Here is a 57,671-nt window from a genome sequence, read left to right on the forward strand (position 1 = left end):
CCAATTGGGGTTGTTTCGTGAAGGGCTCGAGCCGTTGGACGTGCACCTGCTGATCAACTCGTTCAGCTTTTACCGGGTATCCAACCGGCATACCTTCAGTGAGATCTTCCAGATCGAACTGTCGGACGAGGCGATCAAGCAGCGGCATCGGGAGATGATTTGCGAGTCGGTGTTGCGTTACCTGCAGGCCTGAGTTCAGCGCAGGACCAATGTGGGAGGGGGCTTGCTCCCGATAGCGGTCTGTCAGCCAAGCATGTGCTGACTGATACACCGCAATCGGGAGCAAGCCCCCTCCCACATTTGAACTCTGTTTCGGCAGTCAGCCATTCATGCTCTGGAAGTGCGCCAGCATTCGATCGGCGTCTGGCACTTGACCACTGAACAACTCAAACGCCTTCACCGCCTGAAACACCGCCATATTGCCGCCATCCAGGGTACGGCAACCCAAGGCGCGGGCATCGCGTAGCAACTCGGTTTCCAGTGGGAAATATACGATTTCCGCGACCCACAGTTCTGTACGCAACAACGCAGCTGGCACCGGTGTCCCGGGCAGCTTGGTCATGCCCATCGGCGTGGTATTCACTAACCCATCAGCCTCGGCCATCGCATTTTCCAGATGTGTGCCGACCTGGGCGCGACCGGGGCCGAAACGCTGCGTAAGGTTATCCACAAGGTCGCGGGCGCGGGAGACGTCCACGTCGAAAATGCTCAGGTGCTCAACGCCTTCTGCCAGCAGCGCATGGCTCACCGCTGCCCCTGCGCCACCGGCACCCATCTGCACCACGTGCCGACGGGCGACGTCATGCAAGTTGCGGCGAAACCCTTCAGCGAACCCCAGGCAGTCGGTATTGTGGCCGATCCGTTTACCGTCCTTGAACACCACCGTGTTGACTGCACCAATGCCTCTGGCTTCGTCGGATAAGTCATCGAGCAACGGTAGGATCGCCTGCTTGCACGGGTAGGTAATGTTCAGCCCGTTGAAGTGCATCAATTCGGCGGCCCGCAGCAGGTCGGGCAGGGCATTGAGGTCCAGTCGCAGCGGCTCAAGGTCGATCAGTCGATACAGGTAGCGCAAGCCCTGGGCGTCGCCTTCCTCTTCATGCAAGGCCGGGGTGCGGGAGGCCTGGATACCGGCACCGATCAGGCCGGCGAGAATGCGTGTTTTCATCAAGCGCGTCCCTTCAGCGTATGGCTGAAATGCTCCAGGGCCAGGTGGTAGCCGTGGCTGCCAAACCCGGCCAGCACCGCCTGGGCGATAGGGGATACAAACGAGTGATGACGAAAAGCCTCGCGGGCATGCACGTTGGATAAATGCACTTCGATCACTGGTACTTCACTGGCCACCAGTGCATCGCGGATCGCGACCGAGGTGTGGGTCCAGGCTGCCGGGTTGATCACGATACCAGCGCAGCGGGCGCGGGCGCCGTGGATCCAGTCGAGCAGTTCGCCCTCATGGTTGGTCTGACGAAACTCGATTTTCAGCCCGAGCTTGTCCGCGCTGCGACCACACAGGGCGGCGATGTCGGCCAGGGTTTCGTGGCCATAAGTAGCGGGCTCGCGGGTGCCAAGCAGATTGAGGTTGGGGCCGTTGAGCACCAGCACGATGGGCGGCATAGAGGGTTCTCCACAGTTTCTTATTGGTTGTGGAGACAAAATGTACTGGATGGTTAATTTGGTCAATTGTCGGCAGCGGTTCCGTTCGATTATCGAACCGTTAATCAATGATACGGCACATGGCAATCAGATTAGATATCAATTGAAAATCATTCTCGACAATGCTTAAGATGCCCGCCTGTTTCCTTAACATTCCAGGGAGTCGGTTTGTCGGACGTGGATCTCAAGGGCTTGTTTCTCAAGCATGCCGATACGCTGCGCGGGTATCTGGCCCGCAAGGTACGGGACCCGCAATTAGCCGCTGACCTGGTGCAGGAGAGCTTCCTGCGCCTGGCGCAAAAGCCTGCCAGCGAGCGCATCGACAACTCCCAAGGCTATCTCTATCGAACGGCGAGCAATCTGCTGATCGACCATATTCGCCAGGAAGCACGGCGCAAGACTGACACCGTGCCCCACGAGGCGCTGGCCGAGATTGAAGATGACGTGGCCGGGTTGGAGGCTCAGGCAATGGCGCAGCAACAGCGACAGGCATTGAAGCAGGCACTGGCGGAGTTGCCGGAGCGCACCCAGCAAATTTTCCGCTTGAACCGTATCGAAGGCATGACCCACGCCCAGGTCGCCCAGCACCTGGACATCAGCGACAGTTCCGTGCAAAAGCACCTGGCCAAGGCCCTGGCGTATGTGATGCAGCGCCTGCAGGAAGGCGAGGTGAAGCCATCCGACGAATGAATTACCGAAAAATGCCAGGCCAGGCGTCACAGCGTCTATATAACGAAAATTCGAGATTCACACGTGAATAGCCAAGGTCCGCAACAGCACAGCATTACCGAGGAGGCGGCCGAGTGGGCGGTGCGCCTGCACGCCGGTGCCTTGAGCGAACAGGAACAGGCCGAGTTGCGCCAATGGATCGCCCGCGACAGTCGTCACGAAGCGGCCTTGCGCTTTGCCGAGCAGACTTGGGCGGCGCTGGGCGAGGTGCACAAGGACGAATCTGTATACCGTCAGCGGCCGCCGACAGCGGTTTCACCGGTACGCCGCTCCACGCGCCGAAGGCCGTGGCAGCGTGTGGCCGCCGCGGCGCTGGTCGCAGTGGTAGTGGGTGTCGGGTGGGTGCGCGGGCCGGATGTGTTGCTGCGCATGCAGGCTGACTATGTCACGGGCAAAGGTGAAGTGCGCACGGTGCACCTGGCTGACGGCAGTACGGTGGAGCTGGATTCCGCCAGTGCTATTCGCCTGGATTTCGATGGGGTACAGCGGGGCATCAGCCTGCTCCAGGGCTCAGCGGTATTTGACGTGGCGCCAATGGCGGGCGAAGAGACCCGGCCCTTCGTGGTGCACAGCGCCGCGGGCCAGACCCGGGCATTGGGCACGCGGTTTGTGGTCGAGCGCGAGGGCGACAGCCAAGCCTGGGTCGGCGTGTTGCAGCACAGCGTCGAGGTGTCTGTGCAGGCTTCGCCAGAAAATGGCACGGCCAAGCGTATCCTCGAGCAAGGCCAGGCTGCGCGTTACAGCCCCAAGGATGGTGTGCTCAGCCTTGATCAGCTTGATGTTGATCGCGCCACCAGTTGGCGGCGCGGTATGTTGATCTTCGATCGGCAGCCGTTGGCCAAGGTTATCGAGCAACTCAACCGTTACCGCCCCGGGCGTGTGGTATTGACCAACCCGGCGCTGGGCGAGCGTGAAGTCAGCGGGGTATTCCGCCTCGACATGCTCGACACCGCCCTTGGCACCTTGACCCGGGAGCTCCAAGTGCAACGCCTGGATCTGGCCGGCCTCAGCCTGATCTATTGACCCTCTCCCGTTAGAAACCTGCTGCCCTTGTAGGAGCGAGCTTGCTCGCGAAAAAGCCGAGGGCACCGCGTTTTCGTTGCCGTTCTTCGCGAGCAAGCTCGCTTCTGCAAAAAAATATTACTGACTTCCCGCGCCTCGCACGTCTTGCTAGGTGAGAAGCATTCGCATAAACAAAAAACGCTCAGCGCAGGGATCACACACATGTCAGCACTCACCAAGGGGCGTATCACCGGCAGTCGGTTGGCCCTGGCCATTCACCTGGGGGTGTTGGCCGTCGCCGCGCCGGTCCATGCCGTGGAACCTGCGGCCGGTACCGCCCAATCCGCGGTGCTGCGGTTCGATATCCCTGCGCAATCGCTCGGCAGTGCGGTGTTGGCTTTCGCCGACCAGGCCGGGCTGCAAGTGCTGTTCGACAGTCAACGCCTGCAAGGCCTGAGCAGCACCGCGCTCAAGGGTAGCTTTGGCGTGCAGGAAGGGCTTGGCCGCCTGCTGGGTGCCGCGCCGGTTGAATACCGCTTTACCGGGGAGCGCCAGGTCACCTTGAACCGGGTTGAGCAACAGGCCGGTGCCCTGGCTTTGGCGACCACTACAGTCACCGGCCTGCATAAGCAGGACTGGGTGTATTCAACCCCGCGCTCGGTCAGCGTGGTCGGGCGCGAACAGCTGGACCGCAACCCGCCCCGGCATGCCGCCGAGATGCTTGAGGAGGCGCCTGGGGTCTACTCCGCCGTCAGCCAGCAAGACCCAGGGCTGTCCGTGAATATCCGCGGTATCCAGGACTATGGCCGGGTCAATATGTCTGTCGATGGCATGCGCCAGAATTACCAGCAGAGCGGTCACCAGCAACGCAACGGCACGTTGTATGTGGACCCTGAGTTGTTGTCCGAAGTCGTGATCGAAAAGGGCGCGACCTCCACCCAGGGCGGTGCGGGCGTGATTGGCGGGGTGGCCAACTTTCGTACGGTGGAGGCCGCTGACCTGCTCAAGGGCGGCAAGGAAATCGGCGGGCGCATTCGCCTCACCTCAGGGTTGGGTGGGCGCAGCAACGGTACCCATTTCATCGGCAGCTCGGCGTTTGCCGTGGGCACCGATGTGTGGGATATGTTGGTGGCTGCCAGTGAACGGCACCTGGGTGATTACAACCCTGGCACCAAGGGCAGCATTGGCGAGTTGCGTACCGGCGCGGCGTTCATGCCGGCCAGTGAAGAGCGCATCAAGAACACGACCGTGGCCTATTCGGGTTCGGTGATGCGTTCGCGCCTGCTCAAGCTGGGGCTGAACCTGCCGGCTGACCAGCGTTTGCAACTGAGTTACCTGGCCACCGACGTCGACTACGACGACGTCAACATGATGACCGCCGAAAAGGCGCAGTTATGGGAAAAGCTCGGTAGCAGCGACGTCAGAGCACAGAACGTTGCGCTGGATTACAGCTATGCGCCGGACAACCCGCTGATCGACTTCAAGGCCAAGCTCTACTACGTAGACACCCGCAATGAGCAATCCACCCTGGCCCGGGGTATCAACAAGGCTTACGACGTCACCTATCAAACCAATACCTACGGCTTGCAGGCGCAGAACATTTCGACCTTTGCCCTGACGGAACTGGCCGCACTCAAGGCCAACTATGGGCTGGAGTTTTTCTACGACAAGGTACGGCCGGATTCCAATCAGGCCGTGGAAGCTGGCTCTGCGGTGAAGGCCTCGGCAGCCGAAAGCATCACGCCCAAAGGTGATCGTGCGATGGGCAGTGTGTTCGGGCGCCTGGATTTCGACTACGACGGTTGGCTGAACCTCAACGCCGGCTTGCGTTATGACCGCTATCGGCTGCGCGGCGAAACCGGCTTGAACACCCGCACGTTCATCATCGGCACCACCCGCCAGATCGGCGTGCCGGTGAACTACGACGTGGATCGCGAGGAAGGTCGCTTCTCGCCGACCTTCGGCCTGTCGATCAAGCCAGGCGTGGATTGGCTGCAACTGTTCGCCACCTACGGCAAGGGCTGGCGCCCGCCAGCGGTGACCGAAACCATGGTCAGCGGCCGGCCCCATGGCGGTGGTTCGGAGTCGATTCTGCCCAACCCCTACCTCAAGCCGGAGCGATCCACCGCATGGGAAGTGGGCTTCAATGTGCTCAGGGAAGACCTGCTGTTCGCCGAGGATCGCGTGGGCATGAAGGTGTCCTACTTCAACACCCGGGTCGATGATTTTTCCTATATGGCCCTGGGCGTACAGCCGCCCGGTTATGGCAACGTCAATATCGGCAGTGCAGCGTATGTGAACAACCTGGAGACCACACGTTTTCGTGGTCTCGAATACCAGCTCGATTACGACGCCGGGTTTGCCTACGGCCAGTTCAACTACACGCGCATGCTCGGCAGCAACAAATTCTGTAGCAAGACCGCCTGGCTCGGCGGCGTGACCAAGACCCAGAAACGCCCGGGCAACCGTGCGCCGGTGGACGCGATGGTGCCGGACGACGCGGCCAATGCCGGCGTGGGCTGCAGCGCGATCCTGGGCTCCTCCGAACACATGCCCATGGACCGCGGCACCGCGACCCTGGGCGCACGGTTCTTCGAACGCAAGCTGGATGTGGGCGTGCGCGCCCGCTATAGCGCCGGTTATTACGTCAAAGGCGGCGCCGGGGTGACCACTTCGCAAACCGGCGTCTACCCCGCCGACTGGAAGCCGTACACCGTCTACGACCTGTACGGCAGCTATCGCGCCACCGACCAGTTGACCCTGCGCCTGGCCATGGAAAACGTCACCGACCGCGCCTACCTGGTGCCGCTGGGTGATGTGCTGGCCTTCACCCTGGGGCGTGGGCGCACCTTGCAGGGCACCGTTGAATATCAGTTCTGACCGCTTTTGCCCAGTGACGGGCAAAACCACAGCAGGCATTGGCTTGCTGCGGAGTGACCACCCCATGACTTGGAGTTTTGCATGAGCATTTCTATTTCATACAGCACGACCTACGCCGCTAACACCGTCGCCCAGTACCTGAGCGATTGGTCGGCCTACTTCGGTGATCTCAACCACCGTGAAGGTTCGGTCAAAGAGGGTGTGAACACCGGTGGTTTCAATCCTGGGCCGTTCGACGGCACTCAATACGGCGTTTCGAGCAGTGTCAGTGATGCCGCCGTGGTCGCCGAAGGCAGCCTGCATTACACCCTGTTCAATCCGCCGACTCACACGCTGTGGGGTTCGCTCGACGCTCTGACCCTGGGCGACACCCTGGCCGGTGGCGCAAGCAGTGGAGGCTACAGCATCGCCAACCAGGAAGTCAGCTTCACCAACCTGGGCCTGTCGAGCCTGCAGTCCGAAGGCCGTGACGGCCAGGTGCACAAAATCGTGTACGGCCTGATGAGCGGTGACAGTTCGGCATTGGCCTCGGCCATCGATACCTTGCTCAAGGGCATCGACCCAAGCCTGTCGGTCAATTCCACCTTCGATCAACTGGCCGCGGCCGGTGTGGCGCATCAGGACTCGGCTGCGCTCGGCGCAGCCGATGTGGGCCTGGTCGGCATTCAGGACGCGCCTCAAGACTTCGCCATGGCCGCCTGATGCAAAAGAGCCGATGGAGGGTCACGCCTTCATCGGCCTTGCGAATCCTGTGGGCACGCCGCAGGTGCCGTCAACGCACCGGGCGGGCCCTTGCTCGACTCTTCAATGGAACAACCACCATGACTCGGCCCGGTGCCAAGCGCACGAATGAGATGCTGGCTGCACTGACGGCCTATAAAAGTGCCTTCTTCAACATCGGCCTGTTCTCGGCGGTGATCAACCTGCTGATGCTCGCCCCGGCGCTGTATATGTTGCAGGTGTATGACAGGGTACTGGCCTCGGGCAACCAGATGACGCTGTTGATGCTGACGCTGATGATCCTCGGCCTGTTCGGCTTGATGGGGGCGCTGGAGTGGGTGCGCAGCCAGGTGGTGATTCGCCTCGGCACGCAGATGGACATGCGCTTGAACCAGCGTGTATTCGACGCCGCCTATGAAGCGCAGCTCAAGGGCGGCACCCAGGCCGCGGGCCAGGCCCTGCACGACCTGACCACCTTGCGCCAGTTCGCCACCGGCCAGGCGTTGTTCGCTTTTTTCGATGCGCCATGGTTTCCGGTGTACCTGTTGGTGATCTTTCTGTTCCACCCCTGGCTGGGCCTGCTGGCGCTGGGTGGTGCGCTGCTGCTGATCGCGCTGGCGTGGGCCAACCACCATGTCAGCCAGGCGCCGATGGCCCTGGCCAGCCAATTGTCGATCAGTGCCAGTCAGCAGGCCACGGCCAACCTGCGCAATGCCGACACCATCGAGGCCATGGGTATGCTCGCCACACTGCGCGGGCGCTGGTTCAGCCAACACCAGGCATTTCTGGTACAGCAGAACCTGGCCAGTGAAAAGACTGCCGTGGTTACCGCCTGGTCCAAGGGCGTACGCCTGGCCCTGCAATCCCTGGTACTGGGTTTGGGCGCCTGGTTGGCGGTCAACGGCGACATCACCCCGGGGATGATGATTGCCGGGTCGATCCTGATGGGCCGGGTGCTCAGCCCCATCGACCAGTTGATCGGCGTGTGGAAGCAATGGGGGGCGGCGCGCCTGGCCTATGAGCGTTTGTCGTTGATGCTGCAAGATAACCCGGCGCGACCGGCGCGCATGAGCCTGCCCGTCCCCAAGGGCCAGGTAAGCCTGGAGCAGATCAGCGCCTGCGCCCCCGGCAGCCGTCGGCCCGCGCTGGCCAACCTGGGCTTCAGCCTGCCGGCGGGTGACGTGCTCGGTGTGATCGGCCCCTCGGGCTGCGGCAAGTCCACCTTGGCGCGGGTGCTGGTGGGGGCCTGGGTACCGCTGGCCGGCAAGGTGCGCCTGGATGGCGCCGACCTGGCCGTGTGGGACAAACAGCAACTGGGCCCGCATATCGGTTACTTGCCCCAGGATATCCAGCTGTTCGCGGGCAGCATTGCGCAAAACATCGCGCGTTTTGAAACGGTGGAGGCCGACAAAGTCCTCGCTGCGGCGCAAATGGCCGGCGTGCACGAGCTGATACTGCAACTGCCGCAAGGCTACGACACGCAACTGGGCGAGGGCGGCGCAGGCTTGTCCGGCGGGCAAAAACAACGGGTGGCCCTGGCGCGTGCGCTGTACGGCCTGCCGGCGCTGATTGTGCTGGATGAGCCCAATGCCAACCTCGACGAAGTGGGCGAGCAGGCGCTGCTGCAAGCCATCGCCCAGCTCAAGCAACAGCGCCGCACCCTGATTCTGATCACCCACAAACCCAACGTGCTGAGCCTGACCGACCAGTTGCTGATCCTCAAGGACGGCCAGATGCAGGCGTTCGGCCCGACGGCGCGGGTGTTGGAGGCGCGGCAAAAACCTGTGGTCAGCAAGCCGGTGTCGAGCATGAGCATGAGCTACCGCTTCGGTGAGGGAAAACCCGCATGAGCCAGAGTAAACCCACATTAGTCAGTGACCAACCGCACAACGTGCTGGCGCTGGATGACCAGAAATACTCGCGCCTGGGCTGGTGGCTGGTGCTCGGGGGCTTTGCCGGGTTCCTCGGCTGGGCAGCATTGGCACCGTTGGACAAGGGCGTGGCCGTGCCGGGCAAGGTCATGGTCTCGGGCCATCGCAAGACGGTGCAGCACCCGGCGGGCGGGATCGTCGAGCGTATCGAGGTGCGTGACGGTGACCGGGTCAGTGCCGGCCAGGTGTTGTTGCGCTTGAAGGAAACTCCGTTGCGCGGGCAGATGCAGTCGCTGCGCAGCCAATACCTTGCGTCCCTGGCCAGCGAAGCGCGCTTGAGTGCAGAAAGCGAAGGTTTGCCGGCCATCGAGTTTGCACCTGAGCTGCTGGCCGATCCTGAAGCAGCCTCCACCCTTAGTCTGCAACGCCGGCTGTTCGAAAGCCGTGCCCAGGCTCTGGCCACCGAACAGGCGGGCCTGCGCGAAACCATCGCCGGCTTTGAGGCGCAAATGCGCGGTACGCGGGATTCCCAGGCAAGCAAAGTGCAACAGCGGGCGGCGTTGAATGAACAACTGCAGGGCCTGCGTGAGTTGGCGCGCGACGGCTACATCCCACGCAATCGCCTGCTTGACAGCGAGCGGCTGTACGCGCAAATCGATGGTGCCATCGCCGAGGATGCTGGACGCATCGGCCAGTTGCAGCGCCAGGTGCTGGAATTGCGTTTGCGCATCCGCCAGCTCGGTGAAGACTTCCAGAAAGACTTGCGCGGCCAGTTGGCCGAGACCCGCACTCGCAGCGACGACCTGCGCAATCGCCTGGCCTCGGCTGAGTTTGAACTGGCCAACAGCCTGGTACGCGCACCGGCATCCGGCGTGGTGGTGGGGCTGGAGGTGTACACCGAGGGCGGCGTGATCAAGCCCGGCCAGGCCCTGATGGACATCGTGCCCCAGGGCGAGCCGCTGCTGGTGGAAGCACGGGTGCCGGTGCAGATGATCGACAAGGTGCACCCAGGGTTGCCGGTGGAATTGATGTTTTCGGCGTTCAACCAGTCCACCACGCCACGGGTGACGGGTGAAGTCACGCTGGTGTCCGCCGACCGTCAGGTCGATGAGCGCACCGACGAGCCGTACTACACGTTGCGTGCCCAAGTCAGTGCGGCAGGCATGCAGCAACTGGACGGCGTGCAGATCCGTCCGGGCATGCCGGTGGAAGCCTTCGTCAAGACGGGCGAGCGCTCGATGCTCAACTATCTGTTCAAGCCCTTGCTGGACCGCACCCATATGGCCCTGGTGGAAGAATGAAGGCGTTGCTGTTCACCCTCTGTTTCAGCTGTACATCGGCCGCGCAGGCCTTGGGTTTGTTGGACGTTTATGACTTGGCCCTGCGCAATGATCCAACTTTTCAGGCCGCGATCCAGGAGCGTGAAGCCGGTGAAGAAAACCGCGTGATCGGGCGGGCGGCCCTGCTGCCGAACCTGTCTTGGAGTTACAACAATTCGCGCAATGAATCGGAAGTGACCCAGAGCACCGCGCTCGGCAATGTCACCAGCGACCGTAACTATCGCAGCTACGCCTCGACCCTGACCTTGCAACAACCACTGTTGGATTACGAAGCCTATGCGCGCTTTCGCCAAGGCACGGCCCAGGCGCTGATGGCTGATGAGCGCTTTCGCGGCAAGAGCCAGGAACTGGCGGTGCGGGTGCTGGGCGCCTACAGCCAGGCGTTGCTGGCCCAGGAGCGCATCGAGTTGAGCCGTGCGCAGAAGCGTGCCTATGCCGAACGTCTGCAACTCAATGATCGCCTGCTCAAAGGCGGTGAAGGCACGCGCACCGATGTGCTCGAAACCCAGGCGCGCCTGAGCCTGGCCCAGGCCGAGGAAATCGAGTCCCTGGATGCCCAGGACAGCGCTTTGCGCGAGCTGGAGGCCATTGTCGGCCAGCCGCTGCAGATCGAAGCGCTGGCGCCCCTGGCCCGCCAATTCGATATTGCACCGCTGGAACCGAATCGCTTCGAAACCTGGCGTGAACTGGCCATGGCCAACAACCCTGAACTCAAGTCCCAGCACCACGCACTGGATGTGGCCTCTTATGAAGTGGAACGCAAGCGCGCCGGGCACTTGCCTAAGGTCAGCCTGTACGCCAGCAGCCGCCAGACCAGCTCCGACTCAGAAAGCAGCTACAACCAGAAGTACGACACCAACAGCGTCGGCATCCAAGTCAGCCTACCGCTGTTTGCCGGTGGCTCGGTGTCGGCCTCCACGCGCCAGGCGGCCAACCAACTGTCCCAGGCCCAATACGAGTTGGACGCGCAAACCGCCGCCACGCTGGTGGAGTTGCGCAAGCAATTCAACCTCAACACCAGCGGCGCGGCGAAGGTGCGCGCCTATGAAATGGCGGTGAGTTCTGCGACAGCGCTGGTGACCGCCACGAAGAAAAGCGTCAGTGGCGGCGAACGGGTCAACCTCGACGTGCTCGACGCCGAGCAGCAACTCTTCACCGCCCGCCGCGACCTGGCGAATGCGCGGCATGCCTACCTGCTGGCGCGCATTCAACTGAAGTATTACGCGGGGTTGCTGAGCGAGCAGGACTTGCGGGCACTGGCCGGGTATTTCCAGCCGTCGGCATGAGTGGTTACAACCCGGCGTTCGCCGGGTTTTTTGTGGTTACTAATCTGTGAAACAGCTTCGGGAATAAGGAGCCGGTTGTCGGGTGACAGAGGGAAATTGTTACTTGGCGGAAAATAACCTAACGGATGGGTTACGATGAGAGTAGGTGCTTACAAAGGCTACGTGATTTCGGTGTTTGTCAGGGATGAGCATTGCCCGCCCCATGTGCATGTCAGGGGCAAGGGATGGGATGTACGTTTTCGTTTCAGTTTTTTGGATGGGGATGTCGAGTTGTGGGACGTGGAGCCTGAACGGAGGCGGCCACCCATGGCGGTTTTGAATGAGATACGCGGGGCGATCATGCAGCGGCACTACCTGGCGCGGGCACGCAGGATTTGGTGGGAAAAACTGCAGACGGTTTGCCTGGAGAATCATTCCTGGAATTGGGACGCAGGTGAATTGGTTCCAGGGTTGGTCATTCGACCGGGTGTCTACGTCATTGCAAGCGCACGGCACGACGTTGTCGAGCAACGGACTATTTTGAATCTGATAAGAGCGCCAGATTGTGTGGGGATTAATTTATGAAGATCGTAAAAGCTAAGGTCAAACCTTATGTACCTCTCACTGAAGCTGACGTTGACAAGGCAATCGTCCGAGGGCGCAGGTTGAAACGCCTGTACGCCAACGCCAGCAACGTACGTTATGAAAACGACTGTCTCTCCATTGGCTTCAGCGACGGCAGCCGCATCATGTTGCCGGTGGCTGGCCTGCCGGAGTTCGAAGGCTTTTCAGAGAAAGATTTCCAGCAGTTGGAGGTGACTTTCGGTGGCAAAGCGATTAGCTGTGAGGCTCAGGGCCTGGATGTTTCGATCACCGGCCTGATCGCCACAAGCCAACCGCTGATGGAACTGGCAACCAGCCTGGTGGCATCGCGCAATGGTCGCAAAAGCAGCGCGGCCAAATCCGCCGCCGCCCGCGCCAATGGCAAGAAGGGCGGGCGGCCGCGCAAGGAAACACCGGATACCTCAGACACATGAATAACCCATGTGGGAGGGGGCTCAGGGATCTGGGCAATTACCTGCGGGTCAGCAACACACCCGATTCCATATGGTGCGTCCACGGGAACTGGTCAAACATCGCGCACTGGGTAATCCGGTGCGTGTCATGCAGTTGCGCGATATTCGCCGCAAGCGTCTCCGGGTTGCAGGAGATGTACAGGATGTTGTCGAAACGCCGGGTCAGTTCGCAAGTGTCCGGGTCCATGCCGGCGCGGGGTGGGTCGACGAACACGCTGCCAAACTCGTAGCTTTTCAGGTCGATGCCGTGCAGGCGGCGGAACGGACGTACTTCATTCAGGGCTTCGGTCAACTCTTCGGCGGAGAGGCGCACCAGGGTGACGTTATCCACCTTGTTTTCATCGAGGTTGCTCAAGGCCGCGTTCACCGAGGTCTTGCTGATCTCGGTAGCCAGCACGTTACGCACGCGCGTGGCCAGTGGCAGGGTGAAGTTGCCGTTGCCGCAATACAGCTCCAGCAGATCGTCCGGGCGATCGCCCAGGGCTTCATAGGCCCAGTTGAGCATCTTCTGGTTCACCGTGCCGTTGGGCTGGGTGAAGGCACCTTCGGGTTGGCGGTAGCTGAAGGTGCGGCCACCAACGTCAAGTTTCTCCACCACGTAGTCCTGGCCGATCACATCGCGCTTGCCCTTGGAGCGGCCGATGATGCTCACGTTCAACTCCGCCGCCAGCTTGTTTGCGGCGGTGTGCCAATGTTCGTCCAGGGGGCGGTGGTAACACAGGGTGATCATCGCGTCGCCGGCCAGGGTGGTGAGGAACTCCACCTGGAACAGCTTGTGGCTCAGGGCGGCGCTGGCTTGCCAGGCGGCCTTGAGTTGCGGCATCAGTTGGTTGATACGCTGGCTGGCGATAGGGAATGCTTCGATCAGGATCGGCGTGCGCTTGTCGTCCTGGGAAAACATCGCGTAGTGGCGCTCGCCACCCTCCCGCCACAGGCGGAACTCCGCGCGCAGGCGGAAGTTCTGCAAGGGCGAGTCGAAGACCTGCGGCTCGGGCGCGTCGAAGGGGGCCAGCAGGTCACGCAGGCGCGTGACCTTGTCTTGCAGTTGAACGGTGTAGGTTGCGGCGTCAAAAATCATGCGTTGAACCAGCCCAGCTTGATCACAAACAGAATCGACAGGATCACCAGTGCCGGGTTCAGCTCACGGTAGCGGCCCGAAAGCAGCTTGATGGCGGTCCAGGCGATGAAACCGAAGGCGATGCCGTTGGCGATGGAGTAAGTGAAGGGCATCGCCAGGGCGGTGATCACCACCGGCGCTGCAACAGTAATGTCATCCCAGTCGATTTCGGCCAGGCCAGAAGTCATCAACACCGCAACGAACAGCAGCGCTGGCGCGGTGGCGAAGGCCGGCACACTGGCCGCCAGAGGTGAGAAGAACAGCGCCAGCAGGAACAGGATCGCAACCACGATGGCGGTCAAGCCGGTGCGACCACCAGCACTCACGCCCGCAGCGGATTCGATGTAGCTGGTGGTGGTCGAGGTGCCCAGCAAGGAGCCGGCCATGGCGGCGGTGCTGTCGGCGATCAGCGCACGGCCCATTTTCGGCATATGGCCGTCCTTGCCCATCAGGCCGGCCCGCTTGGCGACGCCGATCAGGGTGCCGGAGTTATCGAACAGGTCGACGAACAGGAAGGCGAAGATCACGCTGACCAGGCCGATATCCAGGGCGCCTTTGATATCCAGCTGCAGGAAGGTCGGGGCGAGGGACGGTGGCATCGAAGTCACGCCGCCGAACGGAGTGACGCCCAACAGGATCGAGACAATCGTCACCGCCAGGATGCCGATCAACACGGCGCCACGTACCGCAAGGGCTTCCAGCGCGACGATCAGCACGAAACCGAGGGTGGCGAGGATCGGCGCGGGTTGCTTCAGGTCGCCCAGGCCCACCAGGGTCGCCGGGTTGGCGACTACGATACCGGCGTTGTGCAGGGCGATCAGCGCCAGGAACAGGCCGATACCGGCGGCAATTGCCGAACGTAGGGGCAGGGGGATGCTGTTGATGATCCACTCGCGGATACGGAAGATCGACAGCAGGAAGAACAGCACCGCCGAAATGAACACCGCGCCCAACGCCACCTGCCAGGTATGGCCCATGTGCAGAACCACGGTGTAGGTAAAGAAGGCGTTGAGGCCCATGCCCGGTGCCAGCGCAATCGGGTAGTTGGCGATCAGGCCCATCACGGTGGAGCCGATGGCGGCGGCCAGGCAGGTGGCGACAAACACCGCGCCCTTGTCCATGCCGGTCTCGCCGAGGATGCTCGGGTTCACGAACAGGATGTAGGCCATGGCCAGGAAGGTAGTGATACCCGCGAGAATCTCGGTGCGCACATTGGTGTTGTGTGCTTTGAGTTGAAACAGCTTTTCCAGCATGCCGGCTCCCTGTGACGCTATCTTGCGTCGTTATTTGTTGACCTCTAAGTCAAAGCACAAACTGCGCCAAGCGCCTGTGGTTTCAGAGAGGATCGGAAAAAGCGGCGCATCATACCAGCAGCCGAGGCTGTGTGGCGCATGGCCTTGAGGCATACTGCGCCGACGTTCAATACCGGGTCATTGCCAGCATGAAAAAAGCCAACGCGTGGAGTCTAGCTCTGATCGCCAGTATCAGCCTGTGGCTGGGTGCAGCACCGGCGTGGGGCGCGGCTGCACCGGCCTTGAGCGAGGTGCGGGTGTTCAAGGTGGAATCGGCCAAGTGCAGCGAAGCGATCCCGGAACGGGTCAACACCACCCAGATGTGCGAGCACCGCGGGCCCACCAAGGTTTCGGTCATGGAAGTCGGCCTGGGCAACAGCCCGATGGGGCGCTTCAACGGCGCAGAGTTGAACGGGCAACGCACGGCGGTGTGCCAGGTCGGCAACATCAGTGAGGCCTGCAACGGCGTGGGCACATTGATGGGCTACATCTATGTGTTCGACCTGAATGTGCAGGCCCAGGGCTGGTTCGAATTCACCAACACCTCGATCAACCCGCCGCAAAACACCTTGAAAGCCCAGCTCAATATCCGCTGATCAATCATCTTGAACGCTCAAAACCCCGGGAAGTCGTACCCCTGAGACGGCGATTTTCCTGAACGCCGCGGATGTACACCAACCCGTGAGGTGTTTTATGAGCGCGACCCCTAATGGCGCGGCGGCCCAACCGTTCGTCGCCCACTCGATTCGATTGACCCTCAATGGCCAGGATCGCCAATTGGACGTGCTGCCCTGGACCACCTTGCTGGACCTGTTGCGCGAACAACTGGACCTGGTTGGCAGCAAAAAAGGCTGCGACCACGGCCAATGTGGCGCCTGCACGGTATTACGCGATGGCAAGCGCGTGAATGCCTGCCTGACCCTCGCCGTGATGTGCGATGGCGCCGAGCTGACCACCATCGAAGGCTTGGCCGAAGGCGACCAACTGCACCCCATGCAGCAAGCCTTTATCAAACACGATGCCTTCCAGTGCGGCTACTGCACCCCCGGGCAGATCTGTTCCGCCGTGGGCCTGGCCAATGAAGGCCGCGCCTATGACAGTGCCCAGATCCAGGAATTGATGAGCGGCAACCTCTGCCGTTGCGGCGCCTACACCAATATCCGTGATGCCATCGAAGAGGCGCTGCCAGCGTGCCGCACCACGGGAGGTGAGCAATGAACCCTTTCCAGTACAGCAAACCTGCCGATGTGCACGAAGCGGTGCAGTCGAGCAGTGCGGTATCGCGCTTCATTGCTGGCGGCACCAACCTGTTGGATTTGATGAAAGAAAACATCAGCCGCCCCGAGCACCTGATCGATATCACTGGCCTGCCACTGCATGGGATTGAAGAAACTGCCGAGGGCGGTGTGCGTATCGGCGCGCTGGTGAGCAATGCCGACCTGGCCTGGCACCCGCTGATTGAACAGCGCTACCCGTTGCTGTCCCAGGCGATCCTGGCCGGGGCTTCGCCGCAACTGCGCAACATGGCCAGTACCGGCGGCAACCTGTTGCAGCGCACCCGTTGCTACTATTTCTATGACGCGACGGTGCCGTGCAACAAGCGCGAGCCCGGCAGCGGTTGCCCGGCGCGCAGCGGTTTGAATCGCATCCATGCGATCCTGGGCGCCAGCGAGCACTGCGTGGCCACCCATCCTTCGGACATGTGCGTGGCCCTGGCGGCGCTGGAGGCGCGGGTACATGTCGAGGGGCGCGGCGGTGCGCGAGTCATCGAGTTTGCCGACTTCCACCGCCTGCCCGGTGATGCGCCGCAGCGCGATAACCAGTTGGCCGACGACGAGTTGATCACCGCCATCGAGTTGCCCGCCGACCATCTGGCCCGGCACAGCCATTACCTGAAAATCCGCGATCGGGCGTCCTACGCTTTTGCTTTGGTGTCGGTCGCCGCAGCCCTTGAGCTTGATGGCGAGACCATCATCGATGCGCGCCTGGCCCTGGGTGGTGTGGCGCACAAACCCTGGCGTGACCGTGCGGTAGAAACTTCATTGATCGGCCAGGCCGTCAGCCGCGAAACCTTCAGCAACGCCGCCGACGCCCTGCTGCAAGATGCCGAGCCGCTTGAACACAACGGCTTCAAGGTCAAGTTGGCGCGTCGCGCAATCATTCGTGCCCTGAGCGATGCAGCGGTCGCAGGAGAACAGCCATGAGTGCCATCGGTAAACCCCTGGACCGTGTCGACGGCCTGCTTAAAGTCACTGGACAAGCGCGTTATGCCGGTGAGTTTCCCGAACATGGCCTGCTGCATGGCAGCGTGGTCTCCAGCACGATCGCCAAGGGCCGGGTCGTCAGCATTGATACTGCCAAGGCCCTGGCGTTGCCGGGCGTGGTGGCGGTGATCCATCACCTCAATCGACCGAAGATCGCCAGTTACGACGATGCCTTTGCCGATGACGATGCCGCCGATGGCTCGCCGTTTCGCCCGCTCTACAACGATCGTGTGCTCTACAGCGGCCAGCCCCTGGCCCTGGTGATCGCCGATAACCTGGAACTGGCGCGGCATGCCGGCTCACTGGTGCAGATCGAATACGAACGCGAAAGCTTCGAGACGGATTTGCTCACCCAACAGGAGCAGGCCCACCCCTCGCCACAGACGCCGCCCAAGCCACGCGGCAACTTCCAGGCCGAATGGGCGGGCGCCGCGGTCAGCCTCGACTTGCACTACAGCACCCCCATCGAGCACCACAACCCGATGGAACCCCATGCCAGCACCGTGCTGTATCAGCCGGACGGCACTTTGCATATCCACGACAAGACCCAGGGCCCGCAGAACTGCCAGGCCTATGTGCAAAAAGTCTTCGGCCTGGATAAAACCCAGGTGCGCATTTTCGCTGCGTTCGTAGGTGGCGCCTTTGGTTCGGGCCTGCGCCCGCAGTATCAATTGCCACTGGCCGTCATGGCATCCCTGGCACTCAAGCGTTCAGTGCGCGTCACCCTGACTCGCCAGCAGATGTTCACCTTCGGCTATCGCCCGCGCACTTTGCAGCGTTTGCAGATGGGCGCCGCCGCCAACGGGCGCTTGCTGGCCCTGGGGCATACCGCGATTGGCCAGACTTCGCGCTTCGAGGATTTCAGCGAGCACGTGGTGGAATGGAGCGGCATGCTCTACCACTGCGACAACGTGCAACTGACCTACAAGTTGGCGCCGCTGGATGTGTTCACGCCTTTGGATATGCGTGCCCCCGGCGCCGCGTTAGGCGTGATCGGCCTGGAATGCGCCATGGATGAACTGGCCTGCGCCCTGGCTATCGATCCGGTGCAACTGCGCCTGATCAACTACGCCGAGCGCAACCAGAACGAAGACAAGCCCTGGTCGAGCAAGGCTCTGCGTGAGTGTTACAGCGAGGGCGCCGAACGCTTCGGATGGAGCCAGCGCAACCCGGAACCGCGTAGCATGCGCGACGGCCGCCAGTTGATCGGCTGGGGCATGGCCGGCGGCGTGTGGGAAGCCATGCAGATGAAGGCCAGCGCCAAGGCGCGCATCGACGCCGATGGCAAGCTCACGGTCAGCAGCGCTACCACGGATATCGGCACCGGCACCTACACGGTGATGACCCAGATCGCGGCACAGGCCAGTGGCGTGGCGCTGGCCGATATCAATTTCCTGTTGGGTGATTCCTCCCTACCCACGGCGCCGCTGCAGGGTGGTTCGTTTACCGTGTCCTCCGTCGGCACCGCCGTGCAGCAAGCGTGCGAAGCGCTGAACGCCAAATTGCTGAAAATCGCCCGGCAGACTTATCCGGTGTTCAAGGATGTCGAATCCGTAAGGTTCGAGGACGGCAAGTTGCATGCCGGTGACGTGAGTGTGGCGTTGGCCCAGCTCGTCAAGGACAGTGGTGAGGACGTCCTGGAGGTGCAGGTCGACAGTGAGCCCGACAAGAAGCGCGAGGGTTATGCCACCGCCACCCACTCTGCGGTATTTGTCGAGGTGCAGGTGGATGAGGACCTGGGCACTATCAAGGTCAGCCGTGTCGTCAGCGCGATTGCCGCCGGGCGCGTGGTCAACCCGAAGATGGCCCGCAGCCAGATACTCGGCGGCGTGGTATGGGGCATCGGCATGGCCCTGCATGAAGAGACCCAGGTCGATCACCAACTGGGGCGCTACATGAACCACAGCCTGGCCGAGTACCACATCCCGGTGAATGCCGATATCGGCGAGATTGACGTGGTGTTTGTCGAAGAGCACGACGAGATCGTCAATGCCCTGGGGTCCAAGGGGGTGGGAGAGATCGGGATCGTCGGGGTGGCGGCGGCGGTAGCGAATGCGATTTACCACGCCACCGGCAAGCGGGTGCGGGAGTTTCCGATCACCCTGGACAAGGTGCTTTAAAAAAACACCTCATCACCCATGTGGGAGGGGGCTTGCCCCCGATGGCGTCAGGTCAGTCACGGCATCGTCGCCTGACACTCCGCTATCGGGGGCAAGCCCCCTCCCACATTAGCTATGCGGTAGTTTTTTGAATGGGCTCTTCCACCGGCACATGCATACGGTCGCGATTAGCCAGGGTCGGGAACAGCTTGATCCACACCCCAGTCACCACCAGCGTGCCGATACCACCCATGACCACCGCCGGCACAGTGCCGAACCAATGAGCAGTAATCCCGGATTCGAACTCGCCCAACTGGTTCGATGCGCCGATAAACAGGCCATTGACCGCACTGACCCGCCCGCGCATTTCATCCGGCGTTTCCAGCTGCACGAACGACGCGCGGATCACCATGCTGATCATGTCCGCCGCGCCGAGTACCACCAACACTGCCAGGGAGAACCAGAACGAGGTCGACAGACCGAAGGCGATGGTTGCCACGCCAAATACGCCGACGGCGGTAAACATCACGCGGCCGACCTGGCGGTCGACCGAGAACCGCGCCAACCACAATGACATCAACAACGCCCCCACCGCCGGTGCCGAACGCAGCAGGCCCAGGCCCCAGGCGCCGGTCAACAGGATGTCCTTGGCGAACACCGGCAACAGCGCGGTGGCGCCGCCCAGCAGTACGGCGAACAAATCCAGGGAAATGGCGCCGAGGATGTCCGGACGGCTGCGGATAAAACGAATGCCGGCCAGCAACGAATCCAGGGTGGCCTTGCCTTTGTTCAGCGGGGTCTGGCGGGCGGGCAGGTTCAGGGTCAGCACACAAGCGATCAGGTACAGCGCCACGGTCGGGCCGTACACCCACACACTGCCAAACGCATAGAGCAAACCGCCAAGGGCAGGGGCGACGATGGTCGCCAATTGCTGCGCCGATTGCGAGGAGGCCACGGCCCGCGGGAACAGGGCGCTGGGTACGATGCTCGGCAACAGCGCCTGGGTAGTAGGCATTTCAAATGAACGCGCCGCGCCGAGCAGGAACGCGAGAATAAAGATCATCTCGCGGGTCACGTTGCCGGTCAGGCCGCCGATGGCCAGGGACAAGGCAATCAGCGCCTGCAGGGTCTGGCAGATGGCGGCGACTTTGCGTCGCTCATAGCGATCAGCCACATGCCCGGTGTGCAGCATGAACAGCACACGCGGTACGAACTCCACCAGACCCACCAAGCCCAGGTCCAGCACATTGCCGGTCAGTTGGTAGAGGTTCCAGCCGATAGCCACGGTGAGCATCTGGAAGCCGCTGGCAGTAAAGATGCGCGCCAGCCAGAACGCGATGAAAGGGCGGTGGTGACGTAACAATAACGCGGGTTCACTGGGCATCGGGAACTCAGGTCAGGTTGTGGGAATGGCGAGATTAGCACCAAGCTGTAACAAATAGTTGCGAGAACAGGACTGAGGCAAGCTGTCACGCGGCAAAAGACCACACAGTCCTAACGCGAAAATGAGACTACTCTTTTGAGCAATGCTTGATCCAGATCAAAACCTGCCCCGGGATTGTTCTGGCGGTCGCAAGACCAGATTCCCCGCGAGATGGGTAAAAAAAGAAACGAATTGAAATTCGCCACACTCCATATCCGTGGGGGCAGTGGTTGCAGGCTCCCAGCCAGCGGCCGGTATTACCTGACAGAGGAAGACTTATGTTCGGTTTGGAGGCGCTAGATCTCGCCCGAATTCAATTCGCGTTCACCATCTCGTTTCACATCCTGTTCCCGGCGATCACCATCGGCCTGGCCAGTTACCTTGCGGTGCTGGAAGGCTTGTGGCTCAAGACCCACAACGACACCTACCGTGATCTCTACCATTTCTGGTCGAAGATCTTTGCGGTCAACTTCGGCATGGGTGTGGTCTCGGGCCTGGTCATGGCTTATCAGTTCGGCACCAACTGGAGTCGCTTCTCCGACTTCGCCGGCGCCGTCACCGGGCCGTTACTGACGTATGAAGTGCTCACGGCCTTCTTCCTCGAGGCCGGCTTCCTCGGCGTGATGCTGTTCGGCTGGAACAAGGTGGGGCGCAAGCTGCACTTTTTCTCCACGGTAATGGTGGCCGTCGGTACATTGATTTCCACCTTCTGGATTCTCTCGTCCAACAGCTGGATGCAGACGCCCCAGGGCTTTGAAATCATTGACGGTCGCGTGATTCCTACCGATTGGTTCGCGGTCGTCTTCAACCCTTCGTTCCCCTATCGCCTGGCGCACATGGCCACGGCGGCCTTCGTGGCGACCGCATTCTTTGTCGGCTCCTCGGCGGCCTGGCATTTGCTGCGTGGCAAAGACAACCCAGCTATTCGAAAAATGCTGTCGATGGCGATGTGGATGGCCCTGATCGTCGCGCCCATCCAGGCGGTGATCGGTGACTTCCATGGCCTCAATACTCTCAAGCATCAACCGGCAAAAATCGCCGCGATTGAAGGCCACTGGGAAAACATCGGCAACGAGCCGACGCCACTGATCCTGTTCGGCTGGCCGGACATGAAGGCCGAGAAAACCAAATACGCTGTCGAGATCCCGTACCTGGGCAGCTTGATCCTGACTCACTCCCTGGACAAGCAGGTGCCGGCCCTCAAGGAGTTCCCGCCTGAGGACCGCCCCAACTCGACCATTGTGTTCTGGTCGTTCCGGGTCATGGTCGGCCTGGGCTTCCTGATGATCTTCACCGGTCTATTCAGCCTGTGGCTGCGCCGTGGCGACAAGATGTACACGTCCAGGCCGTTCCTGTACCTGGCGTTGTGGATGGGCCCATCCGGCCTGATTGCGATTCTCGCCGGCTGGTTCACCACTGAAATCGGTCGCCAGCCTTGGGTGGTCTACGGGCTGATGCGTACGGCAGATGCTTCGTCCGGGCATAGCCTGGCGCAAATGACCATTACCCTGGTGTTGTTCGTGGTGGTGTACTTCGCGTTGTTCGGGGCCGGTTTGGGCTACATGATGCGCCTGGTGCGCAAAGGGCCTCAGACTCACGAAGGTTCCGAGCCTACCCACGGTGGACCTGGGCAGAAACGCACCCCGGCGCGGCCGTTGTCTGCCGCCGACGATGGCAGCGATAACGACCACGACCACATCCAGCACAAGGGGAATTGAGATGGGTATTGATCTTCCGCTGATCTGGGCCGTGATCATCATCTTCGGCATCATGATGTACGTGGTCATGGACGGCTTCGACCTGGGTATCGGCATCCTTTTCCCGTTTATCCCGGGCAAGGTCGATCGCGACGTCATGATGAACACCGTGGCCCCAGTTTGGGACGGTAACGAAACATGGTTGGTACTCGGCGGCGCGGCGTTGTTTGGCGCGTTCCCGCTGGCGTATTCGGTGGTGTTGTCGGCGTTGTACCTGCCGTTGATCCTGATGCTGATCGGGTTGATCTTCCGTGGCGTGGCCTTCGAGTTCCGCTTCAAGGCCAAGGACCACAAGCGCCATCTGTGGGATAAGGCGTTTATCGGCGGCTCGCTGGCGGCGACCTTCTTTCAGGGCGTGGCGCTGGGCGCCTTCATCGACGGCATTCCGGTGGTCAACCGTCAGTTTGCCGGTGGCTCACTGGACTGGCTCACACCCTTCACGATGTTCTGCGGTGTGGCGTTGATCGTGGCCTATGCCTTGCTCGGCTGCACCTGGCTGATCATGAAGACCGAAGGCAAGTTGCAGGAGCAGATGCATAACCTGGCGCGGCCGTTGGCTTTCGTGGTGTTGGCGGTGATCGGTATCGTCAGCCTCTGGACGCCGTTGACCCACCCGGAAATCGCCTCGCGCTGGTTTACCCTGCCGAACCTGTTCTGGTTCCTGCCAGTGCCGATCCTGGTGCTGGTGACCATGTACGGGTTGTTTCGCGCCGTGGCCCGCCATGCGCACTACACGCCGTTCCTGCTGACGCTGGTGTTGATTTTCCTCGGCTACAGCGGCCTGGGTATCAGCCTGTGGCCGAATATCATCCCGCCGTCCGTGTCGATCTGGGATGCCGCCGCGCCGCCGCAAAGCCAGGGCTTCATGCTGGTGGGAACGTTATTCATCATCCCGTTCATCCTGGGCTACACCTTCTGGAGCTACTACGTGTTCCGTGGCAAGGTCACCCACGAAGACGGCTATCACTAGGAGGGTCGAAACATGTCCGGCAAACCTACGTTGCACGAGATTGAACAGGCCGAGAAGCAGCCGTTGTGGCGGCGCCTGGGTTGGCTGGCGATGATCTGGACCGCCAGCGTGGTGGCCCTGTTCATTGTGGCCAGCCTGATGCGCATGTTCATGAATGCCGCCGGCCTGACCACCCACTGACATCCCCATCCGGGCTTTGCAGCCCGCTTCCTGCTGACTTGAGGGGCAAGCCCTGCTTTTCTTTTTGGAAGGGCAGGGCTTTTTTATTTGCGTGCCTTGAGAATCACGAACTTCGGCGTGGCCGCCACTTGCTCGACACCGCGGAACAAACGCGCCAGCTTGCTGTGGTAGCCCAGGTGACGGTTACCGACGATATACAGGGCGCCGCCGACGACCAGGGCTTCTCGTGCCTGCTGGAACATGCGCCAGGCGAGGAAGTCACCGACAACCTGTTGCTGGTGGAACGGTGGGTTGCACAGCACCACGTCCAGCGATTGTGGCTCCTGGCCGGCCAGTCCATCGTCGGCGCGCACCTGCACGTCACGCGCGCCTAGGGCGGCTTGCCAGTTTTCAGCGGCGGACTGCACGGCCATGTAGGACTCATCTACCAGGGTGTAGTGAGCGTCGGGGTTTTGCAGGGCGCTGGCAATCGCCAGCACGCCATTGCCGCAGCCCAGGTCCGCCACGCGGGCACTGCCGAGGTCTTTGGGCAGGTGTGGCAGGAAGGCGCGAGTGCCGATGTCCAGGCCTTCGCGGCAGAACACGTTGGCGTGGTTGAGCAACTCAATGGCCGGTGCTTCCAGGGTGTAGCGGGTCGGGTAGGGAGAGACCGCCACGGGGCGTTCGGCAGCAGTGGCGATCAGTAACCGTGCCTTTTTTACCGCCAATGAGGCGTGCATCGGCCCGATGTAACGCTCCAGCAACTCGCCTGCCGCCCGTGGCAGATGCTTGACCATCGCAGCGGCGATCACTTCGGCGCCAGGCGCCAGTTGCCCCTGCAGGCGGATAAGTTGTTCCTCCAGCAGCGCCAGGGTTTTCGGGACACGCAGCAAGACGCGATCAAACGGCCCGGTCGCGACCTGGCTGGCCGGCATATACCTCACTGCATCAAAGGCCTTGCCGTTGCGCACGAGGTTTTTCTCCAGCCCCTGTGCGGCGAGGAATGAGTCACCGCTGGAGGTCACCTGCACCTGGCCCTCAAGGCTGGCTGCCAGGGCGCCGAAGCTGTCATTGAGGATCAACACGCGGGTGGCAGCAGGGGGCTGTTGTTCGGCAAGGTAGCTCAGCAGGTACTCGTCGGCGGCATCGAAGGCTTGCAGCGGATCATTATGCTGCTCTGGCTGGCGAATCAGATCGAGCTGGGCGAAGGGGCTGTCGAGCAGGGGCATGGCAGGGGAGGCTCTGGGTAATCGGCGGGCCGTCTGAGTGAACCGCGAAGCAATACCTGCAAGGGCTGCGTCAACACTCAGAATTGACCACAAATGTTACTTTTTTTTGAACCCGATGACATGCAGTGTTTCTTGCGCCGGTTAAAACAGCCCCGCTTTGGAGGCACTGAGTACGGCCGCAATCTTATTGTTGACCCCCAGTTTCTTGAACGTACTGCTGATATGAAAACCTACCGTGCGCTCCGACAGGCAGAGGATGGTGGCGATATCCGAGGCAGTCTTGCCCATGGCTGACCATTTGAGGATTTCCGTTTCCCGTGGAGTCAGTTTGCTCGGAGAATGCACGTCGGAGTTATCGGCATATTTTTGCGCTACCACCGCGTGTAGCGCATGACATAGCCACAAGGCCTGCCCTGCCTTTTCATATAATTCCTGCGGGGTGATTTCGCCAGTACTGCGGCCCAAGGTCAGCATGCTATAGACGCCCTGGAAGTCATGCACCGGTTGTGTCCAAGCCAGATGCACGCCGTAGGATTGGGCCATCGCCCACAACTCGGGTGCGGTTTCAAACGCTTTTTCCTCCCAGACGATAGGCAGTACGCAGCGCTTGCAGTGGGCCACAATCGGGTCTACGTCGAAGTAGTGCGCTCGTTGATAAAGCTTGCTCCATTCATTTGGGTAGTTATTCATCTGAACGGGTTTTGCTTGAGGGCTATGCGATTGACAGCCCATCGTGAATGAACAGTACTGGAAGCCTAGTTCATAGGTATGGTTGAGCACCATCTCAAAGACACTAGTGATCTCGTTTTCCCCTTCCAGTTTGGGGAGGCGAGTAGTGCGCCAGTTTTCCATCAGTGAATCTCCATGGTTTGCAGTTTTACCTGAGTACGTCCTGATCCCGGTGCTTGACGGAAATGAGTGTAGGACACTGCCTACGGATGCGCGTGAAAAGATGCTATATCCAGTTGGATCTAACGGTTGTTTGATTTTGTACAGGGGGGGTTATTTTGTATAAAAACCCTGGCGCAGACAGGTTTTTTTATTTGATTTAAGGGGTTATAAGTGCTGCCAGAGTGATGGCACCTTTAATGCGATGTGCTCGGCGGTAGTAGCTTGGCATTCGATTGATAGCGAAATATTTAGTTTGCGTTCAGTGGCCCCGAGCTTGTGCCGCCAACAGGTCCTTTTGTTCGGCAGGTGATCCAGGGGTTGGCGCCCTTGGCAATGCCAGTACAAATCAACGGTGTTTGCGCGGCCTGCTTTGAGGGACACTAGGCGCCTGTGCAAAACGGAGCCCCCCATGACGGCCAGTGCTGAGAAATTTACCCGCCAGACCTTGCTCGACGTGCAATCGCTGACACCCAGCCTCTTCACCCTGCGCACCACTCGCGACCCCGGTTTTCGTTTTACCGCGGGCCAGTTCGTGCGCCTGGGCGTAACCAAGGCAGACGGCAGCACGGTATGGCGCGCCTATTCCGTGGTGTCGTCGCCGTTCGACGATTACCTCGATTTCTTTTCCATTGTCGTCCCAGGCGGCGAGTTCACCAGTGAACTGAGCCGCCTGCAGGTGGGCGATACCTTGCTGGTGGAACGCCAAGCCACGGGTTTCCTGACCCTGAGCCGCTTCGTGGATGGGCGTGATCTGTGGCTGCTGGGTACCGGTACTGGCGTGGCACCGTTCCTGTCGATCCTGCAGGACTTCGAGGCCTGGGAGAAATTCGAGCGCATCATCCTCGTATACAGCGCACGGGAGGCCAAGGAGCTGGCCTACCAATCGCTGATTAAGGAGCTGGGGACACGTGAGTATCTTACGGAGTACGCCCACAAGCTCACCTATATCCCCATCGTTACCCGTGAGCAGCATCCGGGTGCGTTGAACGGGCGCATTACGGCCTTGATAGAGAACGGTGAGTTGGAGCGTACAGCCGGCGTCGAGCTGACGGCGGAGCACTCGCGCGTATTGATTTGCGGCAACCCGCAGATGGTCGATGACACCCGTCAGTTGCTCAAGCAACGGGACATGCAATTGAGCCTGAGTCGACGTCCGGGCCAGGTTGCAGTAGAAAACTACTGGTAGAAAAAAGGCGCCCTAAGAGGCGCCTTCTTTCTGCAGCCGCTGGTTACAGCGGCTTGTCATTCTGTGCCTTGAGCAGATCGCGGATCTCACCCAACAGCACTTCTTCCTTGCTCGGCGTCGGCGGCAAGCTCGGAGCCACGGCCTCTTCTCGCTTCAGGCGGTTGATGGCCTTTACACCCATGAAGATCGCAAACGCGACGATCACAAAGTCGATGATGCTCTGGATGAACTTGCCATAGGCCAGGACCACTGCGGGTACATCGCCTTGAGCGGCCTTGAGCGTTACTGCCAGGTCGCCAAAGTCCACTCCCCCGATCAGAAGGCCGATAGGCGGCATGATCACGTCGCCTACAAACGAGGAAACAATTTTGCCGAAAGCGGCGCCGATGATGATACCGACGGCCATGTCGACCACATTACCTTTGACCGCGAAGGCCTTGAATTCACTGATCACGCCCATAGGTTATTCCTTGTTACAGTTGAAAAGGGTGGAGGTCAGTGTAATTCAGTCGGTCAAGGCTTGCTCGACACAACTGTTAACACTGTCGATTTTAATCGACACATTAAATCGCAAATAGTTTGCAAAGTGCCACCAGTCGCGCGCGAATTACCCGTCATTTCAGCGAGTTACCAGATTATTTTCTTAATCGGGCCTGTGGTGTTTTTCTATTTATCTTCTGACTCCCAGGTCACTAGCCTCTGACAAGCACAATCGAATGTGCACTAAAAAACCAGAGGAAACCTCAATGAACACTTCACTCAGCCGCAGGCCGGTGTCAGCGCGCCATGCGCTGGCACTGGTAACCGCCAGCCTGCTTTCCCTCTCGGTGCAAGCCGCCAACCTGACCCGCGATAACGGCGCCGCCGTGGGTGATAACCAGAACTCGCAAACCGCCGGTGCCAACGGCCCGGTGTTGCTGCAGGACGTGCAACTGATCCAGAAGCTGCAACGCTTCGACCGCGAACGCATCCCAGAGCGCGTAGTACACGCCCGCGGCACTGGCGCCCATGGCTCGTTTACCGTTACCGACAACCTCAGTGACTTGACCAAGGCCAAGGTGTTCGCTGCTGGTGAAACCACCCCCGTGTTCGTGCGTTTTTCGGCGGTGGTCCACGGTAACCATTCCCCGGAAACCCTACGCGACCCACGGGGCTTCGCCACCAAGTTCTATACCGCCGAAGGTAACTGGGACTTGGTCGGCAATAACTTCCCGACTTTCTTTATCCGTGACGCCATTAAGTTTCCGGACATGGTTCACGCTTTCAAGCCGGACCCCCGCACTAACCTGGATGATGATTCACGCCGTTTCGACTTCTTCTCCCATGTTCCAGAGTCCACTCGTACACTGACCGAGTTGTATTCGGACTCCGGCACGCCAGCCAGCTACCGCGAAATGGACGGCAATGGCGTGCATGCCTACAAGTTGATTAACGCCAAAGGCGAAGTGCACTACGTCAAGTTCCACTGGAAGAGCCTGCAAGGCATCAAGAACCTTGATCCCAAGCAAGTCACCGAGGTTCAGGGTCGTGACTACAGCCATATGACCAATGACTTGGTAACGCACATTAACAAAGGCGACTTCCCTAAGTGGGACTTGTATGTGCAAGTGCTTAAGCCCGAAGACTTGGCCAAGTTCGATTTCGACCCACTGGACGCTACCAAGATCTGGCCGGATGTGCCGCAGCGTAAAGTCGGGCAAATGGTGCTGAACCGCAACCCGGCCAACGTCTTCCAGGAAACCGAGCAAGTCGCCATGGCCCCGGCCAACCTGGTACCGGGCATCGAACCGTCGGAAGATCGCCTGCTGCAAGGCCGGGTATTTTCCTACGCCGATACGCAGATGTACCGCCTGGGCGCCAATGCCCTGCAATTGCCGATCAACGCCCCACGAGTGACCGTCAACAACGGCAACCAGGACGGCGCGATGAACTTCGGCAAGACCACCACCGGCGTGAACTACCAGCCAAGCCGCCTATTGCCACGGGAAGAGCCGCAGACCGCGCGCTACAGCCAGTCGGCGCTGTCGGGCAACACCCAGCAGGCGAAGATCCAGCGTGAGCAAAACTTCAAGCAGGCCGGTGACCTGTACCGCTCCTACTCCAAGAAAGAGCGTCAGGACTTGATCGATAACTTCGGCGGCTCGTTGGCCACCACCGATGACGAGAGCAAGCACATCATCCTGTCGTTTCTCTACAAGGCTGATCCGGAATACGGCACCGGCGTGACCAAGGTCGCCAAGGGTGACCTGGCTCGCGTGAAGGCGCTGGCTGAAAAACTGACCGACTGATCCGTTGGTTGTGGTCGGCGCCCTGATGGGGCGCTGACCTTTTGCAGGAGAAACCCCTATGCGTATTTCTATCGGTTTGCTGATGGCCATGCTGGCCTTCGTCGCCCATGCCGAATCCCCCGACCCGATGGCGCTCAAGGCGCAGTTACAGGATTACTATTTCGATGCTGCCCGCCGTGGTGACCTCGACATGCTCAACACCTTCATCGAGTCTGGCTACGGCCTCAACACCCAGGACGATAAAGGCTACACCGCGCTGATCCTCGCCGCTTATCACGGCCAAGGCCCGTATGTAGAGCGTTTGCTCGGCGCGGGTGCCGACGCCTGTGTGCAAGACAAGCGCGGCAACACGGCGTTGATGGGCGCCATCTTCAAAGGCGAGCTGAAAATTGCCCAGCGTCTGCTGGCAGCCGACTGCAACCCCGATCAACGCAACGGCGCGGGGCAGACTGCCGCTATGTACGCCGGGCTCTTCAAGCGTGTCGAGCTGCTGAGCGAACTGCAAGCCAAAGGCGCCGACTTGAACGCCGAAGACCCCATCGGCAACAGCGCTTCACGTTTGGCTAACGGTGAAATCCGGACCCCGGCGTCGCGCTGAGCTATCATCGCGGTTTTTCGGTTGGAGGTTCTCATATGGCAAAGGCCAAGCGCATGTACGGCTGCACAGAGTGCGGCGCGACCTTTCCCAAATGGGCAGGCCAGTGCTCCGAGTGTGGTGCGTGGAACACCCTGACTGAAACCATGATCGAGAGCGGCGGGGCGGCAGCGCCTACTGGCCGCGCCGGCTGGACCGGGCAACAGGCCCAGATCAAGACCCTGGCCGAGGTCAGTGTCGAAGAGATCCCGCGTTTCTCCACCGCCTCCGGTGAGCTGGATCGCGTACTCGGCGGTGGCCTGGTGGACGGTTCGGTGGTGCTGATCGGCGGTGACCCGGGCATCGGCAAGTCGACCATCCTCTTGCAGACCCTGTGCAGCATCGCCAGCCGCATGCCGGCGCTGTATGTCACGGGCGAAGAGTCCCAGCAACAAGTGGCCATGCGCGCCCGGCGCCTGGGCTTGCCCCAGGACCAGCTGCGGGTCATGACCGAAACCTGCATCGAAAGCATCATTGCCACGGCGCGGATCGAAAAGCCCAAGGTCATGGTGATCGACTCGATCCAGACGATTTTTACCGAGCAATTACAATCGGCACCGGGTGGCGTGTCCCAGGTACGGGAAAGTGCGGCGCTGTTGGTGCGTTATGCCAAGCAGAGTGGCACGGCGATCTTCCTGGTGGGGCATGTGACCAAGGAAGGCGCGTTGGCCGGGCCAAGGGTGTTAGAGCACATGGTCGACACCGTGCTGTATTTCGAAGGTGAATCCGATGGTCGCCTGCGCTTGCTGCGGGCGGTGAAGAACCGTTTTGGCGCGGTGAACGAGCTGGGTGTGTTCGCCATGACCGACCGAGGGCTGAAAGAAGTCTCCAATCCATCGGCGATTTTTCTGACCCGCGCCCAAGAGGAAGTCCCGGGCAGTGTGGTGATGGCCACGTGGGAAGGCACCCGGCCGATGCTGGTGGAAGTCCAGGCGCTGGTGGATGACAGCCATCTGGCCAACCCGCGAAGGGTCACGCTCGGCCTGGACCAGAACCGCCTGGCGATGTTGCTGGCGGTATTGCACCGCCACGGCGGTATCCCGACCCACGACCAGGATGTGTTCCTCAACGTGGTCGGCGGGGTCAAGGTGTTGGAGACCGCCTCCGACCTGGCGCTGATGGCGGCGGTGATGTCCAGCCTGCGCAATCGGCCGTTGCCTCATGACCTGCTGGTATTCGGTGAAGTGGGCTTGTCGGGTGAAGTGCGCCCGGTGCCCAGCGGGCAGGAGCGATTGAAGGAGGCAGCCAAGCATGGCTTCAAGCGTGCGATCGTGCCCAAGGGTAATGCGCCGAAGGAAATGCCCCAGGGGTTGCAGGTGATTGGGGTGACACGCCTGGAGCAGGCGTTGGATGCACTGTTCGAGTAGCCAGCGACACCGCAAAACCAATGTGGGAGGGGGCTTGCCCCCTCCCACATTCAGAGCTCTGTTGGCTTCTAGATTTCCAGCAATGCCGCCAGCTCTCTGTGTAGCTCATCCTCATCCCCCAGATTCAACTCAACCAACCGCCGTAAATGGCTGATCGAATCCAGATCGATGTATTGGCACACGAAGCCCAGTTGCCCGGGATCTTCATGGCTCAACCGTACCTGCATCTTGATATGTGCCTTCGGATCCAGACGTATGTCGACGTCGAACGGCAGCGCTTTATTTCCCTTCCAGCCTTCGGGGCGCTCTATCAGCAGGCCCTTTAACGAGAGATCTACCAACTTAACCGGCAATTCCCATCCGTTTTGCCGAAGTTCGGTCTTGGCGTCAAAAGCTATCCGGCGAAAATTGCGGCGGTCAGGCGCTTGCTCGATCATGGTGAGGCCCTCTTTGGATAGGAGCAGTGTAGCCCTGCGCCACCCTCCAGCGTTTATTTCCACTTTTTTTGGCCATGGCAAGGCTCTAGACCAACGTAGGGGGCTGGTCTTTGATGCCAGTAGCGCTAAACTCCGGATGGCTGTCCTTTCTGTCCACCCTGGCTGGAATATAAAAATGAAAAATAATAATAGCCTGCTACGCCACTTACCCTGGCTGGTGCTGGCAATCGTAGGAGCGTGCGCCCTGGGCGTAGTGGCCTTGCGCCGCGGCGAGGCGATCAACGCCTTGTGGATCGTGGTCGCTGCCGTGGCCATCTATCTGGTTGCGTACCGTTACTACAGTCTGTTCATCGCCAATAACGTGATGCAACTCGATCCGCGGCGGGCCACCCCCGCAGTGGTCAATAACGATGGTCTGGACTATGTGCCGACCAACAAACATATCCTGTTCGGTCACCACTTTGCGGCGATTGCCGGCGCGGGGCCCTTGGTAGGCCCGGTACTGGCGGCGCAAATGGGCTACCTGCCCGGCACCCTGTGGCTGATTGCCGGGGTGGTACTGGCCGGTGCGGTGCAGGACTTCATGATCCTGTTCCTGTCCACCCGCCGCAACGGTCGCTCCCTGGGCGACATGGTCCGCGAAGAGATGGGCCGCATTCCCGGGACTATCGCGCTGTTCGGCTGCTTCCTGATCATGATCATCATCCTCGCGGTGCTGGCGCTGATCGTGGTCAAGGCCCTGGCCGAGAGCCCGTGGGGCATCTTCACGGTGATGGCGACCATCCCGATTGCGATGTTCATGGGCATCTACATGCGCTACATCCGCCCGGGCCGCATCGGTGAAATTTCGATCATCGGCGTGCTGTTGCTGCTCGGTTCGATCTGGCTGGGCGGGCAGATTGCCGCCGACCCGTACTGGGCCAAGGCCTTTACCTTCACCGGGATCCAGATCACCTGGATGCTGATTGGCTACGGCTTCGTGGCTGCCGTGCTGCCGGTCTGGCTGATCCTGGCGCCCCGTGACTACCTGTCGACCTTCCTGAAAATCGGCACCATCATCGCCCTGGCGATTGGCATCCTGGTCACCATGCCTGACCTGAAAATGCCGGCACTGACCCAGTTCATCGACGGCACCGGTCCGGTGTGGAAGGGCGGCCTGTTCCCGTTCCTGTTCATCACCATTGCCTGTGGCGCGGTCTCGGGTTTCCATGCGCTGATCTCCTCGGGTACAACGCCCAAGTTGCTGGCCAGTGAAAGCCACGCCCGTTACATCGGCTACGGCGGCATGCTGATGGAATCGTTCGTAGCCATCATGGCGATGGTTGCCGCTTCGGTGATTGAGCCAGGCGTGTACTTCGCCATGAACAGCCCGGCTGCAATCGTCGGCACCGACGTGGTCACCGTGGCGCAAACCGTTAGCAGCTGGGGCTTTGCAATTACCCCTGAGGCGCTGTCAGCCGTCGCCCACGATATCGGTGAAACCACCATCCTGGCCCGTGCCGGTGGTGCGCCGACATTGGCGGTGGGGATCGCGCAGATCCTGCACAGTGTACTGCCGGGTGAAAACACCATGGCGTTCTGGTACCACTTTGCGATCCTGTTCGAAGCGCTCTTCATCCTCACGGCCGTCGATGCCGGTACCCGTGCCGGTCGCTTCATGCTGCAGGACCTGCTGGGCTCCTTCGTGCCGGCGCTGAAACGCACCGAGTCGTGGACTGCCAATCTGATTGCTACCGCAGGCTGCGTGGCGATGTGGGGATACCTGCTGTACCAAGGCGTGATCGACCCGCTGGGTGGCATCAACACCTTGTGGCCGCTGTTCGGTATCTCCAACCAGATGCTGGCGGGTATCGCGCTGATGCTGGCCACCGTTGTGCTGATCAAGATGAAGCGCCAGCGCTACATCTGGGTAACCATGCTGCCGGCGGTCTGGCTGCTGATCTGCACCACCACCGCAGGCTTCATCAAGCTGTTCGACGCCAACCCGGCGATTGGCTTCCTGTCGCTTGCCAAGAAATACAGCGATGCCTTGGCTAATGGCCAGATCCTGGCCCCGGCCAAGAACATCGACCAGATGCAGCACGTGATCTGGAACGCCTATACCAACGCAACGCTGACGGCGCTGTTTTTGTTCGTGGTGTTCAGCATCCTGTTCTATGCGCTCAAGGTTGGCGTCGCCGCCTGGGGCAACAAAGAGCGTACGGATAAAGAAGCCCCGTTCCAGGCTGTACCGGACGCGTAAACGAGGATTGCAAACATGTTCAATGACATCAGTCGCCTCGGTAAATACCTCGGTCAGGCCGCACGCCTGATGGTCGGCATGCCCGACTACGACACTTACGTCGAGCATATGCAAACCAAGCACCCGGACAAGCCGGTGATGGACTACAAGGCGTTCTTCCGGGAACGCCAGGAGGCCCGTTACGGCGGCAAGGGTGGGCCCAAGTGCTGCTGACCCGTTAATTCGGGCTGGCAGTGGATCTACTGTGGGAGGGGGCTTGCCCCCGATAGCTTTGTGTCAGTGACCTATAAGTGCCTGACACACCGATATCGGGGGCAAGCCCCCTCCCACATTTGTTTTGTGTTCCTTCAGTTATAAGGAGATTTTTTTGTCCTCTCCCATCCCTGTCACCATCCTCAGCGGCTTCCTCGGTGCCGGCAAGACCACCTTGCTGCGCCATCTGCTCAAGGCCGAGCACGGCTTGAAAATCGCCGTGATCGAAAACGAATTCAGCGACGCCGGCATCGACACCCAGCTCTTGGGCGCAGAGCCGGTACAAGTCATGACCCTGTCCAACGGCTGCGTGTGCTGCACCATCCACACCGACCTGACCAAGGCCCTGTACCTGCTGCTCGAGCGCCTGGACAGTGGCGAAATCGCTTTCGACCGGTTGGTGATCGAGTGTACGGGCCTGGCGGATCCAGCCCCTGTCGCCCAGACGTTTTTCATCGACGAAGAACTGCGTGAGCGCTACATTCTCGACGGCATCATCACCCTGGTGGACGCGGCCCACGCCGAGCATCACCTGACCCAAACCATCGCCCAGGCCCAGATCGGCTTTGCCGACCGCCTGCTGGTGAGCAAACGCGACCTGGTGGACGACGCCACATTCGACGCCCTGAGCCAGCGCCTGACCCGTATCAATCGCCGTGCGCCAATTCGTGTGGTCGATCACGGCCAGATTGACTTGGCCGAGTTGCTGGATGTGCGCGGCTTCAACCTCAATGCCGGCATGAGTCTGCGCCCAGTCAGCGCTGCGCCGTCGGTTGACCGTATTTCCAGCCTGGTGCTGCGCACCGAGCAGCCGCTGGATATCGACCGTCTCAGCGAGTTCATGAACGAGTTGCTGGAAGACCACGGCAAGCAACTGCTGCGCTACAAGGGCGTGCTGAATATTGCCGGGGAAGATCGGCGCATGGTGTTTCAGGGCGTGCTGAAACTCTATGGTTTCGACTGGGATACCGAATGGGCCGAGGGCGAGGCGCGGGAGAGTGTGATTGTGTTTATTGCCGATGAATTACCCGAAGACAAAATCCGCGAGGGTTTTGAGCGGGTCTATCAGGCATAAAAAAGCCCACCTGTAGGAGCGAGCTTGCTCGCGAAGAACTCACAGGCAACGCGTGCACCCAAGATGCACGCGTTATCGTTGACGTTTTTCGCGAGCAAGCTCGCTCCTACAGTGGGCTTCTTTGTATTACGCGCCGTATACCGGCAGCTTCTTGCAGATGGCCTTGACCTTCTCACGTACCGCGTCGATCACGGCTTCGTTGTTCAGGTCTGCCAGGATGTCGCAGATCCAGCCGGCCAGTTCCTTGCACTCGGCTTCCTTGAAACCGCGAGTGGTCACTGCCGGGGTGCCGAAGCGCAGGCCGGAGGTGACGAACGGCGAACGTGGGTCGTTCGGTACGGAGTTCTTGTTTACGGTGATGAAGGCTTTGCCCAGGGCAGCGTCAGCATCTTTACCGGAAATGTCCTGCTTGATCAGCGACAGCAGGAACAGGTGGTTTTCAGTACCGCCGGACACCACGTCAAAACCGCGCTCGATGAACACAGCGGCCATGGCCTGGGCGTTCTTCACCACTTGTTGCTGGTAGGTCTTGAACTCAGGCTGCAGTGCTTCCTTGAAGCAGATCGCCTTGGCGGCAATCACGTGCTCCAGCGGGCCACCCTGGGCGCCCGGGAATACCGCGGAGTTGAGCTTCTTCTCGATCTCGGCGTTGGCGCGAGCCAGGATCAGGCCGCCACGTGGACCGCGCAGGGTCTTGTGGGTAGTGGTGGTCACCACGTCAGCGTAAGGCACCGGGTTCGGGTACACGCCCGCTGCTACCAGACCGGCCACGTGGGCCATGTCGACGAACAGGTAGGCACCGACCTTGTCGGCGATTTCACGGAAACGTGGGAAATCCAGGACCTGCGAGTAGGCAGAGAAACCGGCCACGATCATTTTCGGCTTGTGCTCGACCGCCAGGCGCTCGACTTCGTCGTAGTCGATCAGGCCGTCGGCATTGATCCCGTACTGGACGGCGTTGTACAGCTTGCCGGAGGAGGAAACGCTGGCACCGTGGGTCAGGTGGCCGCCGTGGGCCAGGCTCATGCCCAGGATGGTGTCGCCGCCTTGCAGCAGGGCCAGGTACACCGCGCTGTTGGCTTGGGAGCCGGCATGCGGCTGGACGTTGGCGTAATCGGCGCCGAACAGTTGCTTGGCACGGTCGATAGCCAGCTGCTCAACCACGTCGACGTACTCGCAACCACCGTAGTAGCGCTTGCCTGGGTAGCCTTCGGCGTACTTGTTGGTCAGAACCGAACCTTGAGCCTCCATCACCGCAGGGCTGGTGTAGTTTTCCGAAGCGATCAGCTCAATGTGCTCTTCCTGGCGCACGGCTTCTTGCTCCATGGCGGCGAAGAGATCGGCGTCGTACTTGGCAATAGTCAAATCACGGCTGAACATGGCGGTCCTCAAGGATCGGGGGCAGAAAAGGAGGGCATTCTAACCCAATGGGTTTTGGATGGCATATGAAAGGACATCATGTCGCGGACAAGTGGGGCTCATCTGGAGATGAGTGGTGACTGTGCTGGCCCCATCGGGAGCAAGCCCCCTCCCACATTTGAAGGTATTCACAGTTCAAAATGTGGGAGGGGGCTTGCTCCCGATGGGGCCATTAGCCTCACAACAGCAGCTCAGTCGAACATGAACAGCGCATCATTGCTGAACTGCGCCTCGAACCGATTCGCCGGCATCGGTCGCCCGAACAGGTAACCCTGTACCTCATCACAACCATGTTCGCGCAGAAAATCCAGCTGCTCATGGGTTTCCACACCTTCGGCAATCACCGCCAGGTTCAGGCTGTGGGCCATGGCAATGATCGCCCGGGCAATCTGCGCGTCCTGCTCACCCGAGGGCAGGCCATCGACGAACGTACGGTCGATCTTCAACACGTCGATGGGGAACTGCTTGAGGTAGTTGAGTGATGAATAGCCGGTGCCGAAGTCATCCACCGCGATGCTCAGGCCCAGGTTCTTGAGGCTGGCAAGGATCTGCATGGCTTCGTTGACTTCGCGCATCAGGATGCTTTCGGTCAGTTCCAGCTCCAGGCACGCCGGCGGCAAGCCGGTGTCCTTGAGAATGGTGGCGATGCGCGTGCCCAATTGGCCATCGGAGAACTGCCGCGCCGAGATGTTCACCGAGACTTTCGGCACCCGCACCTTGTTCTGGTGCCAGGTCTTGAGCTGGCGACAGGCTTCGCTGATCACCCAGTCGCCCACGTCCACCACCAGGCCCAACTCCTCCAGCACAGGAATGAAATCACCCGGCGGCACCAAGCCGCGACGCGGATGGCGCCAGCGCAGCAGGGCTTCGGCGCCGGTCAGGCGTTTGCCGTCGCCGCTGAACTGCGGCTGGTAATAGAGCACGAATTCGTTCTGGTCCAGGGCGTGGCGCAGGTCGCTTTCCAGCTCCAGGCGCTCCAGGGCGCTGGCGTTCATGTCGGCCTGGTAGAACTGGAAGTTGTTCTTGCCGCGTTCCTTGGCGTGATACATCGCGGTATCGGCGTTTTTCATCAGTTGGCTCAGCTCGTTGCCGTCTTGCGGGCTGAGGGCGATGCCGATACTGGCGGTGACGAAGAACTCGCGGCCTTCCAGTACAAACGGCTTCACCAGGCTGGCGAGAATCTGCTCGGCCACATGAATCGCGCGGTTCAACGCCATGTCGCGGCTGACCCGCGGTTGCAGGAGCAAGGTGAACTCGTCGCCGCCCATGCGCGCCACGGTGTCGTCCTCGGCCACGCAGCCGAGCAGGCGCGTGGCCATTTCCTTGAGCATGCGGTCGCCGGCGGCATGGCCGAGGGAGTCGTTGATCGGCTTGAAACGGTCTAGGTCGAGGAACATCAGTACCACCCACGACTTCTGCCGCTCGGCCGACTGCAACGCAGTGTGCAGGCGGTCCTGGAACAGTGTGCGGTTGGGTAGGTGGGTCAGGGCGTCGTAGTAGGCCAGGCGGTGGATGCGTTGTTCGCTGGCTTTGCGCTCGCTGATGTCGCTGAAGAAGCAGACGTAGCTGGCCAGATCGCCTTCATCGTCGAACACCGCTGTAATACCGACCCAGGCCGGGTAATGCTCGCCATTGCGCCGCTTGAGCCACACCTCGCCTTCCCAGGTGCTGTGCTGGTGCAGTTGCTTGAGCACATAGCGCAAGTGGGCTTCCTGCTGCTCGTCGACCGTGAGCATGTTCGGCAGTTGGTCGAGCACATCGCTTACGGCATAGCCGCTGACCCGGCTGAACGCCTCGTTGGCCTGCACAATGTAGCCCGCCGGATCGGTGATCAGAATGGCCGAGGTGGAATGCTCGAAAACCGTGGCCGCCATGCGCAGGTCTTTCTCGGCGCGGCGTTGCTGGCTGATATCGCGGCCCACGCCGAGGATGCCTTCAAACGCCCCGTGTTCATCCCATACCAGTACCAGGCGCAGTTCGATCGGCACCTTGCGCCCATCGGCGCGCAGGCAGTCAAACAGGAACAACTGGGTCTGAACATCATCGCGCAGCGTGTTCAAGGCCTCTGGGTTGCCCAGAGCGCGGCTGACCTGTTCCATCAGGCTATAGATGCCGGTCAGCTGTTGTGGGTTGGCGATGATCGACTGCCAGCCATTCTTGAACACCCAGTCCACGTCATAGCCGAGCACGGCGTTGACCGATGGGCTGACGTAGTTGAGGGCCAGTTGGCTGTCGGTGGAGCAGATTACGTCGCTGATGCTTTCGGCCAGCATGCGGTAGCGCTGTTCACTGTCGCGCAGGGATTCGCTGGCCTCGATCTGGTCGGTAATGTCCTTGGCCACGCCGATGATCCGCGTGACCACCGCGGACGTGTCCCGGGCCAGGGCTTGTTCGCGGATATCGAAGCGGCGCCATTGGTTATTGCGGTGGCGAAAACGCAGCTGGCAGTGCAGTTGCGTTGTATAGCCGACCCGGCGCTGCTGTTGGCGCAAGTCGTGGTAATGCTCGGCGTCTTCGGGATGCAGCAGGATTTCCCAGAAGTACTCGCCCATTTGCTGCAGTTCGGCCTTGTTGTAGCCGAGGGTGTGGCCCAGGTGATGGTTGCTGAAAATCATGCGCTGGCTGATCACGTCCTGCACATACAGGTGGTCAGGCACGGTGCGCACCACGTCCGACCAGAAGCTCTCGCGTTCCACCAGTGACAGCTCGATCAGCTTGCGGCTGGTGATGTCGCTGATGCTGAGGATCACCGCCTTGAAGTCGTCCTGTTGCTCCGGCAGGCGCATCACCAGCCACAGGTATTGCTCGTTGCCGGCTACATCGTTGAGCTGGATTTCCAGCTCCAGCTGTTTCTGCTGGGCCAGTACCGCTTCCAGCACCGGGTAGCCGATGGCGGTGGCGTTGCGTGGGCAATCATCGATCAGGCGTTCCCAGGCTTGCTCACATGAGTTTACGTTCAACAGGCGTACCGCCACCTGGTTGACCTCGGTGACCCGCAGTTCCTTGAGCAGTTGCTGGCGTTCGCTGGGGTTGGCCTGCAACCAGGCATGCAGTTGCTCGCGGCTGTGCACTTTGGTTTTGTCGAAGAATGTCTTGAGCCCCGACAGGTCAAGCACGCACAAGGCCACGCCCGTGCCTTCGAAAATGTCCTGGTAGCGCCGCCGGCCCTCGTTCACCTGGCGCTGGCGGCGACGCATATTCAGCAGCACGATCACCGGTATCAGCGAGAACGCCAGCCCCAGCAGGCATTTGCCGATAAACGCCGGCAGCAGTTGTTCAAGCACTGCGCTGCGGTCGAACAGCCCGCGCAGTTGCCAGTCGCTTTTGCTCAAGGGCGTGACCAGCACGCTTTTGTTCAACTCCTCCGGGGTCAGGGCGCCGGCCCACTGCGCCGGCATGCCGCTGTCCCGGCTGACCACGCGGTGGTTCAGGCGGTTCTCGATCGCCCACATCGGGCGCTGGCCCTGGACATCCTGGCGTGTGAGGCCGGCCAGGTAGCTGGGTGCCAGGCGTAATGCCCAGTACACCTTGGAGCCACCGCTGGGCTGGTGCAGCAACAGATAGATGACGGTGCCGTCGTTGTCGTTGCTCAGGTAAAAGGACTGGGAGTGGCTGCGCTTGACCAGCTCTTCAAGCCAGGCGCTGTCGCGGCTGTCGTGGTCGGTGTCGCTGATCAGCGCGCCGCTGGGCGCCAGCAGGGCGAAGCTGCGCAGTTCTGGTAACGAGCGCTGCAAGGTGCGCATCAAGGCCTGCTGCTGTTCGGCATTGCGCGGCGGTTCGACGATGGGCAGCAGGTTCAGGGCGATCTGCGCGCTCAGGGCCATGCTCTGGCTGATTTGCTCGGCCAGGTCGGCACTGTAGTCGATGGTGTATTGCTGCTGGTTTTTCTGGTTTTGCTGCAACTGGTCGAGCAGTTGCCAGAACAATAACGCGAGCAGCAGCAGGACAAGCGTCGCCAATGCGCCCTTCAAGGTGCCGTGCAGGGGCGCTCCCGGCGCAATATGAGCGGCGCGCAAGGGAGTTGGCGGCGTGACTTTGGACAAGCTGTGATCCTGCGGTTGGCTGGACTGGCGCGCGACGTGCACTATAAGCCGGACGCCCGGAGGGCGGCTAGCATGCCTTGAGTTGTGGCAAAGTGCCAGTCCTGCCTGGCTGGACTGCCCCAGCGCATTCAGGTAGCTTTGCCGGTTACGCGGGGGCGTTCCAGCCCCAGACACTCAGGCTCTTCCCCACGCAGGCATTGATCACCGTCAACGGCCCGCGCGGCGCATGGCCTGGCACGGGCTTCGCCCGCTTAATTCATCAGTCACTGACGCTAGGTTCACCATGGCTCAATACGTCTTCACCATGCATCGGCTGGGAAAAGTTGTTCCGCCGAAGCGGGAAATCCTGAAAAACATTTCATTGTCCTTCTTCCCCGGCGCCAAGATCGGCGTGCTCGGCCTCAACGGTTCGGGTAAGTCCACGCTGCTGAAAATCATGGCTGGCGTCGACACCGAGTTCGAGGGCGAAGCCCGTCCGATGCCGGACCTCAACATCGGCTACCTGCCGCAAGAGCCGATCCTGGACCCGACCAAGACCGTGCGCGAAGTGGTCGAAGAGGCCGTCAGCGTGATCAAGGACGCCCAGGCACGCCTGGACGAGGTCTACGCCGCCTACGCCGAACCGGATGCCGACTTCGACAAGCTGGCCGCCGAACAGGCCAAGCTCGAAGCGATCCTGCAGGCCGGCGACGGTCACAACCTGGAGCGCCAGCTGGAAGTCGCCGCCGATGCGCTGCGCCTGCCGGCGTGGGACGCCAAGGTCGAGCACCTGTCCGGTGGTGAGAAGCGTCGCGTGGCCCTGTGCCGCCTGCTGCTGTCGGCGCCCGACATGCTGCTGCTTGACGAACCGACCAACCACCTGGATGCCGATTCCGTCGCCTGGCTGGAGCACTTCCTGCACGATTTCCCGGGCACCGTGGTTGCGATCACGCACGACCGCTACTTCCTGGACAACGTTGCCGGCTGGATCCTCGAGCTCGACCGCGGCGCCGGTATCCCTTACGAGGGCAACTACTCCGGTTGGCTGGAAGCCAAGTCCGACCGTCTGGCTGCCGAATCCAAGCAGCAATCGGCCCACGAAAAAGCCATGAAGGAAGAACTGGAGTGGGTGCGCAAAGGCGCCAAGGCCCGCCAGTCCAAATCCAAGGCACGCCTGCAACGCTTTGAAGAAATGCAGTCGCAGGAATTCCAGAAGCGCAGCGAAACCAACGAAATCTACATCCCGGCCGGCCCGCGCCTGGGTGACAAGGTCATCGAGTTCAAGAACGTCTGCAAAGGCTATGGCGACCGCGTGCTGATCGACAACCTGTCGTTCTCCATGCCAAAAGGCGCGATCGTCGGCGTCATTGGTGGTAACGGCGCGGGTAAATCCACGCTGTTCCGTATGCTGATGGGCAAGGAAACCCCGGACTCCGGCAGCATCGAGATCGGCGACACCGTGCAGCTGGCATGCGTGGACCAGAGCCGCGAAGACCTCGACGGCAGCAAGACGGTGTTCCAGCAGATTTCTGACGGTTCCGACCAGATCCGTATCGGCAACTATGAAATTCCGTCGCGCACCTATGTCGGCCGTTTCAACTTCAAGGGCGGCGACCAGCAGAAGTTCGTCAAGGACTTGTCCGGTGGTGAGCGTGGTCGCTTGCACCTGGCCCTGACCCTGAAAGAGGGCGGCAACGTGTTGCTGCTCGACGAACCGTCCAACGACCTCGACGTGGAAACCCTGCGTTCCCTGGAAGAAGCCCTGCTGGACTTCCCGGGCGCCGCCATTGTGATCTCTCACGATCGGTGGTTCCTTGACCGCGTCGCGACCCACATCCTGGCGTACGAAGACGACTCTCAAGCGGTGTTCTTCGAAGGTAACTACACCGAGTACGAAGCAGACCGTAAAAAGCGCCTGGGCGAAGCGGCTGCCCAGCCGCACCGTGTGCGTCACAAGAAACTGGCCTGATTCAGGTTGGTTTGAAAAAAAACGGAGCCTTCGGGCTCCGTTTTTTGTGTTTTTAATGCGGTCGAATGTGGGAGGGGCTTGCCCCCGATAGCGGTTTACCTGCTGGTGCACTCCCTTGATTTGAAATCCTCTTTTAAGTGCATAAAGCTCGGTAAAACTGGATACAGTTATATCCAATGCACCATTTAATTTCACAAAGGCGACATTTTGCCCTGTCACGGTGCGAAACGAATTGATAAAGTCCGGCTCAATCTCTGTTTAACAACAATCAATTTGCCGAGACTTTTCATGATCGAATCCGTCGAATCCTTCCTGGCCCGCCTCAAGAAACGCGACCCGGACCAACCGGAATTCCACCAGGCCGTAGAAGAAGTCCTGCGCAGCCTGTGGCCTTTTCTTGAAGCCAACCCCCATTACCTGACCTCGGGCATCCTGGAGCGCATTTGCGAACCGGAACGCACTATTACCTTCCGGGTGTCGTGGGTGGATGATCATGGCAAGGTCCAGGTCAATCGCGGCTTTCGGATCCAGATGAACAGCGCCATCGGCCCCTATAAAGGTGGCCTGCGCTTCCACCCGTCAGTGAACCTGGGTGTGCTGAAATTCCTCGCCTTCGAGCAGACCTTCAAGAACTCCCTGACCTCGTTGCCCATGGGCGGCGGCAAAGGCGGCTCGGACTTCGACCCCAAGGGCAAGAGCGACGCCGAAGTGATGCGCTTCTGCCAGGCGTTCATGAGCGAGTTGTACCGCCACATTGGTGCGGACGTGGACGTACCGGCCGGTGATATCGGCGTGGGCGCACGGGAAATCGGCTTCCTGTTTGGCCAGTACAAACGCCTCAGCAACCAATTCACCTCAGTGCTCACCGGCAAAGGCATGACCTATGGCGGCAGCCTGATCCGCCCGGAAGCTACCGGTTTCGGCTGCGTCTATTTCGCCGAGGAAATGCTCAAGCGCCAAGGCCAGCGCGTTGAAGGCAAGCGCGTGGCGGTGTCCGGTTCCGGCAACGTGGCGCAATACGCGGCGCGCAAGGTGATGGACCTGGGCGGCAAGGTGATTTCCCTGTCGGACTCCGAAGGCACCTTGTACGCCGAGAGTGGTTTGACCGAGGCGCAATGGTCAGCCCTGCTGGAGCTGAAAAACGTGCAGCGCGGGCGCATCAGTGAGTTGGCCGAACGCTTCGGCCTGGAGTTCCGTAAAGGCAAGACGCCTTGGGAGCTGGCCTGCGATATCGCCCTGCCATGCGCGACCCAGAACGAACTCGACGCCGACGCCGCCCGCACCCTGCTGCACAACGGCTGTATTTGCGTGGCCGAAGGCGCCAACATGCCGACCACCCTTGAGGCTGTGGATATCTTTATCGACGCGGGCATTCTGTTCGCGCCGGGCAAGGCATCCAATGCCGGCGGCGTGGCCGTTAGTGGCCTGGAAATGTCGCAGAACGCTATGCGCCTGCTGTGGACCGCAGGGGAAGTGGACAGCAAGCTGCACAACATCATGCAATCGATCCACCATGCCTGCGTGCACTACGGTGAGGAAAACGGCCGGGTCAACTACGTCAAGGGCGCCAACATTGCAGGTTTCGTAAAAGTGGCTGACGCGATGCTGGCTCAGGGCATCGTTTAAACCTCAGGTTCGATGCTTAACACTTCGATCAACTGATCGCCGACGGGGCGCTTCCACAGCACCTCGTCACCCACCTGGGCACTCAGCAGGGCGCGGCCAAGGGGCGAGCCCCAGTTGATCAGTCCGGCGTTGGCGTCGGCCTGGTCTTCACCGACCAACTGGATGCGCTGCTGCTCGTCCTGCTCGTTGGCGAACGTGACCCAGCTGCCGATCTGCACCTTGTCGGTGGACGAGGCAGGCGGCACAACCTGGGCGCTTTGCACTCGCTGGTTGAAATAACGCAGGTCCCGCTCAAGATCCGCCTGGCGCTGCTTATCGGCCTGCTCACCCTTGGCGGACTCGGCGCTGTACTCAAGCTGCAATTGCGCAACCTTGGCTTGCAACTGCGCCAACCCTTGCGCGGTCAGGCGGTTGGGCTGTTCGCTGACCTGACGCTCCACCGGCTGATCGGCCTGGGCGGCAGCATTGTCTTCATTTACAAAAGCTCGGCTCATGGCGTTCTCCCTCTATGGCGTTTGGGCCATATTCGCCGTGCTTTAGTTTCAAAGGATGTCTGCAAACGACCTATTGCGAGCGATAGGCCTTGGCCGCATCGCGGTCTTTTTCTTGCTGCCACTCGTGCTCGCGGTCGTTGTTGCGGTTGTCCTGGTAGTCGCGCAGCTCTTCGCTCTCGCGCATAGCCTTGCACTGACGGAAACCATCCTCCCAGCCCTCGGCGTAGTGCTTTTCTTTCAGGTAACGCGGCACGTTCTTGCGAAACTCCCCGGTGATCACCCCAGCAGCCTGGCGACCACTGCTGCAACCGTCGTCAAAACCATCGGCAAAGGCAGGTGGATAACCCTTGGCCAATAAATCCTGATGGGTTGTTTGGCAACCCGCCAGCCACACCACTGCACACAGCATTAGCGCATACCGCCACATGGCGTACTCCCTGGCCGGTTCACGGCTGTTAAGGAGAGTCTAGAAGGGGTTTTGTCAGCTGTATGTGAAAGTGGTGTCAGAGGGATGTGCAGGACTTTTGGCCAAGTACAAAACCAAGTGTGGGAGGGGGCTTGCCCCCGATGGCAGAGTGTCAGTCAGTCTATTTGTTCCTGACCCACCGCTATCGGGGGCAGCCCCCTCCCACAGTTTTATCCACAACTCCCGTCTCCCGCTGCAGGCTTTATTCGTAGTAACCCACTGTCTTTTTTAGCTGATCGGCGTATTCGTAAATTTCGTCAATGGATGAAATGGCGTGCCGGGTCTCATTCTTTTCCTCGTCGAATATCCCGAGGTACTTTTGGCTACGATTGAAGTGGAGCCGGCAGATGGGCTTACGATTGTTGTCGTCCAGTAATATTCCAAAATAGCTTTGGGTATCTCGTTGAACGATTCGTTTGGCATCGACTACGGAGCGAACGACAGCGCGGACGATGTGATAACCCTCCATTTCCTCAAGGGTCGTCAGAATTTTATCTTCTGCCTCTTCTCGATCCTGCAAGTCTGCATTCGCGCTATTCGCGACAGTCAATGATGTCATCGTCGGCTGAATTGCACCGCTCATAGCAGACTTAAGTCGCTCATTAATTTGGTCATTCAAAAATTGAGCTAACGCTTTTCGGGTTAGTTCAAAAAATTGCTCACGGACTCTTTGCGTGATCACTCCTTCATAAACGCGGGATGCGAAGAATTTCACGAAGTCGTCTTCTGGTTTACTGACTTGAGCGCCAAAGAGTTTCTTGAGTTGGCTAACGTATTTCAATTCTCCCGCTGCGCTGATGATTGAGTCCACATCGAAGGCCGACTTGGTAAGTTTTATCAGCTCTGGTACGGAGTATTCATCAATGTCCAGTAGATCCAGTTCTAAAAATGGCTTTTCATCCATTTTATTAGGGGCGTCCAGATCAGTAAAAAATCTGTAGACCTGGCCGTTGGTAAGAATTGAGATTCTTGCACTTGTAACGTGAAAGTACCGAAAGAGCTGCGACGCGTGATTAATGCTCAACGACTCGCCAATCTTTTTGCATTCAATGAGTATCTGAACTTCGCCATCTTTCATGATTGCGTAGTCGATTTTTTCACCCTTTTTCGTCCCTACATCGCAGACAAATTCGGGCGTCACCTCCTGCGGGTCAAACACGTCATAACCCAACACGGTGTTGATAAAAGGCATTACAAAAGCATTTTTTGTAGCTTCTTCTGTTTGGATGGCGGGGCCTTGCAGGCGAACTTTTGCTGCCAAACTGGTGAGTTTTTCAAGAAATTCCATATAAGCCTCTTACCCTATTCGGATCCGTGTATAGAAGTGGTGGCAAATTGATGCCGTTCGATACTAGACACAAAACCTCACAAAGAGAATGAAGTGAGAGACGGTTTATTTCGTCTGAAAAAAGCTAAAAAGTCGTCTGAAATTTCCTGTTTATTTTTCAATGGGTTGCAAGGGTGCTATGGATTTGTGCTTGCAGGCAAAAGGCTGACAAATTCTGAGTAGGTAAGATGGAGGGATCAGGCTCGTGGTTTGTCAGCTTTGTCCAGCGCAGCATATTCAGCCATTTCTTGTCTGATAAACGCCGTAATCATCGCGCGGTACACCTGCTCAGTGACCTCAGGATTGGCGCCGACCACCTGCGATAAGCCCCGCACCTTGGCAATCACCTGTTCAACCCGTTGTGGCGCCTTGACGCCATCGGTGTTTTTTTTGAAGCGTGCGGCTTGGGATACGTAGTGGCCGCGTTCGGCCATCAGAGCGACGATTTGCTGGTCAAGGACGTCGATTTTATTGCGGACTTCTTCGAGGGTAGTGCAGTGAACGGCCATATAAGTGGGCTCCTGTTTATGTGAACAATGCTAACAAAATGTGGGAGGGGGCTTGCTCCCGATTGCGGTGGGTCAGTCAAAAATACTGAGACTGACACTCTGCTATCGGGAGCAAGCCCCCTCCCACATTTTGAGTTTCACCAGGCTTGAGTCAGTAGTGGTACCACTTCACTTCGAGCATCACTTCATTTACCGGCGTGGACAAGTGGCTGTATTCGCGCTGCGCACTCAGGCGCAGGCCCAGGTTGCGCGACAGTTCCCACTGCTGGTTGAGGCTGATGCTGCGCCGCACTTCGCCGTTGGTGAAGAAATCGCCCTTGGCTTCCAGGCTCAGGTTGCCCAGCGGGTTCTTCCATAGCACGCCGGTGTTGAAACCGGCGGCGGGGGAGATGGCTTCGCTGAAGTCGTTGTTGTGCTCAACGCGCACGGTGCCGAGGGCGAAGCCGAGCATGTCGTCGCTCAACTGCCAGGTACCGCCCGCGCCGCCGTTGACGTGGGCGACCAGGGTTTCGTCGTCGTGCTTGCCCGGCACGCGCTCCAGGCCGCCGGTGACTTGCCATGACCAGGGTTGCAGCAGTGCATTGCGCGGGGTCAGGGAGCGGATGGTGGCCAGGTCCAGTTGCTGCAGTTGCCAGTGGTTACCTTCGTACTGGCGCAGTTTCATTTGCAGGATTTCGATCTGGGCGCCCAGGGGGAAGCCTTCGGCGTTGTCGTTGAGGTCGTGATAGGCCATGCGCAGGCCGTATTCGCCGAAGGCTTTGTCGCCTCGGGTGCCGATGCCGGCTTGCCAGGTGCGTGATTGGTGGCCGTTCTCGGGCAAGCCTGGGGGCGTGATCTTGAGGTCGGGCGCAGGGTTCTGGTTGATCGCTCGCAGCAGCTCGAAGCTGCGCTGGGAGCGTGCACTGTCGCGCTCCAGACCGTTGGCGCGATAGCGGCCCAGACGGTAGGCGGCGTCGATGATCAGGGCCTGGCGCTCACGGGGCAGGACCTTGAAGGCTGGTTCCTGCAGTTGTTTCTGGTCATCGCTGATTTTCAATACCCACTGTTGCTCATCGCCATCCAACGGCTTGGCGCGTTCCAGCAGTTCGCGCTCACGGGAGGGCCGATAGTCGATCTTCTCCACCAGGCCCTCGTCCTTCACGGCCTTGACCGTGTCGGTAGGGATCGCTGTCAGCGGGAATTGCTCGGTCAGGCGCAGGCCGGGGCGGGCCACCTGCAGCAGCTCCAGCAGGCGATAGGAGCAGTTTTCATCGAAGAAGAAATAGTCGAACTGGATCTGCTTGAGTTCCCACACGTGCTCGACCATGCGCTTGGTCTCGACTTCGGTGAGGTTCAGGCGGTATTCCCACAGGTCGCGGTTTTCCAGGCTACGGTATTCGGAGAGTTTCTCCTGGTAGGGCACCAAGGCGAACAGACCAGGGTAGCCCCCCATCAGGCCCTTCCAGGCGTAGAGGATGCTGTTATCGGAGCCTTCGATGTAGGCGCCGAAGTTGATCGCATAGCTGAGCAACGCGGTGTTGTTGCTTTGCACATCGGCCTGGTCGATGCGCAGCAGGGTGTGGCCGAACATCGACGACGGGCTGTTGAGATAGGCCGCCGGGAAAATCATCACCGCGCTATGGGGGGCGACGTCCTTGAACCATTGGGTGAATTCTTTGCAGTCCAGAGCGGGCAGGTCGGTCAGGTGCAACTGATCCTTGAGCCAGCGGGTGCGTGCAGGGTAGACGCATTGGGCGTGTTTTTCACCCAGGCTGGCCGGTTCGTACAGCGCATCGACGGTGGCCTTTAGTTCGGCATCCGGATGGTGGGCGCCATCGGCGGCAAGGAAGAACTTCTTGTCGCTGACATAGCTGCGCCAGCCGCTGATCTTGCCGGCTTCGTAATGCCCAAGCGAAAGCCAGAACGGGTCATTGGCCAGTTGCTGCAAACGTTGATCGTCGAGGTGCGGGGCCGCATGCAGCGGGGCGCAGGCGAAGAGAGCCAGGCAAGCGAGGCGTTTGAGCATGGGGGCTACTTAAGTCGGACTGAAAAAAAGACCCAAGGGGGGCAGGTCGAAAAAATAAAACCCGCGCCTCGAAAGACGCGGGCGGGTCGAGCTTAAGCCTGGGTTGCGTATTTCGCCAGACGGGCATCACTTTTCAGTACTGCGATGGTGTTGTTGTGCACGTCGTCAGCGGTCACGTCAGCCTTGCTGAAGATCTGCTGGAAGTGCTCGTGGGTCACGGCCGCGAAGTGATCGCGATCTTCCGGGGCAACACCCAGTACCACCGCGTAGGTGGTCAGTGCTTCGCCGTTGCCTTTGGCCATGTCTTCGGACAGCTCGTTCATCATGCCATTCATGGCAATCCAGGACTTGCCGCCGTAGGTCAGGGCGCTGTTGGTGCTGCAACCGTTGGTGCCCGAGGTCATGCCGAATGTGGCGTTACCCGAGGTGCCGTTGGTGGTGGAGGCCAGGAAGTGGGCCGGAGTGCCGCGCTGGCCTTCGAACAACATGTTGCCCCAACCGCAGTTCGGGCCACCTGGTGCTTCTGCCATTGCATTGAGGGAGACGACGGTGAAGAGAGTACCAAGAAGGATCCGTTTCATAGCTTTGTTCTCTTTGTGTGCAAACCAATGGACAAGGGTTCAGGCGCTTCGCAACGCCCTAGGGGCCAGTTATTAGTCCAACCCGCGCAATTTGGAGTTTAGGCACGTTCCCGGGGTTCCGTGTTTTTTTATAAACATTCAATCTCTGGCGATTTTTTTGTAGGACGCGTGCGGTGGCTATGCTTTCCCGAAAGCGCGCCTTGCCAGAGCGCTCAACCGGGAGCCAGAATGCGCCCATCTGCCCCGCCTGATGTAAGGAAGCCCGATGCCTGATCCTGTTGCTGCCAGCTTGCGTCTAGCGCCCGAAGCGCTGACTCGCCCTTTCTCCGCTGAACAGTTCAGCTTCTCGACCACCAATGATTTGGAGCCCTTTCGCGGTGTGCTTGGCCAGGAACGTGCGGTTGAAGCCTTGCAGTTCGGCGTGGCCATGCCACGCCCCGGTTACAACGTGTTTGTCATGGGCGAGCCGGGCACCGGTCGCTTTTCGTTCGTCAAACGCTACCTGAAAGCCGAAGGCAAGCGCCTGCAGACCCCGGCAGATTGGGTCTATGTGAATAATTTCGATGAACCGCGCGAACCCCGCGCCCTGGAATTACCGGGGGGCGGCGCTGCGGCGTTTATCGCCGATATCAACGGCTTGGTCGACAACCTGGTCGCGACCTTCCCGGCAGTGTTTGAACACCCGACTTATCAACAGCGCAAAAGCGCCATCGACCGGGCGTTCAACCAGCGCTACGACAAGGCGCTTGATGTGATCGAGCGCCTGGCCCTGGAAAAGGACGTGGCGCTGTATCGCGACAGCTCCAACATCGCCTTCACGCCGATGTTCGATGGCAAGGCGCTGGACGAAGCCGAGTTCTCGCAACTGCCTGAGGCCGATCGGGAGCGTTTCCACACCGATATCTCCGAGTTGGAAGAACGTCTCAACGAAGAACTCGCCAGCCTGCCGCAGTGGAAGCGTGAGTCCAACAACCAACTGCGCCAGTTCAACGAAGAAACCATCACACTGGCCCTGCAGCCTTTGCTGGCGCCGCTGTCGGAAAAATACGCAGAAAACGCCGGGGTCTGCGGCTACCTGCAAGCCATGCAGGTGTACCTGCTCAAAACCGTGGTCGAGCAATTGGTGGATGACGCCAAGACCGATGCCCAGGCGCGCAAGCTGCTCGAAGAGCAGTACTGCCCGAGCCTGGTGGTGGGCCATCCGCTCAACGGTGGCGCGCCAGTGGTGTTTGAACCGCACCCTACCTACGACAACCTGTTTGGCCGCATCGAATACAGCACCGACCAGGGCGCGCTCTACACCACTTATCGCCAACTGCGCCCGGGCGCCTTGCACCGCGCCAATGGCGGCTTCCTGATTCTTGAAGCCGAGAAAATGCTCAGCGAGCCGTTCGTGTGGGATGCGCTCAAGCGTTCCCTGCAATCGCGCAAGCTGAAGATGGAATCGCCCCTGGGCGAGCTGGGCCGCCTGGCTACCGTGACCCTCAACCCGCAAATGATCCCGTTGCAGGTCAAGGTGATCATCATCGGCTCGCGCCAGCTGTACTACGCATTGCAAGACGCCGATCCGGACTTCCAGGAAATGTTCCGTGTACTGGTGGACTTCGACGAAGACATCCCGATGGTCGACGAAAGCCTGGAGCAGTTCGCCCAGTTGCTCAAGACCCGCACCTCGGAAGAAGGCATGGCGCCACTGACCTCGGACGCGGTGGCGCGCCTGGCGACCTACAGCGCCCGCCTGGCGGAACACCAGGGCCGGTTGTCGGCGCGGATTGGCGATTTGTTCCAGTTGGTCAGCGAGGCGGATTTCATTCGTCACCTGGCCGGCGACGAAATGACCGATGCCGGGCATATCGAGCGCGCCCTCAAGGCCAAGGCCACGCGTACCGGCCGCGTGTCGGCGCGGATTCTTGACGACATGCTCGCCGGCGTCATTTTGATCGACACGGCTGGCGCCGCCGTGGGCAAGTGCAATGGGCTGACGGTGCTGGAGGTCGGCGACTCGGCATTCGGTGTCCCGGCGCGGATTTCCGCCACGGTATACCCGGGCGGCAGCGGGATTGTCGACATCGAGCGCGAAGTTAACCTCGGCCAGCCGATCCACTCCAAGGGCGTGATGATCCTCACCGGTTACCTGGGCAGCCGCTATGCTCAGGAATTCCCGTTGGCCATCTCCGCTAGCATCGCCCTGGAGCAATCCTACGGTTATGTGGACGGCGACAGTGCTTCCTTGGGCGAGGCCTGCACCTTGATCTCGGCCTTGTCGAAGACGCCGCTCAAGCAGTGCTTCGCCATCACCGGCTCGATCAACCAGTTTGGTGAAGTGCAGGCGGTGGGTGGGGTCAACGAGAAAATCGAAGGTTTCTTCCGTCTGTGTGAAGCACGCGGCTTGACCGGTGAGCAAGGCGCGATCATCCCCCAGGCCAACGTGGCCACGCTGATGCTCGACGAGAAGGTGTTGCAGGCCGTGCGCAACGGGCAGTTCCATATCTATGCAGTACGCCAGGCGGATGAAGCCTTGAGCCTGTTGGTGGGTGAGGATGCCGGTGAGCCGGATGCCGAGGGGCAATTCCCGGAAGGCACCGTGAATGCGCGGGTGGTTGAGCGTTTGCGGGCGATTGCCGAGATGATCAGCGAGGAAGATCTTAAGGAGGCGGAGAAAGAGCTGGCGCAGCAGGCGTTGGCAGAAGCCAAACCAACCTGATCCCTCAAGCTCGATGGAGATCAAAATGTAGGGGGCTTGCTCCCGATAGCAGTGGGTCAGTCAAAATTGCTTAGACTGGCACGCTGCAATCGGGAGCAAGCCCCCTCCCACATTTGCTCCTGCGTATGTCATTAAATTGACAGTTGTCCCGGGAAAACGTCCGTTGGTCCCTACGACCTTGGTTTGGCGCGTTTTTCTTCTATTCTCAATTCAGGGATATCCACAGGAGTCGCAGGATAGAGACAGCCTCGCCTCGCGCTGGGGCTGAACACCGATCTACCGAGGGTCGCCGCCATGTCGCGCAACCTTTGCCTTACCCGCCAGTGCCTGGGCCTGGTCACCCGTATTGAATGCTCCATTCGCCCACTCGCCGGGGACAACGGACTGTGGACGTTATTGTTTGCCGCTGGAATGTCGGGCGAACAGCCTTCCACCGTCAAGTCCGAGGGCCCGTTTAACGGGCCCTGGGTGGCTGAAACAATGCTGGGCTCCATCGTCGATAACCTGACCTTGCATGGCTATGAGCAGATGGACGAACCGCAGATCTGGTGCCTGCACCTGCAAGCCCATCTGCGCCACCTCAATGGCAGTCAAGAGCGGCTGGCCCTGTAGCGCCGGCTATTTGCTCTCAGGCTTGTCCAGCTTGACCTCAAAGCCGTATTGCACGGTGCTGAGGTCGGTGCGCTGGTAACTTTCCAGCGTAGTCGGCTGGCCGTAGAAATAATGCACGTCAAACAACGCCGTGCCGTATTCCTCGGCACGGTGGCTGACGCTGAGGACCTCCTTGAGGTACTTGCCGCTGGCGTCCTTGGCATAGAAGCGCCAGCTATCGGATGGAAAATCCTTCTGGTCGACGATCAGTGCGTTGTCCTTGAGCGACAGGCCCTTGGGCAGCTTGGCCACGTCAATCGTGGTTTTTTCAATGCTCGCCAGGAAGAGCGGTACGGAGCCCACTACAAACGCCGGAGTCTCAGGGAACAGGTTGAGGTCGTAGGTGAGCGTGCCGCTGGCGGCGTTCAGCTCAAACGCCTCGGTCGGCAACTCGATAGGCTCGCCGCGTTCGCCCTTGTCGTCGGCGGTGAAGAAGGTGATAGGCGCATCGCTGTTGTTACGCTCGGCGCCGACCAGGTCATCATTGAACGTATAGGGGTGATCAAACACGATTTTCGCCGCACTGGCGTCTTCGGTCGATTGGCTGATGGTGACGCTGCGTTTGAGTTGGTCTTCGCTCATCGAGGCATCTTTTAGCCAACTGGCGGCGCTGTCGTCATACACCGTGACCGGCATCGGCAGAGCCTGAACGGTTTGCTGCAGGCTGTTTCTGTCGAAGCGCAGCACCGGCAGGTTCAGGTCTTTGTGGGTGACCGTAGCTGTAGAAAAATCCAGCACATTGACCTGCAGATTGTCGATCAGCCCATTGAAATACACTTTGGCGTAATGGCTGCTCTGCTTGTGTTCGAAGGCTTTTTGCTCGTCGGTAAGCTGTTTCTCGAGGGCCTCGGACCAGGTCTTTTGTTTCTGCATTTCAGCCAATTGTTTCTCATAGAACGCCACCTGCGCGGCGCTCTCGTTGATCGAGCCTGAGCGCGTGAGAAATTGCCCGGTGCTGTCCCGTGCCTGCAACAGCAGCGGGTTCGGCGACTCGTCGCCCAGTTCGGCGGCGAGGGGGGCGCTATTGGTCAGTTCGATCTCGGCGTAGTTCTTTTCCAGCACCAGCAGGTTGAGGGTGATATTGCCCTCGGTGCGTTTATGGCCGACGTCTTTTTTCGTCAGATCGAAAGTCAGCACCTTGCCCGGGGTGACCACTTCGACTGCGCCTTTGAGGCTGACTGGCTGTGGTTGGCTTTTGTTTTCCGTCTCGATGCCTTCGATAAACGGATACGTGACCGTCAGGTCGTCGGGGTTGGTCAGGTTGGAGCTGCTCGGGCTCAGTTGGATGCCAGGGTCGGTTTCCGACCACTCCGGCTGGAAAGGAATGACTTTATTGTTGCTCAGGGTGACCGATTGCCATTCCAGGCCATGGGGGAAGGGGAACTGGTCGGGGGCGTTGAAGTTGAAAGGGAAGACCGGCTGCAAATCCGTCAGGTAGTCCGAATGGGAGGTCTTGCGCAGCACGAACAGGCCGTTGATATAGGTGTCCACCAGGGCCTGCGGGGTAGGGTAGTGCTTGAGCAGGGCCAGGCTGTCTTCGCCGTACTCGGCTTCGATGGGCTTGCTGGCAAGCTTGAGGCGCGCACGCTCCAGCAACAGCAGCGAGCCGCCGAGGTCGGCGATGGCGTCGCGCAGCTTGGGGTCTTGGATGTCGTCCAGAGACTGTTCGAATTGGGCGGTTTTCTCTTCGAGGGTGGCCTGCTTCTGCTCTTCTTTGGGGGAGCAGCCGCTGGCCATCAGCAACGCCGCGCACAGGCCGAGAGTGGCCAAAGGGGATCGCACATCCATCATCTGAGTTTTCCTGTCCGACATCATCGAGCCGAGTTAATGGTCTCGACACTAGCAGAAAAACTCTCTTACAGATGCCACTTGGGTCAGTTTTCTAGCGGTGACAGTGGCCGGGTGGCGGCTGGTATACTCGGCGCCATTTTTAGCCAAGCTGTGTGAGATTCAATGGAACGCTTTATCGAAAATACGATGTACGCCTCGCGTTGGCTGCTGGCGCCGATCTATCTGGGGCTGTCCCTGGGCTTGCTGATCCTGGCGCTGAAATTCTTCCAGGAAATCATTCACGTGATTCCCAACATCTTCACCATGTTGGAAGCGGAAGTGATCCTGTTGCTGCTGTCGCTGATCGACATGGCCCTTGTGGGCGGCTTGCTGGTGATGGTGATGATTTCCGGCTACGAGAACTTCGTCTCGCAGCTGGATATCGATGAAAACAAGGAAAAACTCAATTGGCTGGGCACCATGGACTCTTCGTCGCTGAAGATGAAAGTGGCGGCCTCCATCGTGGCGATTTCCTCCATCCACCTGCTGCGCATCTTCATGGACGCCAAGAACGTCGATCCGCAACACCTGATGTGGTACGTGATCATCCACATGACCTTCGTGGTCTCGGCGTTTGCCATGGGCTATCTGGACAAGCTCACCAAGCACTGATGCCCCGCGCCGGCCTTACTGCTCGACGAAGTAGTAAGGCTGGCGGTTGATCGCCATCTGCTTGATGACCGTGACCTTCTCGTTCAGCCGGTCGGTATGATCCATCAGCGCAACATTGCCGGGCTTGGCAGTGAGGAAGGCGCGCAGCTCGGTTTCGGTCTTGAGGATCGGCAGGTAGGCTTGCAGGTAGAACACGCTGGCGCCGGCGATCCGCTCGTTGGGCTGGAACATCGCCACCGCTTTCCCTTCGTCCTGCAGCGTCTGGATCTGACTCATCACCGGTACGAATGAGTGGCGCACGTCGGCTTTAGGTGCGAACCAGAATGCCGCGCTCAGGTAACAGGCGATGGCCAGGCTGAAAACCCCGGCGATGATGCGCCGGTGGTAACGGTACAGCGCCGGCTTGTGTGCCTTGGCCCACTCCAACAACACCCGTGCATATTCGGCGGCCAGCACGGCAGCCGCCGGGGTGAGTGCCATCAGGTAAACCGTGCGTTTGCTCGAAGCCAGGGTCAGCAAGGTGAACTGCGCCATCAGCCACACGCTGAAAAACAGACGGTAACGGTTGCGCACCAGGCTCTTACGGAAGTGCCACAGGCCTAGGTACACCAGGATATTCCAAGGCAGGAAGGCCTCTGGCAGCTTGGCGATGTAATAGTAGAACGGCTCGTAGTGCCCGGCTTCGACAAACGAGCCGCTGAAGCGTCCGACGCTGTTGGTCCATAACACTTCCCCCACGGCCTGCATCCCGCCGCGTTGAAACAGAAACCCCAGCCAGATCAGCAAGGGCACCAAGGCCAACAGTGTGAACAATGCCGGCTTGAGCCAGTCGCCGATGCGCAGGCGTTTATCCATCAGGCTGGTGCTGAGCAGGTAGACGAAGATCACGATACCCGGCATTGCCAGGCCCAACACGCCTTTACTCAGGGTGGCGATGACCATGCCGGCGGTAAACAACGCCCAGGCCCACGCACTGGAGCCTTCGCGCTCGGGCCGCACAGCCTGGTAAAACCCCAGCAATGCCATGGTCACGCCGAGGCTGAGCAACGAATCCTCACCCACCCCCCGCACATTGCCCCAGTAACTGGCCATGGTTGCCAGGATCAGCGCAGCACTGAATGCCAGCGTCTGCGGCCGCCCGAATCGGCGCAGCATGCCGTACAGCATCATCACGCTGAACAAACCGGCAAACGCCGACGCCAGGCGCACGGCCCCGGTGCTGGCGCCAAATAGGCGAATCGCGCCGGCATCCAGCCACAGGCTCAGGGGCGGTTTTTCCAGGAAAGGCTCGCGAAACAGGCGCGGCACCACCCAGTCATCGTCCAGGTGCATGGCCATGGCGATCCCGGACACCCGGGCTTCGGTGGAGCCTTGCAGCTCATGGTTGCCAAGGGCGAAGAAGAACAGCAGACCAGCAAGCAGGAGCAGCAGGGGAGCGGGACGCGTCATGGAATCTGGCTACCGGGGCATGAGACCGATCGGGCGACCGGTCATGGGTAGTCAGGGAGTATACGAGCGCGATTCTTAACCTTTGGTGAACGACAATAGGGTTTTATCAGCCTGGTTCAGGGTAGTTTCAAGCTGGGCAATGCCGCTTTGCCTTGTTCGGTCAGCACCGGTTCCAACTGCTCCCAGGTGAAGCTCAAGTCGTTGTCGCAACCGTCACCATTGGCAGGAGTCGAGAGTTGCAGGCCCTGGGTGTTGAAGCTGAGGTGAAAGTTGGAGTAATCGGTGATCGCGGGGCAGCCCTCGTCGGTAGTGGTTTGCTTGGCCAGCCAAGTGCTGAAGGCGGCGGGTAGCTTCAAATGGCCGGAATAGGCGTCATGCCATTGCTGATGGCCGCCGAGCCAGGTCCATGGGTCCACACTGTCACCGGTTTGCAGGTTCCAGGAGTGCAGGCCCCAACTGATGCCCATGGCGCCTTGGCCTGCGGCCCAGCGGTAGAACCGCACGGTGAGAAATTGCGATGACCAATAGGCGGGTTCAACCTCGATTTCACTGGTATAGACCGACCCGTTTCGACCCAGGTATTCACGCCGTTCATAAAAATAGTCGGTTAGATCTTCGTCATTGACGGCCAGGGCGGCGAGTTGCTGGTTGATCTTCTGCACTGCCGGGCTGTCACCTTCCAGCTTGAGCGTGACGCGGGGGCCTTGGGTCTTGAGCTGGTAGGTGTGGTTTTGGAAAGTTTTCTTCTCAGTCTTGATCGGCAGCGGCGCGGCTTCCATAGGCGCGTTG

49 protein-coding genes (2 of these 49 only partly in view) are annotated in these 57,671 nt (G+C 60.1%); 29 read left to right on the forward strand and 20 right to left on the reverse strand.

Translation table 11 applies throughout. The features are described 5' to 3' along the window. Positions 1-193 carry the final stretch of a TetR/AcrR family transcriptional regulator gene (locus QZR30_RS17310; protein WP_046069621.1) on the forward strand. The gene continues 473 nt to the left of window position 1, outside the view, so only the last 193 of its 666 coding nucleotides appear in the window; its start codon lies beyond the left edge, outside the window; its stop codon occupies positions 191-193. A gap of 126 nt (positions 194-319) precedes the next feature. On the opposite strand, the gene QZR30_RS17315 is transcribed toward QZR30_RS17310, so the two are convergent. Together QZR30_RS17315 and aroQ are read right to left on the reverse strand one after the other, a co-directional pair. Next, on the reverse strand, positions 320-1,168 hold the full coding sequence (locus QZR30_RS17315) for a shikimate dehydrogenase (RefSeq protein ID WP_311903735.1): 849 nt from the start codon (positions 1,166-1,168) through the stop codon (positions 320-322). Beyond that, entirely contained in the window at positions 1,168-1,614 is a 447-nt protein-coding gene (gene aroQ, locus QZR30_RS17320; RefSeq protein WP_043048490.1) for a type II 3-dehydroquinate dehydratase, read from the reverse strand. Before aroQ ends, QZR30_RS17315 begins: the two co-directional genes overlap by 1 nt. Positions 1,615-1,821: 207 nt before the next feature. On the opposite strand from aroQ, the gene QZR30_RS17325 reads away from it, so the two are divergent. From QZR30_RS17325 to QZR30_RS17365, 9 genes are all read left to right on the forward strand, one after another. Beyond that, positions 1,822-2,343 carry an RNA polymerase sigma factor gene (locus QZR30_RS17325; protein ID WP_046069618.1) on the forward strand — a complete coding sequence of 174 codons (522 nt, stop codon included), beginning with the start codon at positions 1,822-1,824 and terminating at the stop codon, positions 2,341-2,343. Positions 2,344-2,406: 63 nt separating this feature from the next. Further along, positions 2,407-3,405 carry a FecR family protein gene (locus QZR30_RS17330; RefSeq protein ID WP_056845790.1) on the forward strand — a complete coding sequence of 333 codons (999 nt, stop codon included), beginning with the start codon at positions 2,407-2,409 and terminating at the stop codon, positions 3,403-3,405. Between the two features lie 201 nt (positions 3,406-3,606). Further along, positions 3,607-6,264 (forward strand): TonB-dependent receptor, encoded by a 2,658-nt coding sequence (locus tag QZR30_RS17335; RefSeq protein WP_311903737.1) that lies wholly within the window; start codon positions 3,607-3,609, stop codon positions 6,262-6,264. 81 nt (positions 6,265-6,345) lie between these two features. Beyond that, positions 6,346-6,966 (forward strand): heme acquisition protein HasA, encoded by a 621-nt coding sequence (locus tag QZR30_RS17340; RefSeq protein ID WP_046069615.1) that lies wholly within the window; start codon positions 6,346-6,348, stop codon positions 6,964-6,966. 119 nt (positions 6,967-7,085) lie between these two features. After that, complete coding sequence (locus QZR30_RS17345) at positions 7,086-8,834, forward strand: type I secretion system permease/ATPase (protein ID WP_059397681.1); 1,749 nt, start codon at positions 7,086-7,088, stop codon at positions 8,832-8,834. After that, a complete protein-coding gene (locus QZR30_RS17350; RefSeq protein WP_059397682.1) occupies positions 8,831-10,156 on the forward strand; it encodes an HlyD family type I secretion periplasmic adaptor subunit in 1,326 nt (441 codons plus the stop codon). The genes QZR30_RS17345 and QZR30_RS17350 overlap by 4 nt, the downstream gene beginning before the upstream one ends. Next, on the forward strand, positions 10,153-11,481 hold the full coding sequence (locus QZR30_RS17355) for a TolC family outer membrane protein (protein WP_046069612.1): 1,329 nt from the start codon (positions 10,153-10,155) through the stop codon (positions 11,479-11,481). Before QZR30_RS17350 ends, QZR30_RS17355 begins: the two co-directional genes overlap by 4 nt. Before the next feature lie 135 nt (positions 11,482-11,616). Continuing rightward, on the forward strand, positions 11,617-12,045 hold the full coding sequence (locus tag QZR30_RS17360) for a DUF4160 domain-containing protein (protein WP_046069611.1): 429 nt from the start codon (positions 11,617-11,619) through the stop codon (positions 12,043-12,045). Beyond that, on the forward strand, positions 12,042-12,497 hold the full coding sequence (locus tag QZR30_RS17365; RefSeq protein ID WP_059397683.1) for a DUF2442 domain-containing protein: 456 nt from the start codon (positions 12,042-12,044) through the stop codon (positions 12,495-12,497). Before QZR30_RS17360 ends, QZR30_RS17365 begins: the two co-directional genes overlap by 4 nt. Positions 12,498-12,534: 37 nt before the next feature. On the opposite strand, the gene trmA is transcribed toward QZR30_RS17365, so the two are convergent. Together trmA and QZR30_RS17375 are read right to left on the reverse strand one after the other, a co-directional pair. After that, a complete protein-coding gene (gene trmA / locus QZR30_RS17370; RefSeq protein WP_046069609.1) occupies positions 12,535-13,614 on the reverse strand; it encodes a tRNA (uridine(54)-C5)-methyltransferase TrmA in 1,080 nt (359 codons plus the stop codon). After that, positions 13,611-14,906, reverse strand: coding sequence for an NCS2 family permease (locus QZR30_RS17375; protein WP_034117796.1), 1,296 nt, complete (start codon positions 14,904-14,906; stop codon positions 13,611-13,613). Before QZR30_RS17375 ends, trmA begins: the two co-directional genes overlap by 4 nt. 188 nt (positions 14,907-15,094) lie before the next feature. On the opposite strand from QZR30_RS17375, the gene QZR30_RS17380 reads away from it, so the two are divergent. The 4 genes from QZR30_RS17380 (at position 15,095) to QZR30_RS17395 (ending at position 19,329) form a co-directional block, all read left to right on the forward strand. Next, on the forward strand, positions 15,095-15,541 hold the full coding sequence (locus tag QZR30_RS17380; protein ID WP_056845809.1) for a DUF4879 domain-containing protein: 447 nt from the start codon (positions 15,095-15,097) through the stop codon (positions 15,539-15,541). A gap of 97 nt (positions 15,542-15,638) precedes the next feature. After that, positions 15,639-16,163: a (2Fe-2S)-binding protein gene (locus QZR30_RS17385; RefSeq protein ID WP_311903741.1), complete on the forward strand. Its 525-nt coding sequence runs from the start codon at positions 15,639-15,641 to the stop codon at positions 16,161-16,163. Then, on the forward strand, positions 16,160-17,149 hold the full coding sequence (locus tag QZR30_RS17390; RefSeq protein WP_046069608.1) for an FAD binding domain-containing protein: 990 nt from the start codon (positions 16,160-16,162) through the stop codon (positions 17,147-17,149). The genes QZR30_RS17385 and QZR30_RS17390 overlap by 4 nt, the downstream gene beginning before the upstream one ends. Then, positions 17,146-19,329 (forward strand): xanthine dehydrogenase family protein molybdopterin-binding subunit, encoded by a 2,184-nt coding sequence (locus QZR30_RS17395; RefSeq protein ID WP_274356062.1) that lies wholly within the window; start codon positions 17,146-17,148, stop codon positions 19,327-19,329. Before QZR30_RS17390 ends, QZR30_RS17395 begins: the two co-directional genes overlap by 4 nt. 112 nt (positions 19,330-19,441) lie before the next feature. Here the strand turns inward: QZR30_RS17395 and QZR30_RS17400 are convergent, their stop codons facing one another. Further along, positions 19,442-20,692, reverse strand: a complete 1,251-nt coding sequence (locus tag QZR30_RS17400; protein ID WP_046069606.1) for an MFS transporter — start codon at positions 20,690-20,692, stop codon at positions 19,442-19,444. 317 nt (positions 20,693-21,009) lie between these two features. Here QZR30_RS17400 and QZR30_RS17405 point away from each other — a divergent pair, with 317 nt between their 5' ends. From QZR30_RS17405 to QZR30_RS17415, 3 genes are read left to right on the forward strand one after another with little or no spacing between them, the layout of a single operon-like run. Then, positions 21,010-22,449, forward strand: a complete 1,440-nt coding sequence (locus QZR30_RS17405) for a cytochrome ubiquinol oxidase subunit I (protein ID WP_046069605.1) — start codon at positions 21,010-21,012, stop codon at positions 22,447-22,449. A gap of 1 nt (position 22,450) precedes the next feature. Then, a complete protein-coding gene (gene cydB / locus QZR30_RS17410; protein WP_046069604.1) occupies positions 22,451-23,458 on the forward strand; it encodes a cytochrome d ubiquinol oxidase subunit II in 1,008 nt (335 codons plus the stop codon). Positions 23,459-23,470: 12 nt separating this feature from the next. Next, positions 23,471-23,638 carry a DUF2474 domain-containing protein gene (locus tag QZR30_RS17415; RefSeq protein ID WP_068965453.1) on the forward strand — a complete coding sequence of 56 codons (168 nt, stop codon included), beginning with the start codon at positions 23,471-23,473 and terminating at the stop codon, positions 23,636-23,638. 83 nt (positions 23,639-23,721) lie between these two features. Here QZR30_RS17415 and QZR30_RS17420 read toward each other — a convergent pair whose 3' ends face one another. Together QZR30_RS17420 and QZR30_RS17425 are read right to left on the reverse strand one after the other, a co-directional pair. Continuing rightward, positions 23,722-24,846 carry a methyltransferase gene (locus tag QZR30_RS17420; RefSeq protein WP_046069603.1) on the reverse strand — a complete coding sequence of 375 codons (1,125 nt, stop codon included), beginning with the start codon at positions 24,844-24,846 and terminating at the stop codon, positions 23,722-23,724. Between the two features lie 141 nt (positions 24,847-24,987). Then, entirely contained in the window at positions 24,988-25,698 is a 711-nt protein-coding gene (locus tag QZR30_RS17425) for a LuxR family transcriptional regulator (RefSeq protein ID WP_046069602.1), read from the reverse strand. 448 nt (positions 25,699-26,146) lie between these two features. Between QZR30_RS17425 and QZR30_RS17430 the strand changes: the two genes are divergently transcribed. Then, on the forward strand, positions 26,147-26,923 hold the full coding sequence (locus QZR30_RS17430) for a ferredoxin--NADP reductase (protein WP_046069601.1): 777 nt from the start codon (positions 26,147-26,149) through the stop codon (positions 26,921-26,923). Positions 26,924-26,966: 43 nt separating this feature from the next. Here the strand turns inward: QZR30_RS17430 and mscL are convergent, their stop codons facing one another. Next, positions 26,967-27,383 carry a large-conductance mechanosensitive channel protein MscL gene (mscL, locus tag QZR30_RS17435; protein ID WP_043048461.1) on the reverse strand — a complete coding sequence of 139 codons (417 nt, stop codon included), beginning with the start codon at positions 27,381-27,383 and terminating at the stop codon, positions 26,967-26,969. Between the two features lie 286 nt (positions 27,384-27,669). Between mscL and QZR30_RS17440 the strand changes: the two genes are divergently transcribed. From QZR30_RS17440 to radA, 3 genes are read left to right on the forward strand one after another with little or no spacing between them, the layout of a single operon-like run. Beyond that, on the forward strand, positions 27,670-29,211 hold the full coding sequence (locus tag QZR30_RS17440; protein ID WP_059397688.1) for a catalase: 1,542 nt from the start codon (positions 27,670-27,672) through the stop codon (positions 29,209-29,211). Between the two features lie 58 nt (positions 29,212-29,269). Continuing rightward, entirely contained in the window at positions 29,270-29,809 is a 540-nt protein-coding gene (locus QZR30_RS17445) for an ankyrin repeat domain-containing protein (RefSeq protein WP_046069599.1), read from the forward strand. 35 nt (positions 29,810-29,844) lie between these two features. Then, positions 29,845-31,212 carry a DNA repair protein RadA gene (radA, locus tag QZR30_RS17450; RefSeq protein WP_046069598.1) on the forward strand — a complete coding sequence of 456 codons (1,368 nt, stop codon included), beginning with the start codon at positions 29,845-29,847 and terminating at the stop codon, positions 31,210-31,212. A 68-nt stretch (positions 31,213-31,280) separates the two neighbouring features. Here radA and QZR30_RS17455 read toward each other — a convergent pair whose 3' ends face one another. Beyond that, complete coding sequence (locus QZR30_RS17455; protein WP_311903747.1) at positions 31,281-31,649, reverse strand: PilZ domain-containing protein; 369 nt, start codon at positions 31,647-31,649, stop codon at positions 31,281-31,283. A gap of 175 nt (positions 31,650-31,824) precedes the next feature. On the opposite strand from QZR30_RS17455, the gene QZR30_RS17460 reads away from it, so the two are divergent. The 3 genes from QZR30_RS17460 to yjiA all read left to right on the forward strand — a co-directional run bounded on the left by QZR30_RS17460 (position 31,825) and on the right by yjiA (position 35,218). Next, positions 31,825-33,891 (forward strand): carbon starvation CstA family protein, encoded by a 2,067-nt coding sequence (locus tag QZR30_RS17460; protein ID WP_043048455.1) that lies wholly within the window; start codon positions 31,825-31,827, stop codon positions 33,889-33,891. A gap of 15 nt (positions 33,892-33,906) precedes the next feature. Beyond that, a complete protein-coding gene (locus QZR30_RS17465; RefSeq protein WP_003194308.1) occupies positions 33,907-34,104 on the forward strand; it encodes a YbdD/YjiX family protein in 198 nt (65 codons plus the stop codon). A gap of 154 nt (positions 34,105-34,258) precedes the next feature. Continuing rightward, positions 34,259-35,218 (forward strand): GTPase, encoded by a 960-nt coding sequence (yjiA, locus tag QZR30_RS17470; RefSeq protein ID WP_059397690.1) that lies wholly within the window; start codon positions 34,259-34,261, stop codon positions 35,216-35,218. 126 nt (positions 35,219-35,344) lie between these two features. Here yjiA and glyA read toward each other — a convergent pair whose 3' ends face one another. Both glyA and QZR30_RS17480 read right to left on the reverse strand, forming a co-directional pair. Then, positions 35,345-36,598, reverse strand: coding sequence for a serine hydroxymethyltransferase (glyA, locus tag QZR30_RS17475; RefSeq protein ID WP_311903749.1), 1,254 nt, complete (start codon positions 36,596-36,598; stop codon positions 35,345-35,347). A 230-nt stretch (positions 36,599-36,828) separates the two neighbouring features. Then, positions 36,829-40,680 carry a sensor domain-containing protein gene (locus QZR30_RS17480; protein WP_046072571.1) on the reverse strand — a complete coding sequence of 1,284 codons (3,852 nt, stop codon included), beginning with the start codon at positions 40,678-40,680 and terminating at the stop codon, positions 36,829-36,831. Positions 40,681-40,963: 283 nt separating this feature from the next. On the opposite strand from QZR30_RS17480, the gene ettA reads away from it, so the two are divergent. Both ettA and gdhA read left to right on the forward strand, forming a co-directional pair. Further along, the gene (gene ettA / locus QZR30_RS17485) at positions 40,964-42,628 is read left to right on the forward strand and encodes an energy-dependent translational throttle protein EttA (RefSeq protein ID WP_046069594.1); all 1,665 of its coding nucleotides are present in this window, start codon (positions 40,964-40,966) and stop codon (positions 42,626-42,628) included. Between the two features lie 288 nt (positions 42,629-42,916). Further along, positions 42,917-44,254: an NADP-specific glutamate dehydrogenase gene (gene gdhA / locus QZR30_RS17490; RefSeq protein ID WP_311903750.1), complete on the forward strand. Its 1,338-nt coding sequence runs from the start codon at positions 42,917-42,919 to the stop codon at positions 44,252-44,254. Here the strand turns inward: gdhA and QZR30_RS17495 are convergent. The 6 genes from QZR30_RS17495 to QZR30_RS17520 form a co-directional block, all read right to left on the reverse strand. After that, positions 44,251-44,748, reverse strand: coding sequence for a GreA/GreB family elongation factor (locus tag QZR30_RS17495; RefSeq protein WP_311903751.1), 498 nt, complete (start codon positions 44,746-44,748; stop codon positions 44,251-44,253). The genes gdhA and QZR30_RS17495 overlap by 4 nt on opposite strands. Before the next feature lie 70 nt (positions 44,749-44,818). Continuing rightward, on the reverse strand, positions 44,819-45,175 hold the full coding sequence (locus QZR30_RS17500) for a hypothetical protein (protein ID WP_005791596.1): 357 nt from the start codon (positions 45,173-45,175) through the stop codon (positions 44,819-44,821). 241 nt (positions 45,176-45,416) lie between these two features. Further along, complete coding sequence (locus QZR30_RS17505) at positions 45,417-46,502, reverse strand: type I restriction endonuclease (RefSeq protein WP_311903752.1); 1,086 nt, start codon at positions 46,500-46,502, stop codon at positions 45,417-45,419. A 236-nt stretch (positions 46,503-46,738) separates the two neighbouring features. Continuing rightward, positions 46,739-47,050: a chorismate mutase gene (locus tag QZR30_RS17510; protein WP_056845779.1), complete on the reverse strand. Its 312-nt coding sequence runs from the start codon at positions 47,048-47,050 to the stop codon at positions 46,739-46,741. Between the two features lie 151 nt (positions 47,051-47,201). Then, positions 47,202-49,055, reverse strand: a complete 1,854-nt coding sequence (locus QZR30_RS17515; RefSeq protein ID WP_311903753.1) for an Lnb N-terminal periplasmic domain-containing protein — start codon at positions 49,053-49,055, stop codon at positions 47,202-47,204. A gap of 92 nt (positions 49,056-49,147) precedes the next feature. Beyond that, positions 49,148-49,636: a DUF3015 domain-containing protein gene (locus QZR30_RS17520; RefSeq protein ID WP_003194274.1), complete on the reverse strand. Its 489-nt coding sequence runs from the start codon at positions 49,634-49,636 to the stop codon at positions 49,148-49,150. Positions 49,637-49,901: 265 nt separating this feature from the next. Between QZR30_RS17520 and QZR30_RS17525 the strand changes: the two genes are divergently transcribed. After that, a complete protein-coding gene (locus QZR30_RS17525) occupies positions 49,902-52,340 on the forward strand; it encodes a Lon protease family protein (protein ID WP_311903754.1) in 2,439 nt (812 codons plus the stop codon). 294 nt (positions 52,341-52,634) lie between these two features. Further along, on the forward strand, positions 52,635-52,952 hold the full coding sequence (locus tag QZR30_RS17530) for a PA4575 family protein (protein ID WP_046069589.1): 318 nt from the start codon (positions 52,635-52,637) through the stop codon (positions 52,950-52,952). 6 nt (positions 52,953-52,958) lie between these two features. On the opposite strand, the gene QZR30_RS17535 is transcribed toward QZR30_RS17530, so the two are convergent. After that, complete coding sequence (locus tag QZR30_RS17535; protein WP_311903755.1) at positions 52,959-54,782, reverse strand: hypothetical protein; 1,824 nt, start codon at positions 54,780-54,782, stop codon at positions 52,959-52,961. Positions 54,783-54,944: 162 nt separating this feature from the next. On the opposite strand from QZR30_RS17535, the gene QZR30_RS17540 reads away from it, so the two are divergent. Beyond that, on the forward strand, positions 54,945-55,433 hold the full coding sequence (locus QZR30_RS17540; protein ID WP_005791582.1) for a TIGR00645 family protein: 489 nt from the start codon (positions 54,945-54,947) through the stop codon (positions 55,431-55,433). Between the two features lie 15 nt (positions 55,434-55,448). On the opposite strand, the gene QZR30_RS17545 is transcribed toward QZR30_RS17540, so the two are convergent. Further along, on the reverse strand, positions 55,449-56,882 hold the full coding sequence (locus QZR30_RS17545; RefSeq protein ID WP_274356057.1) for an ArnT family glycosyltransferase: 1,434 nt from the start codon (positions 56,880-56,882) through the stop codon (positions 55,449-55,451). 116 nt (positions 56,883-56,998) lie between these two features. Then, on the reverse strand, positions 56,999-57,671 hold the 3' portion of the coding sequence (locus QZR30_RS17550) for a hypothetical protein (RefSeq protein WP_311903756.1). 353 nt of this gene lie beyond the right edge of the window; only the last 673 of its 1,026 coding nucleotides appear in the window; its start codon lies off the right edge, out of view; it ends in the stop codon at positions 56,999-57,001.

The sequence above is a fragment of the Pseudomonas sp. rhizo25 genome (genome assembly GCF_031931935.1).
GTDB classification, from domain to species: domain Bacteria; phylum Pseudomonadota; class Gammaproteobacteria; order Pseudomonadales; family Pseudomonadaceae; genus Aquipseudomonas; species Aquipseudomonas synxantha.

Coding starts and splice junctions, on each gene's coding strand:
- QZR30_RS17315 (WP_311903735.1), bottom strand. CDS start 1,168: ATGAAAACACGCATTCTCGCCGGCCTGATCGGTGCCGGTATCCAGGCC.
- aroQ (WP_043048490.1), bottom strand. CDS start 1,614: ATGCCGCCCATCGTGCTGGTGCTCAACGGCCCCAACCTCAATCTGCTT.
- QZR30_RS17335 (WP_311903737.1), top strand. CDS start 3,607: ATGTCAGCACTCACCAAGGGGCGTATCACCGGCAGTCGGTTGGCCCTG.
- QZR30_RS17340 (WP_046069615.1), top strand. CDS start 6,346: ATGAGCATTTCTATTTCATACAGCACGACCTACGCCGCTAACACCGTC.
- QZR30_RS17345 (WP_059397681.1), top strand. CDS start 7,086: ATGACTCGGCCCGGTGCCAAGCGCACGAATGAGATGCTGGCTGCACTG.
- QZR30_RS17350 (WP_059397682.1), top strand. CDS start 8,831: ATGAGCCAGAGTAAACCCACATTAGTCAGTGACCAACCGCACAACGTG.
- QZR30_RS17355 (WP_046069612.1), top strand. CDS start 10,153: ATGAAGGCGTTGCTGTTCACCCTCTGTTTCAGCTGTACATCGGCCGCG.
- QZR30_RS17360 (WP_046069611.1), top strand. CDS start 11,617: ATGAGAGTAGGTGCTTACAAAGGCTACGTGATTTCGGTGTTTGTCAGG.
- QZR30_RS17365 (WP_059397683.1), top strand. CDS start 12,042: ATGAAGATCGTAAAAGCTAAGGTCAAACCTTATGTACCTCTCACTGAA.
- trmA (WP_046069609.1), bottom strand. CDS start 13,614: ATGATTTTTGACGCCGCAACCTACACCGTTCAACTGCAAGACAAGGTC.
- QZR30_RS17375 (WP_034117796.1), bottom strand. CDS start 14,906: ATGCTGGAAAAGCTGTTTCAACTCAAAGCACACAACACCAATGTGCGC.
- QZR30_RS17380 (WP_056845809.1), top strand. CDS start 15,095: ATGAAAAAAGCCAACGCGTGGAGTCTAGCTCTGATCGCCAGTATCAGC.
- QZR30_RS17385 (WP_311903741.1), top strand. CDS start 15,639: ATGAGCGCGACCCCTAATGGCGCGGCGGCCCAACCGTTCGTCGCCCAC.
- QZR30_RS17390 (WP_046069608.1), top strand. CDS start 16,160: ATGAACCCTTTCCAGTACAGCAAACCTGCCGATGTGCACGAAGCGGTG.
- QZR30_RS17395 (WP_274356062.1), top strand. CDS start 17,146: ATGAGTGCCATCGGTAAACCCCTGGACCGTGTCGACGGCCTGCTTAAA.
- QZR30_RS17400 (WP_046069606.1), bottom strand. CDS start 20,692: ATGCCCAGTGAACCCGCGTTATTGTTACGTCACCACCGCCCTTTCATC.
- QZR30_RS17405 (WP_046069605.1), top strand. CDS start 21,010: ATGTTCGGTTTGGAGGCGCTAGATCTCGCCCGAATTCAATTCGCGTTC.
- cydB (WP_046069604.1), top strand. CDS start 22,451: ATGGGTATTGATCTTCCGCTGATCTGGGCCGTGATCATCATCTTCGGC.
- QZR30_RS17415 (WP_068965453.1), top strand. CDS start 23,471: ATGTCCGGCAAACCTACGTTGCACGAGATTGAACAGGCCGAGAAGCAG.
- QZR30_RS17420 (WP_046069603.1), bottom strand. CDS start 24,846: ATGCCCCTGCTCGACAGCCCCTTCGCCCAGCTCGATCTGATTCGCCAG.
- QZR30_RS17425 (WP_046069602.1), bottom strand. CDS start 25,698: ATGGAAAACTGGCGCACTACTCGCCTCCCCAAACTGGAAGGGGAAAAC.
- QZR30_RS17430 (WP_046069601.1), top strand. CDS start 26,147: ATGACGGCCAGTGCTGAGAAATTTACCCGCCAGACCTTGCTCGACGTG.
- mscL (WP_043048461.1), bottom strand. CDS start 27,383: ATGGGCGTGATCAGTGAATTCAAGGCCTTCGCGGTCAAAGGTAATGTG.
- QZR30_RS17440 (WP_059397688.1), top strand. CDS start 27,670: ATGAACACTTCACTCAGCCGCAGGCCGGTGTCAGCGCGCCATGCGCTG.
- QZR30_RS17445 (WP_046069599.1), top strand. CDS start 29,270: ATGCGTATTTCTATCGGTTTGCTGATGGCCATGCTGGCCTTCGTCGCC.
- radA (WP_046069598.1), top strand. CDS start 29,845: ATGGCAAAGGCCAAGCGCATGTACGGCTGCACAGAGTGCGGCGCGACC.
- QZR30_RS17455 (WP_311903747.1), bottom strand. CDS start 31,649: ATGATCGAGCAAGCGCCTGACCGCCGCAATTTTCGCCGGATAGCTTTT.
- QZR30_RS17460 (WP_043048455.1), top strand. CDS start 31,825: ATGAAAAATAATAATAGCCTGCTACGCCACTTACCCTGGCTGGTGCTG.
- QZR30_RS17465 (WP_003194308.1), top strand. CDS start 33,907: ATGTTCAATGACATCAGTCGCCTCGGTAAATACCTCGGTCAGGCCGCA.
- glyA (WP_311903749.1), bottom strand. CDS start 36,598: ATGTTCAGCCGTGATTTGACTATTGCCAAGTACGACGCCGATCTCTTC.
- ettA (WP_046069594.1), top strand. CDS start 40,964: ATGGCTCAATACGTCTTCACCATGCATCGGCTGGGAAAAGTTGTTCCG.
- gdhA (WP_311903750.1), top strand. CDS start 42,917: ATGATCGAATCCGTCGAATCCTTCCTGGCCCGCCTCAAGAAACGCGAC.
- QZR30_RS17495 (WP_311903751.1), bottom strand. CDS start 44,748: ATGAGCCGAGCTTTTGTAAATGAAGACAATGCTGCCGCCCAGGCCGAT.
- QZR30_RS17500 (WP_005791596.1), bottom strand. CDS start 45,175: ATGTGGCGGTATGCGCTAATGCTGTGTGCAGTGGTGTGGCTGGCGGGT.
- QZR30_RS17505 (WP_311903752.1), bottom strand. CDS start 46,502: ATGGAATTTCTTGAAAAACTCACCAGTTTGGCAGCAAAAGTTCGCCTG.
- QZR30_RS17510 (WP_056845779.1), bottom strand. CDS start 47,050: ATGGCCGTTCACTGCACTACCCTCGAAGAAGTCCGCAATAAAATCGAC.
- QZR30_RS17515 (WP_311903753.1), bottom strand. CDS start 49,055: ATGCTCAAACGCCTCGCTTGCCTGGCTCTCTTCGCCTGCGCCCCGCTG.
- QZR30_RS17520 (WP_003194274.1), bottom strand. CDS start 49,636: ATGAAACGGATCCTTCTTGGTACTCTCTTCACCGTCGTCTCCCTCAAT.
- QZR30_RS17525 (WP_311903754.1), top strand. CDS start 49,902: ATGCCTGATCCTGTTGCTGCCAGCTTGCGTCTAGCGCCCGAAGCGCTG.
- QZR30_RS17530 (WP_046069589.1), top strand. CDS start 52,635: ATGTCGCGCAACCTTTGCCTTACCCGCCAGTGCCTGGGCCTGGTCACC.
- QZR30_RS17535 (WP_311903755.1), bottom strand. CDS start 54,782: ATGATGGATGTGCGATCCCCTTTGGCCACTCTCGGCCTGTGCGCGGCG.
- QZR30_RS17540 (WP_005791582.1), top strand. CDS start 54,945: ATGGAACGCTTTATCGAAAATACGATGTACGCCTCGCGTTGGCTGCTG.
- QZR30_RS17545 (WP_274356057.1), bottom strand. CDS start 56,882: ATGACGCGTCCCGCTCCCCTGCTGCTCCTGCTTGCTGGTCTGCTGTTC.